Origin of the sequence: Pelagimonas varians, from assembly GCF_003208435.1 — a bacterium.
In the GTDB taxonomy this organism is placed as follows: domain Bacteria; phylum Pseudomonadota; class Alphaproteobacteria; order Rhodobacterales; family Rhodobacteraceae; genus Pelagimonas; species Pelagimonas varians.
This window is the reverse complement of record NZ_QKMF01000014.1, coordinates 56,060-111,952: the sequence shown is the minus strand read 5'-3', so window position 1 is coordinate 111,952 and position 55,893 is coordinate 56,060. Positions and strand designations below refer to the sequence as shown.

At 56.6% G+C, this 55,893-nt stretch carries 57 protein-coding genes (2 of these 57 only partly in view); 44 read left to right on the top strand and 13 right to left on the bottom strand.

What is annotated here, in order from left to right:
* The 16 genes from C8N36_RS17285 to murD all read left to right on the top strand — a co-directional run.
* Positions 1-158, top strand: the 3' portion of a protein-coding gene (locus C8N36_RS17285) for a hypothetical protein (protein WP_097806072.1). 364 nt of this gene lie to the left of the window's left edge; only the last 158 of its 522 coding nucleotides appear in the window; the start codon falls outside the window, past its left edge; its stop codon occupies positions 156-158.
* Positions 155-682 (top strand): hypothetical protein, encoded by a 528-nt coding sequence (locus C8N36_RS17280; protein ID WP_097806071.1) that lies wholly within the window; start codon positions 155-157, stop codon positions 680-682. The genes C8N36_RS17285 and C8N36_RS17280 overlap by 4 nt, the downstream gene beginning before the upstream one ends.
* 75 nt (positions 683-757) lie before the next feature.
* Positions 758-1,042, top strand: coding sequence for a hypothetical protein (locus C8N36_RS24375; protein ID WP_097806070.1), 285 nt, complete (start codon positions 758-760; stop codon positions 1,040-1,042).
* Between the two features lie 51 nt (positions 1,043-1,093).
* On the top strand, positions 1,094-2,155 hold the full coding sequence (locus C8N36_RS17270; RefSeq protein WP_097806069.1) for a phage tail protein: 1,062 nt from the start codon (positions 1,094-1,096) through the stop codon (positions 2,153-2,155).
* Positions 2,088-2,843, top strand: coding sequence for a hypothetical protein (locus tag C8N36_RS17265; protein ID WP_141468168.1), 756 nt, complete (start codon positions 2,088-2,090; stop codon positions 2,841-2,843). The genes C8N36_RS17270 and C8N36_RS17265 overlap by 68 nt, the downstream gene beginning before the upstream one ends.
* Positions 2,843-4,288, top strand: coding sequence for a hypothetical protein (locus C8N36_RS17260; RefSeq protein WP_097806067.1), 1,446 nt, complete (start codon positions 2,843-2,845; stop codon positions 4,286-4,288). Before C8N36_RS17265 ends, C8N36_RS17260 begins: the two co-directional genes overlap by 1 nt.
* Positions 4,289-4,482: 194 nt before the next feature.
* Positions 4,483-4,701 (top strand): Com family DNA-binding transcriptional regulator, encoded by a 219-nt coding sequence (locus tag C8N36_RS24900; RefSeq protein ID WP_097806066.1) that lies wholly within the window; start codon positions 4,483-4,485, stop codon positions 4,699-4,701.
* Entirely contained in the window at positions 4,673-5,578 is a 906-nt protein-coding gene (locus C8N36_RS17250; protein WP_097806065.1) for a DNA cytosine methyltransferase, read from the top strand. Before C8N36_RS24900 ends, C8N36_RS17250 begins: the two co-directional genes overlap by 29 nt.
* Before the next feature lie 848 nt (positions 5,579-6,426).
* Complete coding sequence (gene mraZ / locus C8N36_RS17245; RefSeq protein WP_097806064.1) at positions 6,427-6,942, top strand: division/cell wall cluster transcriptional repressor MraZ; 516 nt, start codon at positions 6,427-6,429, stop codon at positions 6,940-6,942.
* A gap of 4 nt (positions 6,943-6,946) precedes the next feature.
* A complete protein-coding gene (rsmH, locus tag C8N36_RS17240) occupies positions 6,947-7,936 on the top strand; it encodes a 16S rRNA (cytosine(1402)-N(4))-methyltransferase RsmH (protein ID WP_097806063.1) in 990 nt (329 codons plus the stop codon).
* Between the two features lies 1 nt (position 7,937).
* Positions 7,938-8,288 carry a cell division protein FtsL gene (gene ftsL / locus C8N36_RS17235; RefSeq protein ID WP_097806062.1) on the top strand — a complete coding sequence of 117 codons (351 nt, stop codon included), beginning with the start codon at positions 7,938-7,940 and terminating at the stop codon, positions 8,286-8,288.
* Complete coding sequence (locus C8N36_RS17230) at positions 8,285-10,075, top strand: peptidoglycan D,D-transpeptidase FtsI family protein (protein WP_097806061.1); 1,791 nt, start codon at positions 8,285-8,287, stop codon at positions 10,073-10,075. Before ftsL ends, C8N36_RS17230 begins: the two co-directional genes overlap by 4 nt.
* A 39-nt stretch (positions 10,076-10,114) precedes the next feature.
* Complete coding sequence (locus tag C8N36_RS17225; RefSeq protein WP_097806060.1) at positions 10,115-11,605, top strand: UDP-N-acetylmuramoyl-L-alanyl-D-glutamate--2,6-diaminopimelate ligase; 1,491 nt, start codon at positions 10,115-10,117, stop codon at positions 11,603-11,605.
* Positions 11,602-13,020, top strand: a complete 1,419-nt coding sequence (locus C8N36_RS17220) for a UDP-N-acetylmuramoyl-tripeptide--D-alanyl-D-alanine ligase (protein WP_097806059.1) — start codon at positions 11,602-11,604, stop codon at positions 13,018-13,020. The genes C8N36_RS17225 and C8N36_RS17220 overlap by 4 nt, the downstream gene beginning before the upstream one ends.
* 13 nt (positions 13,021-13,033) lie before the next feature.
* The gene (mraY, locus tag C8N36_RS17215) at positions 13,034-14,116 is read left to right on the top strand and encodes a phospho-N-acetylmuramoyl-pentapeptide-transferase (RefSeq protein WP_097806104.1); all 1,083 of its coding nucleotides are present in this window, start codon (positions 13,034-13,036) and stop codon (positions 14,114-14,116) included.
* Between the two features lie 101 nt (positions 14,117-14,217).
* A complete protein-coding gene (murD, locus tag C8N36_RS17210; protein ID WP_097806103.1) occupies positions 14,218-15,615 on the top strand; it encodes a UDP-N-acetylmuramoyl-L-alanine--D-glutamate ligase in 1,398 nt (465 codons plus the stop codon).
* A gap of 11 nt (positions 15,616-15,626) precedes the next feature.
* Here murD and C8N36_RS17205 read toward each other — a convergent pair whose 3' ends face one another.
* The 3 genes from C8N36_RS17205 to C8N36_RS17195 are packed head-to-tail and all read right to left on the bottom strand — an operon-like array spanning position 15,627 to position 18,149.
* A complete protein-coding gene (locus tag C8N36_RS17205; protein ID WP_097806058.1) occupies positions 15,627-16,307 on the bottom strand; it encodes a hypothetical protein in 681 nt (226 codons plus the stop codon).
* Positions 16,308-16,361: 54 nt separating this feature from the next.
* Positions 16,362-17,561, bottom strand: a complete 1,200-nt coding sequence (locus C8N36_RS17200) for a BaiN/RdsA family NAD(P)/FAD-dependent oxidoreductase (RefSeq protein WP_097806057.1) — start codon at positions 17,559-17,561, stop codon at positions 16,362-16,364.
* A gap of 39 nt (positions 17,562-17,600) precedes the next feature.
* Positions 17,601-18,149: a helix-turn-helix domain-containing protein gene (locus C8N36_RS17195; protein WP_097806056.1), complete on the bottom strand. Its 549-nt coding sequence runs from the start codon at positions 18,147-18,149 to the stop codon at positions 17,601-17,603.
* 115 nt (positions 18,150-18,264) lie between these two features.
* Between C8N36_RS17195 and C8N36_RS17190 the strand changes: the two genes are divergently transcribed.
* From C8N36_RS17190 to C8N36_RS17150, 9 genes are all read left to right on the top strand, one after another.
* Positions 18,265-18,996, top strand: a complete 732-nt coding sequence (locus C8N36_RS17190) for an AzlC family ABC transporter permease (protein WP_211318249.1) — start codon at positions 18,265-18,267, stop codon at positions 18,994-18,996.
* Positions 18,993-19,289 (top strand): AzlD family protein, encoded by a 297-nt coding sequence (locus tag C8N36_RS17185; RefSeq protein ID WP_097806054.1) that lies wholly within the window; start codon positions 18,993-18,995, stop codon positions 19,287-19,289. The genes C8N36_RS17190 and C8N36_RS17185 overlap by 4 nt, the downstream gene beginning before the upstream one ends.
* Before the next feature lie 103 nt (positions 19,290-19,392).
* A complete protein-coding gene (locus C8N36_RS17180) occupies positions 19,393-20,562 on the top strand; it encodes a peptidoglycan glycosyltransferase FtsW (protein WP_097806053.1) in 1,170 nt (389 codons plus the stop codon).
* Positions 20,563-20,665: 103 nt separating this feature from the next.
* Positions 20,666-21,796 carry a UDP-N-acetylglucosamine--N-acetylmuramyl-(pentapeptide) pyrophosphoryl-undecaprenol N-acetylglucosamine transferase gene (locus C8N36_RS17175; RefSeq protein ID WP_097806052.1) on the top strand — a complete coding sequence of 377 codons (1,131 nt, stop codon included), beginning with the start codon at positions 20,666-20,668 and terminating at the stop codon, positions 21,794-21,796.
* Positions 21,797-21,860: 64 nt separating this feature from the next.
* Positions 21,861-23,258 carry a UDP-N-acetylmuramate--L-alanine ligase gene (gene murC, locus C8N36_RS17170; protein WP_097806102.1) on the top strand — a complete coding sequence of 466 codons (1,398 nt, stop codon included), beginning with the start codon at positions 21,861-21,863 and terminating at the stop codon, positions 23,256-23,258.
* Between the two features lie 166 nt (positions 23,259-23,424).
* On the top strand, positions 23,425-24,600 hold the full coding sequence (locus C8N36_RS17165) for an APC family permease (RefSeq protein WP_097806101.1): 1,176 nt from the start codon (positions 23,425-23,427) through the stop codon (positions 24,598-24,600).
* Positions 24,601-24,705: 105 nt separating this feature from the next.
* Entirely contained in the window at positions 24,706-24,966 is a 261-nt protein-coding gene (locus C8N36_RS17160) for a DUF2484 family protein (RefSeq protein WP_097806051.1), read from the top strand.
* Between the two features lie 124 nt (positions 24,967-25,090).
* Positions 25,091-25,357 (top strand): hypothetical protein, encoded by a 267-nt coding sequence (locus C8N36_RS17155; RefSeq protein WP_097806050.1) that lies wholly within the window; start codon positions 25,091-25,093, stop codon positions 25,355-25,357.
* Positions 25,358-26,036: 679 nt separating this feature from the next.
* A complete protein-coding gene (locus tag C8N36_RS17150; RefSeq protein ID WP_097806049.1) occupies positions 26,037-26,303 on the top strand; it encodes a hypothetical protein in 267 nt (88 codons plus the stop codon).
* Between the two features lie 142 nt (positions 26,304-26,445).
* Here C8N36_RS17150 and C8N36_RS17145 read toward each other — a convergent pair whose 3' ends face one another.
* Entirely contained in the window at positions 26,446-26,772 is a 327-nt protein-coding gene (locus C8N36_RS17145) for a hypothetical protein (RefSeq protein ID WP_141468163.1), read from the bottom strand.
* Between the two features lie 446 nt (positions 26,773-27,218).
* On the opposite strand from C8N36_RS17145, the gene murB reads away from it, so the two are divergent.
* The 9 genes from murB to recN all read left to right on the top strand — a co-directional run bounded on the left by murB (position 27,219) and on the right by recN (position 38,281).
* A complete protein-coding gene (gene murB, locus C8N36_RS17130; protein ID WP_097806045.1) occupies positions 27,219-28,151 on the top strand; it encodes a UDP-N-acetylmuramate dehydrogenase in 933 nt (310 codons plus the stop codon).
* A 111-nt stretch (positions 28,152-28,262) separates the two neighbouring features.
* Positions 28,263-29,177 carry a D-alanine--D-alanine ligase gene (locus tag C8N36_RS17125; protein ID WP_097806044.1) on the top strand — a complete coding sequence of 305 codons (915 nt, stop codon included), beginning with the start codon at positions 28,263-28,265 and terminating at the stop codon, positions 29,175-29,177.
* Positions 29,165-30,049: a cell division protein FtsQ/DivIB gene (locus C8N36_RS17120; protein ID WP_097806043.1), complete on the top strand. Its 885-nt coding sequence runs from the start codon at positions 29,165-29,167 to the stop codon at positions 30,047-30,049. The genes C8N36_RS17125 and C8N36_RS17120 overlap by 13 nt, the downstream gene beginning before the upstream one ends.
* A 6-nt stretch (positions 30,050-30,055) precedes the next feature.
* Positions 30,056-31,384, top strand: coding sequence for a cell division protein FtsA (gene ftsA / locus C8N36_RS17115; RefSeq protein ID WP_097806042.1), 1,329 nt, complete (start codon positions 30,056-30,058; stop codon positions 31,382-31,384).
* A 65-nt stretch (positions 31,385-31,449) separates the two neighbouring features.
* Positions 31,450-32,310, top strand: coding sequence for a DMT family transporter (locus tag C8N36_RS17110; RefSeq protein WP_245910917.1), 861 nt, complete (start codon positions 31,450-31,452; stop codon positions 32,308-32,310).
* Between the two features lie 364 nt (positions 32,311-32,674).
* Complete coding sequence (gene ftsZ / locus C8N36_RS17105; protein WP_097806041.1) at positions 32,675-34,315, top strand: cell division protein FtsZ; 1,641 nt, start codon at positions 32,675-32,677, stop codon at positions 34,313-34,315.
* Between the two features lie 355 nt (positions 34,316-34,670).
* Positions 34,671-35,600, top strand: a complete 930-nt coding sequence (gene lpxC / locus C8N36_RS17100; RefSeq protein ID WP_097806099.1) for a UDP-3-O-acyl-N-acetylglucosamine deacetylase — start codon at positions 34,671-34,673, stop codon at positions 35,598-35,600.
* Positions 35,601-35,740: 140 nt separating this feature from the next.
* Entirely contained in the window at positions 35,741-36,595 is an 855-nt protein-coding gene (locus C8N36_RS17095; RefSeq protein ID WP_097806098.1) for an outer membrane protein assembly factor BamD, read from the top strand.
* A 33-nt stretch (positions 36,596-36,628) separates the two neighbouring features.
* Positions 36,629-38,281 carry a DNA repair protein RecN gene (gene recN / locus C8N36_RS17090; protein ID WP_097806040.1) on the top strand — a complete coding sequence of 551 codons (1,653 nt, stop codon included), beginning with the start codon at positions 36,629-36,631 and terminating at the stop codon, positions 38,279-38,281.
* Positions 38,282-38,286: 5 nt separating this feature from the next.
* Here recN and C8N36_RS17085 read toward each other — a convergent pair whose 3' ends face one another.
* Positions 38,287-38,670 carry a hypothetical protein gene (locus C8N36_RS17085; protein WP_097806039.1) on the bottom strand — a complete coding sequence of 128 codons (384 nt, stop codon included), beginning with the start codon at positions 38,668-38,670 and terminating at the stop codon, positions 38,287-38,289.
* 80 nt (positions 38,671-38,750) lie between these two features.
* On the opposite strand from C8N36_RS17085, the gene C8N36_RS17080 reads away from it, so the two are divergent.
* Positions 38,751-39,350 (top strand): TetR/AcrR family transcriptional regulator, encoded by a 600-nt coding sequence (locus C8N36_RS17080; RefSeq protein WP_097806097.1) that lies wholly within the window; start codon positions 38,751-38,753, stop codon positions 39,348-39,350.
* Between the two features lie 7 nt (positions 39,351-39,357).
* Here the strand turns inward: C8N36_RS17080 and C8N36_RS17075 are convergent, their stop codons facing one another.
* Positions 39,358-40,731, bottom strand: coding sequence for an FAD-binding oxidoreductase (locus C8N36_RS17075; RefSeq protein WP_097806038.1), 1,374 nt, complete (start codon positions 40,729-40,731; stop codon positions 39,358-39,360).
* Positions 40,732-40,924: 193 nt separating this feature from the next.
* Here C8N36_RS17075 and C8N36_RS17070 point away from each other — a divergent pair, with 193 nt between their 5' ends.
* The gene (locus tag C8N36_RS17070; RefSeq protein WP_245910932.1) at positions 40,925-42,484 is read left to right on the top strand and encodes a chloride channel protein; all 1,560 of its coding nucleotides are present in this window, start codon (positions 40,925-40,927) and stop codon (positions 42,482-42,484) included.
* Positions 42,485-42,496: 12 nt separating this feature from the next.
* On the opposite strand, the gene C8N36_RS17065 is transcribed toward C8N36_RS17070, so the two are convergent.
* The 7 genes from C8N36_RS17065 to cobS form a co-directional block, all read right to left on the bottom strand.
* The gene (locus tag C8N36_RS17065) at positions 42,497-43,129 is read right to left on the bottom strand and encodes an SH3 domain-containing protein (RefSeq protein ID WP_097806036.1); all 633 of its coding nucleotides are present in this window, start codon (positions 43,127-43,129) and stop codon (positions 42,497-42,499) included.
* A gap of 183 nt (positions 43,130-43,312) precedes the next feature.
* Positions 43,313-43,657, bottom strand: a complete 345-nt coding sequence (locus C8N36_RS17060; protein ID WP_097806035.1) for a DUF427 domain-containing protein — start codon at positions 43,655-43,657, stop codon at positions 43,313-43,315.
* A 62-nt stretch (positions 43,658-43,719) separates the two neighbouring features.
* Positions 43,720-45,486: an aminopeptidase P family protein gene (locus C8N36_RS17055; protein ID WP_097806034.1), complete on the bottom strand. Its 1,767-nt coding sequence runs from the start codon at positions 45,484-45,486 to the stop codon at positions 43,720-43,722.
* Between the two features lie 137 nt (positions 45,487-45,623).
* The gene (gene cobT / locus C8N36_RS17050) at positions 45,624-47,498 is read right to left on the bottom strand and encodes a cobaltochelatase subunit CobT (RefSeq protein ID WP_097806033.1); all 1,875 of its coding nucleotides are present in this window, start codon (positions 47,496-47,498) and stop codon (positions 45,624-45,626) included.
* Between the two features lie 45 nt (positions 47,499-47,543).
* On the bottom strand, positions 47,544-47,951 hold the full coding sequence (locus C8N36_RS17045) for a hypothetical protein (protein WP_097806032.1): 408 nt from the start codon (positions 47,949-47,951) through the stop codon (positions 47,544-47,546).
* 97 nt (positions 47,952-48,048) lie between these two features.
* The gene (locus tag C8N36_RS17040) at positions 48,049-48,726 is read right to left on the bottom strand and encodes an aspartate/glutamate racemase family protein (protein WP_097806031.1); all 678 of its coding nucleotides are present in this window, start codon (positions 48,724-48,726) and stop codon (positions 48,049-48,051) included.
* 164 nt (positions 48,727-48,890) lie between these two features.
* A complete protein-coding gene (cobS, locus tag C8N36_RS17035) occupies positions 48,891-49,877 on the bottom strand; it encodes a cobaltochelatase subunit CobS (protein WP_097806030.1) in 987 nt (328 codons plus the stop codon).
* Between the two features lie 96 nt (positions 49,878-49,973).
* Here cobS and C8N36_RS17030 point away from each other — a divergent pair, with 96 nt between their 5' ends.
* The 8 genes from C8N36_RS17030 to C8N36_RS16995 form a co-directional block, all read left to right on the top strand.
* Positions 49,974-50,519 (top strand): RNA polymerase subunit sigma, encoded by a 546-nt coding sequence (locus tag C8N36_RS17030; RefSeq protein ID WP_097806029.1) that lies wholly within the window; start codon positions 49,974-49,976, stop codon positions 50,517-50,519.
* Positions 50,520-50,569: 50 nt separating this feature from the next.
* Positions 50,570-50,875, top strand: a complete 306-nt coding sequence (locus C8N36_RS17025) for a hypothetical protein (RefSeq protein WP_170125902.1) — start codon at positions 50,570-50,572, stop codon at positions 50,873-50,875.
* A gap of 157 nt (positions 50,876-51,032) precedes the next feature.
* Positions 51,033-51,815 carry a ribose-5-phosphate isomerase RpiA gene (gene rpiA, locus C8N36_RS17020; protein ID WP_097806027.1) on the top strand — a complete coding sequence of 261 codons (783 nt, stop codon included), beginning with the start codon at positions 51,033-51,035 and terminating at the stop codon, positions 51,813-51,815.
* Positions 51,816-51,985: 170 nt separating this feature from the next.
* Positions 51,986-53,347 carry a glutathione-disulfide reductase gene (gene gor / locus C8N36_RS17015; protein ID WP_097806026.1) on the top strand — a complete coding sequence of 454 codons (1,362 nt, stop codon included), beginning with the start codon at positions 51,986-51,988 and terminating at the stop codon, positions 53,345-53,347.
* 70 nt (positions 53,348-53,417) lie between these two features.
* Positions 53,418-54,572 carry an FtsH protease activity modulator HflK gene (hflK, locus tag C8N36_RS17010; protein WP_097806025.1) on the top strand — a complete coding sequence of 385 codons (1,155 nt, stop codon included), beginning with the start codon at positions 53,418-53,420 and terminating at the stop codon, positions 54,570-54,572.
* Complete coding sequence (hflC, locus tag C8N36_RS17005) at positions 54,572-55,456, top strand: protease modulator HflC (RefSeq protein ID WP_097806024.1); 885 nt, start codon at positions 54,572-54,574, stop codon at positions 55,454-55,456. The genes hflK and hflC overlap by 1 nt, the downstream gene beginning before the upstream one ends.
* 3 nt (positions 55,457-55,459) lie before the next feature.
* Positions 55,460-55,651, top strand: a complete 192-nt coding sequence (locus C8N36_RS17000) for a DUF2065 domain-containing protein (protein WP_097806023.1) — start codon at positions 55,460-55,462, stop codon at positions 55,649-55,651.
* 42 nt (positions 55,652-55,693) lie between these two features.
* A protein-coding gene (locus C8N36_RS16995) for an alpha/beta hydrolase (protein WP_211318248.1) crosses the window boundary here: on the top strand, positions 55,694-55,893 show its start. The gene runs 805 nt beyond the window's last position; 200 of the gene's 1,005 nt are visible here — the first part of the coding sequence; it begins with the start codon at positions 55,694-55,696; the stop codon falls past the right edge of the window.

The following is a 55,893-nucleotide window of genomic DNA, read 5'->3' as shown; positions in this document are numbered from 1 at the left end:
AAATGACCAAAGAAGAACGAGTCGGTCCTGAAGGCGGACGGTTGACACGCTTTGTGATCAACGACAGCATGGGCCAATCGATCAATGAACAGGGCAGCTCTGCGCGAAAGGCGCTAAGGCAGGGCTTTGGTCTGTCACCGGTGAGGCCGCTGCGATGATTTACACATGGCCCGCTGATTTGCGCAAGCCGACGCGCAGCACGGAATCCTGCCCGTCGCGTTATGGCCGCCGCTATTTGTCAGTGGCTCGGACCTTGTCTTTGCAGATGATGTTGACCCGTGTGCAAAAGCAGATATTTGATCAGTTTCATGACGTGACTTTGGGCTTTGGCACCGCGTATTTCTGGGTGCCCAACCCAATCAGCGATGGCTGGCCAATGATCGCGCCGGATGGGGAGGCGCTGCTGTCACCCCAAGATGAGCCACTGGTGATGGCGGCAAACTGGCTGTGTTTAATGGGCGATGAACCCCCACTTGGAGGTCCCTTGCAGGGGGGGCTTTTGCACTCTCGTTCTCGGTTGTGCTCTTGCATGTTGATCATGCCGATTGGGACGCGCCGGTGCGGGGTTCATCCGACCCGACCGGACGGCTGTCCACCGATCATCTGCTTTATGGCACGCGGTCAAACTGGCTGGGGGCCAATCCGATCACCGAGCCGTTTCTGTTTTGACGATATCGGCTGAGGTTCCCGGCGCTACTGTGATCATCCGGATCATTCCAGGCGGTGTGGTATCGCTGCCATACAGGCGGCGGCTTATGTGACCCATTTGGCCGGTGCTGCCTTTGGCGGGGTTGGTGGTTTGGGACTCATTGGGCCTAACGCGGTTTTCTTCGGGACGCTGGCGGAGATCGGTTACATTGGGTATCGGCTGGCCAGCCCAGCCTATACCTTTTCGGCGGCCACAAACGAGATCGATTGGCCGGCCGTTCAAGACTGGCACGCCTGTTGCGAAGCGCAGGGCCTGAAGAATGACCGCAGGCATCGCGCGAACGAGTCCCTTTCCGCTGTTCTGAGTGCGATTTGCACGGCCGGGCGGGCATAGCCGCGTCGCGATGGCGCGCTGTGGAACGTCGTTATCGACCGGCCGCAAGACGTGATTGTCGATCAAATCTCGCCGCGCAACAGCCGCCGGTTTCGCGGGCAGCGGACCTATGTCGATCTGCCTGATACACTGCGGGTGCGGTTCTCGGATGAGACAAACAGTTGGGAGAGCACCGAGAAGATCATCCCTTGGTTGAGGCATGAGGGGCCGATTGATCTGACCGAAGAGCTGTCGATTCAGGGCAAAACAGATCCCGATGAGGTTGAGATCGAAGCGGTGCGCCGGATGCATGAAGTATCGCTGCGCCCGGACCGGTTTTCGGTCATTCAAGACGGGGCGGCGCGGGTCGCCACACGCGGCGATATGGTGATGCTGTCACATTATGTTTTGGACAGCGCGCAGGTTGCGGCGCGGGTGGTGCTGACCGAGGGCGCGGCGGCCGAGCTGGACGAAGAGTTTCAGATGATTGCGGGGCAGATCTATGCGCTGCGGTTTCGGGTGTTCGACGGGGTTGATGACGTGATCGGCGCGTCGGTTGTTGCGCAGGTGTCCGGCACCATAGGGACTACGCGGCTGGTGACGATTTTGGACACAGTTGACCGGCCATATCTTGGCGAAGACAGCTTTGCCGCCCACATCATTGCGGTTGAACCGGCAGAAGACATGGCCGTACATCTAGCGCGGGTCAATGGTGCGCCGGGCCTTGATGCCTTGGCAGTGGCGCATGTGGTTTCGGACTGGACGCCAATCATTGGCGAGGCCAGTCCGTCCTTTGGCCTGCCAAGTGTTTCCGAACTGGCGGGCATTGATATCGACGGAACCGAGATTGTGATCGGGGCCAGTGTGACCGGATCGGATGCGATTTACATCCGGTCCATTCGTGTTGAGCACCGGATGTTGGGCGCGGCGGCTGGGGACACCGCCGAGATTTTGGGCAGCTCTGGTGCGGCGGCGGCAACGCAAAACATTGGCCTGTCCAGAGCGGCCACCGTCGACGGTGTTGTGCTGACTGATGGAAGCAGGGTGCTGGTCACAGGGCAAAGTGATGGCACACAAAACGGAATTTATATCGTCGAGACGGCGGGCGCTTGGAGCCGTGCGCCCGGGGGCTGACAGCAGCGCAGAGCTGGCGGTTGCAGCGGTGTTTGTATCGCAAGGGACAGTTAGCCAAGGCACATCCTGGATGGTGAATGGCACGCCAATCCTTGGAAGTGATGACGTCGTATGGGCCGAGATTGCAGGTCTAAACAGCACGGAAACCACCACCGCCGCTGCTGCTGTGGCTCAAAAATGGGCGCATGATGCAGAAAACACCGAGGTCGAAGCCGGGGCCTATTCGGCCCGGCACCACGCCGCCAAATCACAGGCAAGTGCGCAAGGGGCGGGTTTGTTTCAAGCCGGTGCCATGGCTGACGCCGCCGCCGCATCGGTGGATCGGTCTGGCGCGCAGGCAAGTGCTTTAACCGCGACGGTGCAAGCGGCGCAATCTGCCAACGCCGCCAGCATGGCACTGGCGGCGGCGCTGGCCTCGGGCCTTGGCGTTTACGGCGATACGGCAGCGGGCCTCGCGGCCACTGGCGATGGCGGGCAATTTGTGGTGGTCGATGATGCTGGCGCGCATGTTTACGCCAATGTCGGAGATGTCGCCACCGATGAGGATGGCTCGTTGGACCAAGGTTCGAGACGGATGCAGCATTCGTTGCCTCGTCGGTTACAGACCTTGGTGAGACGGGAACGAGGGTCGCGGGTGGTGGGTGGCCGCACCTGGTCGCAGCGCCTGCTGCAGCAGACCACCATTTGATGACGGCTGGCGGGGTGAAGCTATACGCAGACCATGCGGCCTGCGTTGTTCCGCTGCCCTCGACACTGACCATGCGCAGCGCCGCGTCAGTCTTGCAAAGAACAGGCGTGGTGTTCCGGCAGCCAGATGACGCCAATATGTCGCCGCTGGTTTCAATAGACGTATCGACAGTTTCGTCGCCGTATTGGGCTGAGATTGATATCCAAGTTGACGGCAACCGAGGCAATAATGGCGAAGTGACGGGCGTGGAAATTATGCGGTTGAAGCGTGGCCGGTCGAAGGCAACAGTTGCAGCGGTTGAATGTGATTTTGGCGCGCATATTACGGGCAATGTCGAACTTGCCAAATTCGATCTACATGTTGACCGGTGCGGGACCGGAGTGCTGGTCAATGAAAGCAGCGGTGCAACACCGGACGAGCTTTTGCTGAATGTCGTGGCTCACGACTGTGACACGTTTTTCGCGGCGTCCGGCTCGGACAAGATGAAAGGCTTAATCAATTTTGCCTGTGAGAAGTCCACATCCTACGGAGCCAAGCTTGAAAAAGGTTGGTGGGACGTTCGGGGCATTATCCGCAGTGTCGGCATGTATGGCGACGGCGGGCTGCAGATAGACGGAGCGGAGGTGCGGGGCTCTTTGGAAATCACGGGCGGTGATGATGCAAACTGCGCTTGGGGCGCGAATGTTCTTTCCGGTGACTTGAACGGTTTGAGCCTCAAAATTAGCGGGAAATACGCGGATGAGGTATTTTTAGCGGGCGGCGTAGCCGGATCGGCGCAGGTTCATCTGGCAGCGACACCGTCCAATGGCACTGGGATCAAACTCGGCGATTCAGCCGGTTTGGCGCTAGACGGGTTCGCTCTTCTGCCGGGAACCGAGGTCAACGGCATGGCAGCTTTGGATCTGGACAATGCGCGCTCATGCAAGGTGTTTCTTACAAAAATCGTTGGCGGTGTTTTGATCGGGGCAGGTTCGACCAACAACACGATCCATATTCCGCGCAAACACGCCGAGACGGTTACATTTGCAAACAGCCGGACACAGCTAGACAACAAAATTTTGTTCGCGGGCTCGTTCACATGGGCAGAAATGGCGGCTTTGAATGGCGGCGCTCCGTTCAAGGGGATGCAGGTTGTCGCTTGCGCGCAGTTCGATCAGGCAATGGCGTTTTTTGACGGCACGCAGTGGGTTCCCTCCTATGGCGCTTTTGCCTCTGGTGAGATAACCGTGTGGAGCAGCAGTATATCCTGTTCGGTGGCGCATGGTTTGGCGGCGGACCCCGGCAACATGGCCTTACCGGTCGTGCCCGACGCAACCGGTTGCTGGATTGCCAGCGCGGCAACAAAATACGCATTCAACGTAACCGCGATAGATGTCGTTGTGTTCTTGGATGTGGACCCGATGACAGACGTCAAGTTTGTGTGGCAACTGCATAAAGTTACCTAAATCGAAGTTCGTTCAATACGGGTAATCGGCCCGCGGGGGCGAAAGCCCCTTCTTAAAGGAAGGTCACAGAGCGCAGCAACGCTCTGCAACACGGGGCCAAACTCGCTAAAGAAGCCCCCGCCGACCAGCATAAGCGTTATGGCCGCTCCCACCCCTGATCAGGGACCGGCACCATGAGCTGAGTCGCTGTAAATATGCATGAAGAAATCAGATGCACATCTTGTGCGGGTTTGTTATTCAAGGTGAAGCCGGACGCGCTTGTGGGTGATCTATCGATCAAATGCCCACGCTGCCGGTCCATCAATAACTTGAGGCCATACCAGAGCCCGAACCCAGAGCGCCCCTTATGTAAGGTAGCTGAGCGCGACGGAACGGAGGCCCTATGTGGCTGTTCATCCCCCAATCCAACCTAAAGACCTTTGCGGCATCAGTCTTTGCGCTGGTGTCAAAGGACTTGATCTTGGGCTTCACATCGCGCAGCCCGGATATCGAACTGTGTGCTATGTCGAGCGAAACAGTTTTGCCGCGTCCACTCTCGTGGCGCGGATGGCGGACGCGTCTTTGGATCAGGCCCCTGTTTGGGACGATCTCAAAACCTTTGATGGCAAGCCGTGGCGTGGCCGCGTTCATCTCATCTCTGCCGGTTATCCGTGCCAGCCCTTCACCCTGTCCGGGCTCAGGAAAGGCGAAGGCGACCCTAGGCACCTGTGGCCAGACGTGGCCCGCATCGCCCGCGAAGTCGCGCCGGAATGGTTGTTCTTCGAAAACGTCCCCGGCCATCTCACCCTTGGCCTGCAAGACGTCTGCGTTGACCTTCAGGCAATGGGCTACCGGGTTGCAGCGCGCGTCGTATCAGCGGCGAAAGTCGGCGCATCGCATACCCGCGAAAGGGTGTTCATTCTGGCCCACGCCGACATTCAAGGGGACGGGGAACCGGGCATGTATTGTGGGCAGTCCGGCGGGGATCCAGTTCAAGACGGATCTCAATCAGATCGTATCGCAGGTCGGGATCAAGAATGCGGCCAGCGCATAGACGTTGATGTGGGACATGCTGGGGGCGGCGGGTTGGACGCCGGGGCGGTTCCGCTCTTCCCACCGCTTCCGGGTGATCTTGCTGAGTGGGGAGAAGCACTCAAGCGATCCTCTGAGCATAAACCCTGCGTTCACGGATTGGATGATGGGGTGGCCTTCGGGTTGGACAGATCCGCTGGGGCCGGTAACGGGGTGGTCCCAATGGCTGGAGCGCGCGCGTATGTCGATTTGAAGGACGAGCTATTGAAGGAGCGTTAAACCGGTGTTGAATGGATCGGGGCAGGGTGGCTGTTTAAACGGTTTTGCCTCGAACCGCCCAGATCATCCCATCTGAGCTCAAAACTGTTTTGCTGTAAATCCAAGTGTAATTTACTGTAGAATCGAGTGTCACGCTACAACAGCTACAACAAACCCACCACAGCGTGCACAGCCCCACCAAGTGTTGAAGTTCCATGGGAAAGCATGGGATATAGTGTGGGATTATCTGGGTGTGCGGGCGGTTGGCTGAAATTGCTCGGCAAAACACTGCCAAAACGAATCGAATTTTGGCTGTTGGGGGTGAATCCCTGTGGATAAGTAGCTATCTGAGAAGTGAGAGACCTGGTTCCTAGCAAGTTTTGCGCCGCTGTTGATTTTTTTTGGGAAATCATGGGGCAATTTTTGGGTATAGGGCTTTGTCTATATGTGGTGTCCTTTGGTGTAAAAGTCACAAATTGTGCGCGAAACTCCTAGCGAATAGGCTTCTATTTGACAGGTTGCTCATTGGTTCTTCGCCGGTTCTTGCGAAAATTCCCACAAAAAACAGTTGATCGCCATGAATTCCCATGGCATCCCTGTATCACACGATGAGAGACGGACACGGGGCGACAATGATCCCAACACCGACATAAAAATAAAAAAAGTGCAGGTAACATACAGGCGTCTGCTTTCATCGTGACAATGGATCCGGCGCGCGGGCGAGCAGACATCCCCCCAGGTGGCGCGCGCAGTCGGAGATACCCGCTCAGCGGGTCAAACGGCGGATTGATCAGTGGCAGCAGATCAATCCGCCGTATTTCGTTTCAAGCCCCATTTCAAACGTTGGGGCAGATATAAAGGTCGGGACAGTGGGCCGTAGGCTGAGGTTCAGAGGTGAAAGTCGACATAAGGTCGATACGAAGGGGCGGGTATCTATTCCTGCCTCCTTTCGCCGTGTTCTTCAGGCAGGTGATCCTGACTGGACTGACGGGCTCAACCCGAACTTTGTCATTGTTTATGGGGACAGTCGCCGTAAATACCTTGAATGTTACACCATCGAAGAAATGGAAGAGGTCGAAGACCGCATTTCCGGGATGAAACGTGGCAGTCAAAAGCGCCGCATTCTTGAACGCCTGTTCCTCAGTCAATCCACCACAACGTCCGTTGATGAAACCGGCCGCATCGTGCTGCCGGCCAAACTGCGTGAAAAGATTGGCCTGAGCAAAGAAGCACAATTTGCAGGGGCCGCCGATACCTTCCAGATCTGGGAGCCGGGCACCTATGATGATGAAATGGCAGCAACCGAGGAGTTCCTCGACGCGCAGGATGAAGGTTTTGATCCGCTGATGCTGCTGGATGATGACGACGAAGACGAGGGTATTTAAAGGCATGTCAGACAGCGCGCCACATATTCCGGTTTTGTTGCGCCCACTGATCGAGGCGGTTTCGCCCGTGACAGGCACATGGATCGATGGCACCTTTGGAGCAGGCGGCTACAGTCGTGCCTTGGCCGACGCCGGAGCAGATCGGGTTATCGGCATTGATCGCGATCCTCTGGCCCATGATCTGGCGATGGACTGGATCGGCGAATACGCAGGCCGGCTGGATTTGGTCGAGGGAAACTTTGCCCAATTGGACCGCGTTGTCGAAAGCGCGGACGGCGTTGTCCTTGATCTTGGTGTGTCGTCCATGCAGCTCGATTTGGCGGAACGCGGTTTTAGCTTTATGCGTGATGGGCCGTTAGACATGCGGATGGCCCAAACGGGTCAAAGCGCGGCTGATTTGGTGAACACCGCGGCCGAAGAAACGCTGGCAGATATTCTTTATATTTACGGTGAAGAGCGGCAATCGCGCCGGATTGCCCGCGCGATTGTGCAAGATCGCTCCGCGCAGCCGTTTGAAACGACGTTGCAACTGGCTGGTCTGATCGAACGGGTGATTGGCCGCACCAAACCGGGCCATGCCCATGCGGCAACCCGAAGCTTCCAAGCGTTGCGAATAGCGGTGAACGACGAATATGGCGCGCTTTGGCAGGGCCTCATGGCGTCTGAACGCGTTTTGAAAACCGGCGGGCTCTTGGCAATTGTAACCTTTCACTCAATCGAAGACCGCATGGTCAAACGCTTTTTCCAGGAGCATGGTGAGAAGAAAGTCAAAGTGAACCGCTACGCAACCGAGCAACCGGTGATGACGCAGCCCTTTGAAATTTTGACCCGCAAAGCCCTGGGTCCGGACAAGCAAGAACTGGCGGAAAACCCGCGATCACGGTCGGCCAAACTTCGCGTGGCCCGGCGCACATCGATTGATGCGCGCGAAATAGACTCCGGTGAAATCGCCATGCCCCTTGTTGCGGGGCCCAGCAAATATAGGAAACCGTGAGATGCGTAGTTTGCTTTTTCTTCTCAGCGCTTTGGCAGTGATCGGAACCGGATATTGGGCCTATCACGAAAACTACCGCACACAGGACGAATTGGACCGCGTTGATGCCCTGCGCCGCGACATCGGCGAGGCACGTGAACGACTGGCGATTTTGCGGGCAGAATGGGCCTATCTGAATCGTCCCGACAGGCTGCGCGATTTGGCCGAGATGAATTATTCGCGCCTTGGGTTGATGCCGCTGCGCCCGGATCAGTTCGGCGTTGTACGCGATGTGATTTTTCCGATTCCGGAACCTGTGATCCAAATCACCGAACCGGTTGATGTAACCAGTGCAGGGGCACCACAGCCATGATGCGCACGCCTCTTCGCCCGCTGGCCCGTATTCTTGAAGCCCGTCAAAAGGGTGAAAACCCCGACGTGATCGAACGTGAAAACCGTCATCTGCGCCACGAGCAAATGCGCGATAAATCCCGTATGCGGGCCGAGGGCCGACTATTGGTTCTAGGGGTGATGTTCTTTTGTGCGTTTGGTGTGATCGGGGCCCGCATGGGAACCATTGCAGCCAGTGAACCGGCAGAGCCGCGCGCCACTGCAACCGGTGCATCGATTGTGGCCAGCCGCGCCGATATCGTGGACCGCCGCGGCCGGGTTTTGGCGACCAATATGGATACGCACAGCCTGTATGCGCATCCACAGCAGATGATTGAGCCTGAGCGCACAGCCAAAGAATTGGCGCGCATTTTCCCCGACATGGATGAGGCCGACATGGCCCGTCGCTTTGCCGATCCTAAAAAGAAATTCATGTGGGTGCGCAAGAAGTTAAGCCCTGAGCAAATGCAAGAAGTCCACGATATCGGCGAGCCGGGTTTGCTGTTTGGACCACGCGAAATGCGGCTTTATCCGAACGGTGCGATTGCATCTCATATTCTAGGCGGTGCGGGTTTTGGCCGCGAAGGTGTGCATTCTGCCGAAGTGATCGGCACGGCGGGCATCGAAAAGTTCTACGATGAATCGCTACGTGATCCGGCCCGTGAGGGCGCTCCGCTTGAACTGGCGCTTGACCTGACTGTGCAGGCGGCGGCCGAAGAAGTGCTTTTTGCAGGCATGAAGCTGATGAATGCCAAAGGTGCAGCATCGGTGCTCATGGATGTTCAAACCGGTGAAATTGTCAGCATCGTCAGCCTGCCTGACTTTGACCCCAATGACCGCCCAAGCCCGCTGACCAAAGGCGATGCGTCGGACAGCCCTTTGTTTAACCGCGCGATTCAAGGGGTTTACGAACTTGGATCGACGTTCAAGATTTTCACTGCGGCGCAGGCGATGGAATTGGGGTTGGTGAACCCAAACACGATCATCGACACACGCCCGCCCTTTAAAGTCGGCGGCCATAAAATCGGAGAATTTGCCAACCACAACTACGGTGAAATCAGCGTCGCCGAAATTATCATCAAGTCGTCCAACCGTGGCACTGGTAAAATGGCGCTGGCCATTGGCAAAGCACGCCAGCAGGACTTTTTGAAACGGCTGGGCATGTTTGAACCGACACCGGCCGAGATTGTCGAAGCCTCGGGTGGCAAACCCCTCTTGCCCAAGCGGTGGACGGATCTGAGTGCGGTCACCATTTCCTATGGTCACGGCATCAGCACTTCCCCGCTGCATTTGGCGGCGGGCTATGCCGCCATCGCGAACGGTGGCATAGCGGTCAAACCCACCTTGTTGAAACGATCTGGTCCCCAAGACGGCGCACGCGTGATGTCAGAATCCGTTGCTGCCGCGTCGCGTTTGATGCTGCGCAAAGTTGTGACCGAAGGCACCGCAAGTTTCGGCGAAGTTCCGGGTTATCATGTAGGCGGCAAAACCGGAACGGCAGACAAGCCCAAGGAAAAAGGCGGCGGTTATTACAAGGACAAAGTGATTGCGACCTTTGCCACCATATTCCCAGCGCATGATCCCAAATACGTCTTGGTTGTGACATTGGACGAACCCGTCGAAACCAGCGGGACCAAACCGCGCCGCACTGCCGGTTGGACCGCGGTACCGGTTGCGGCTGAAATGATTGGCAGGATTGCGCCGCTTCTGGGCTTGCGTCCAGAGTTCATTACGGGGCAATTGGAAGGCGTCGTGCGCATTTCCCAATAAGCGCGCGGCACTTTTAGACAGACTAGCCGGGGGGCGTTTATGAGTACGACAAGCGGGCAAACAAAAAGCCTGACAGAGCTTGGACTTACTGCACGCGCGGGACGCGAAGCGCAGGTGACAGGACTGGCTGTGGACAGCCGCGAAGTTAAACCCGGCACCTTGTTCGCAGCGCTTCCGGGCACAAAGGTACACGGCGGGGAATTTATCCAATACGCGCTGCGTATGGGCGCAAGTGCGGTTTTGACGGACGCCGAGGGGGCCGAAATCGCGTCCACAGAATTGTCAGCGTCGAATGCCGCCCTCATTATTGCCGAAGACCCGCGTCAGGCCTTGGCCTACACGGCGGCACTGTGGTTTGGCGGCCAGCCCAAGAATTTGATCGCGATCACCGGCACCAACGGCAAAACCAGCGTTGCGACCTTTGCGCGCCAGATTTGGCAGGCTTTGGGCCTGCGCGCGATCAACCTTGGCACCACGGGTGTAGAAGGGGATTGGACGGCGCCGCTATCGCACACGACACCCGAGCCTATCACCCTGCACCGGATGTTGGCAGGGGCCTTGGAGGCCGGTGTGACCCATGCCGCAATGGAGGCGTCGAGCCATGGCCTTGCGCAGCGCCGCTTGGACGGGGTTCAACTAAAGGCGGCGGGCTTTACAAACTTCACCCAAGACCATCTGGACTACCACGAAACGTTTGAGGATTACTTTGCCGCCAAAGCCGGGCTGTTTGCCCGTGTTTTGCCAGAAGATGGCACAGCAGTGATCAACATCGACGATCCCCGCGGTGTTGATATGCTGGCGATTGCACGCGCGCGCGGCCAAGAGGTGATCACCGTTGGCCGCGAAGCTGCCGATCTTTGTTTGGAAGGACAACGGTTTGATGCAACCGGTCAGGAAATCCGTCTCAGCTGGAAAGGCGGGATCTATCAGGCCCGTCTGGGTTTGATCGGTGGTTTTCAGGCTGAAAACATATTGTTGGCTGCTGGTTTGGTGATTGCCTGCGGGGCAAAGGCTCCGCATGTGTTTGATGTGTTGCCTATGATGGGCACCGTAAGGGGCCGGATGGAATTGGCAGCAACCCGCGACAATGGCTCGGCGGTATTTGTTGATTATGCCCATACGCCTGACGCGGTTGCCACGGCGATCAAAGCTTTGCGCCCGCATGTTATGGGCCGGTTGGTTGCTATTGTCGGGGCTGGCGGCGACCGTGACGCGTCCAAGCGTCCTTTGATGGGGCGCGCGGCGGCGGACCATGCCGATCTGGTGATCGTCTCCGATGACAACCCGCGTTCCGAAGACCCAAGCGCGATCCGCGCAGCCGTAAAAGCAGGCGCACCCGAAGCGATCGAAGTTGGCGACCGCGCCGAGGCGATTTTGCGCGGGGTGGATGCCTTGGGCCCCGGTGATGCTCTGCTGATCTGCGGCAAAGGCCATGAAACCGGTCAGGCTGTGGGCGATACGGTTTACCCTTTTGATGATGTTGAACAGGCCAGCGTGGCAGTCGCGGCTTTGGACGGAAAGGGCATTTGATGCTTTGGACAGCAAGCGAGGCCGCAGCGGCCACCGGCGGGCGTGCCATTGGCGACTGGTCCGTCAACGGTGTGTCCATCGACACCCGAACCATTGCCCCCGGCGATCTGTTTGTGGCGCTCAAAGCCGCGCGCGACGGCCATGATTTTGTTGCCCAAGCGCTGGAGGCGGGGGCAGGGGCTGCCCTTGTCAGTCGCATTCCCGAAGGTGTCGCCCAAGACGCGTCTTTGCTTTTGGTTGAGGACGTCTTGACCGGACTGGAAGCCCTTGGACGTGCCGCCCGCGCCCGCAGCAAGGCCAAAGTCGTTGCCGTCACCGGTTCGGTCGGGAAAACATCGACCAAGGAAATGTTGCGCACCGTTTTGGGCGCACAGGGACGGGTTCATGCGGCTGAAAAAAGTTATAACAATCATTGGGGAGTGCCACTGACCTTGGCACGTATGCCGGTAGATGCAGAATTTGCCGTGATCGAGATTGGCATGAATCATCCCGGTGAAATCTCTCCTCTCGCGAAAATGGCGCAGCCTGATGTGGCGATGATCACCATCGTTGCCCCTGCCCATTTGGCGGCTTTTGACGGGCTTGAGGGGATCGCGCGCGAAAAGGCCGCGATCTTTGACGGACTGGAACCCGGCGGCGTGGCCGTCATTAACGGAGACCTTGAGGTCAGCCCGATTTTGGACAAGGCGGCCCGTGCCCAAACCGCAAACATCATCCGCTTCGGTGAGGCCGAAGGCAACGACCACCAACTGACAGACGTGTCGATCCGCGACACCTGCACCGTTGCCCAGGGCGTCGCAGCTGGGGCACCTGTGTTGTTCAAGGTTATGGCTCCGGGCCGGCATTTCGCCACCAATGCCATGGGCGCATTGGGCGTTGTGACCGCGCTGGATTTGGATTTGGCCATGGCGACCACGGCCTTGGGCCAGTGGAGCGCCGGTGCAGGGCGCGGCGCGCGCGAGATCATCGCATTGGATGCTGTTGACCTGAGCCTGTCCGTTGAGCTGATCGATGACGCCTATAATTCCAATCCGGCATCGCTGACCGCATCGTTAGAGGTGCTGGCCGCAGCCGAGCCAAAGCAGGCTGGCCGCAGGATCGCCTATTTGGGCGATATGGCTGAACTGGGCGAGACCGAGCAAGAATTGCACGCACAAATCGCCGAACTGCCCAGCATGGAAAAAGTTGATCAGGTGCATTGTGTCGGTCCATTGATGCAAGGCCTGTGGCAGCGTTTGCCTGCGCACCAGCAGGGGCGGTGGTGTGCCACCAGCGACGAGATGACCGCAGGTGTAGCACAAGATATGGGGGCCGCTGATGTGGTTTTGGTCAAAGGGTCGTTATCGATGAAGATGGCCCGTGTGGTTGACGCGATCCGCAAAATGGGCCAATCCCCCGCTGAACGGGACGGTTAAAAAAGGTGAAACGATGCTGTATTGGCTGACAGAACTAAGCGACGGCGGGGATGTTTTTAACCTGTTTCGCTATATCACCTTCCGGGCCGGAGGCGCATTTTTGACGGCCTTGATTTTTGGGTTCATCTTCGGATTGCCATTGATCAACGTGCTGCGCAAAAAGCAGGGCAAGGGTCAGCCGATCCGCGATGATGGTCCCGAAGGCCATTTCGCCAAGGCGGGCACGCCAACCATGGGCGGGCTACTCATTATCGGCGCGCTTGTCACCTCAACCTTGCTTTGGGCACGGCTTGACAATCCATTTGTCTGGATGGTGCTGTTTGTCACCATTGCCTATGCAGCCATCGGGTTTGCAGATGATTACGCCAAGGTGTCCAAGCAAAACACAGCAGGTGTTTCTGGAAAAATCCGGCTTGGGTTGGGCTTTTTGATTGCTGGCATTGCCGCCTATTGGGCCGCACAATACCATCCTGCTGATTTGGCCAACCAATTGGCCCTGCCGATTTTCAAAGATACGCTGATCAACCTTGGTTACTTGTTTGTACCCTTTTCGATCATCGTCATTGTCGGGGCCGCCAATGCCGTCAACCTGACAGATGGTTTGGACGGATTGGCGATTATGCCGGTGATGATTGCGACATCGACCCTCGGGATTATTGCCTATGCCGTGGGCCGTGTCGATTTCACTGAATATCTGGATGTGCATTACGTTCCCGGCACTGGCGAGATTCTGGTCTTTGCCGCTGGCGTGGTTGGCGGTGGTTTGGGTTTTCTTTGGTACAATGCTCCGCCTGCCGCGGTGTTCATGGGCGACACCGGATCATTGGCGCTTGGCGGCGCATTGGGGGCGATCGCGGTCGCAACCAAACACGAATTGGTGCTGGCGATTGTCGGTGGTTTGTTTGTGGTAGAAGCGCTGAGCGTGATTATTCAGGTTCTCTACTTCAAGCGCACGGGAAAACGGGTTTTCTTGATGGCTCCGATCCATCACCATTATGAGAAAAAGGGCTGGGCCGAGCCGCAGATTGTCATTCGGTTCTGGATCATTTCCTTGATCCTTGCAATCGTAGGTCTGGCGACGCTTAAGGTACGCTGAGCCACCGAAGATCAAGGGCTGACGGCCCGTTCAAATTGACAAACCCGCACACCCCGGTTCCTTTGGTTCCGGGGTTTGGTGTGACCAAAAAAGGGCGAAACATGATACCGGTGCATGGATTTGAAGGAGCCAAGGTTGGCGTGTTGGGGCTTGGTCGTTCAGGCTTGTCCGCCGCACGGGCGCTGCGCGATGGCGGGGCCATTCCAGTGGTTTGGGATGACAATGCCGCAGCGCGGGACAAGGCCGAGGCGGAGGGCTTTGACACCCGAGACCTACAGCGCGCGATGGATGAGCTGTCTTGCCTGATCGTATCGCCCGGCATTCCGCATCTCTATCCAACGCCCAACCCGGTGATTTTGGCCGCGCTACAGGCCGGTGTACCTGTCGACAATGACATCGGGCTGTTCTTTCAATCCCTGGGCGTCGGATGGGACATGTTGGACGTCACACCCAAGGTGATTGCGATCACCGGATCGAACGGCAAGTCGACGACATCTGCGCTGATCCATCATTTGTTGGAACACGTCGGGCGTGACAGCCAACTGGCAGGCAATATCGGGCGCGGCGTGCTGGATATCGATCCGCTGGGCGAAGGCAGCGTGGTGGTGCTGGAGCTGTCTAGTTATCAAACCGATCTTGCCCGCAGTCTGACACCGGACATTGCCGTTTTTACCAACCTGTCACCAGATCATCTGGATCGTCATGCCGGTTTGGGCGGATATTTCGCCGCCAAACGCCGGTTGTTTGCCGAAGGGGGACCAGACCGCGCCATCATCGGCGTCGATGAGGTCGAAGGCCTGTTCTTGGCTGGGCAGCTGTCCCAAGGGCCAACCGATGATCGGGTGATCCGTGTGTCGTCGGGCACCAAATTGACCGGTCCGGGCTGGCAGGTTTTTGCGCGCAAGGGCTTCTTGTCTGAGTACCGCAAGGGCCGGCAGATTGCCTCGATTGATCTGCGCAGCGTTGCCGGATTGCCCGGCGCGCACAATCACCAAAACGCCTGTGCGGCCTATGCCGCTTGCCGCGCGCTGGGGTTGGCTCCGCGCGTTATCGAGGCCGGATTACATTCCTTCGCAGGCCTGCCGCACCGCAGTCAGATTGTCGGTGAACGTGGCGGCGTGCGCTTTGTCAACGATTCAAAAGCCACCAATGTTGATGCCGCGCTTAAGGCGCTTCAGGCTTTTCCGCGCATCCGCTGGGTCTGCGGCGGCTTGATGAAAGAAGGCGGTTTGGGTGCACTGACTCCGGGTTTGAAGAACGTGGCCAAGGCCTATGTCATTGGCCGTGAGGCCGATGCCTTTGCCATGCAACTGTCCGGTGTCGAAACCGAGGTGTGCATCAGTATGGAGCGCGCTGTCGCCAGTGCCGCGGCTGAAGCGCAAGACGGCGAGGTTGTTCTGTTGGCCCCCGCGGCTGCCAGCTTTGACCAATATGACAATTTTGAAAAGCGCGGCGATGATTTCATGGCACAGGTGAACAAAGCATTGGCCGCAGGTTAGACTGGGTTTCGTCAATCGCCGGGAGGCGGCTGGCGGAGCACGTCCAAAACACCGTTTTCAAATGCCAGCGGGTGAATAACCCCCAAGTGGGCTGGAATACTTGCCAGCCCAAGCACTTTGGCAATGGCCATGCGGTGGTTGCCGTTTCCGGCCAGCATGGGCTGTCCGCCGCGATCAATGTGTACATAGACACCGTCATATTCACGCCGGAAGAATTCAGGGCGTTCAGACATGGTTTGCAACCGGCCTGCGGATTTGATCGCATCATGCAGCGCATCCATACGCTGATAGCGGGCCAGAATGTCTTCGCGCGTTTTGCAGCCATCAAAATTGCCATTTTTGGCAACGGAGGCCAGAACGGAGTCGATGATCCCCGTGTCTTCCCAGCTGACGCCGTCCACGAAATGCGCTCGGCAGGCGCGAAACTTGCGCGACTCGTCCAGCGAAACGGTGGACTGGTCCCAATCCCCGGCCCGAATCTGGCCGCTGTGACGTCGGCGCAAACTATGTCCTTTGATGCGTTTGAAAAGCCGTGTCACCTGTGAAGGGTTGATGTAAATCCTCTCGTCGCTGCGCGGGGCGTTTGGGCCATATCGCATGCGGTTCAAGGCATCACGCAGTGCCTTTTGCGGCACCTGCATTTCGATGGTTCGCGCAAGGTTTTTGAGCTGATAAGGTGGGTAACTGGTCATCAATCAGACATATGTGAATGCGCGCATCAAATGAAGGGGCCCGCGTCAGTTTTGTCACGATGGGCGCGCTGGCAGGCCGGGTTTTGAAACCGCTTGTCCTGCCGCCACCGCCGAAGACCATGCCCATTGGAAGTTAAACCCTCCTAGCCAGCCAGTGACATCGACGGCTTCGCCAATGAAATACAACCCCTGTACGGTTTTGGACATCATTGTTTTCGAATTCAGACTGCCGGTGTCGATGCCGCCCAAAGTGACTTCGGCCGTGCGGTAGCCTTCGGTTCCGCTTGGCTTTAACTGCCAAGCCGTCAGACCCTCGCAAAGGACGGCGATGCGGGGGTCGGACAGATCGCCCAAGTTGCCCTTGAAATCCATCGACTGCGCCAAATGATCCACCAGCCGTGCTGGCAGATGGTGTGCCAGTTCGGTGGTGAGGGATTTGCGTCCGTCGCTGCGGCGTTTGCCCTTGAGTATGCTTTCAAGATCTGTCGTGGGCAGCAAGTTCACCGCGATCTCTTGCCCCTCATGCCAATAGCTCGAGATTTGCAAAACCGCAGGGCCGGATAGTCCGCGATGGGTGAACAGCAAGGCTTCGTCAAAACGGGTGCCGTTGCAAGTGATGCGGCTATCGACGGCCACGCCGGATATGGGCGCAAAGCGGTCTTTGTCAAAGGTGAAGGGCACCAATCCGGGCCGTGTGTCAGTGACGGTATGGCCAAATTGGCGGGCGATGTCATAGGCAAGGCCCGTCGCGCCCATTTTGGGGATCGATTTTCCGCCCGTGGCAACAATCAAATTGTTCGCTGTCACGGTGATGCTTTTGCCTTCACGCTCCAACCGGACGCTGAATTCGGCCCCATTGTGCGAGACCCCTTTAATGTTGGTCTTGAGCCAGAGCTTGGCCCCGGCCTGTTCCAACTCGGCCATCAACATCGCGACAATCTGTGTGGCTTTGCCGTCGCAAAACAGCTGGCCCAGAGTTTTCTCATGCCATGCGATACCGTGTTTGGATACCAATTCGATGAAATCCCACTGGGTATAGCGGGTCAGGGCGCTTTTGTGAAAATGCGGGTTGGCCCCCAGATAATTGTCAAAATCGCAATGCATATTGGTGAAATTGCAGCGCCCGCCACCGGAAATGCGGATTTTTTCGCCGGGGGCTTTGGCATGATCCACCAAAAGCGTGTCGGGACCAGCATGGGCTGCGGCCATCAGACCAGCTGCGCCAGCCCCAAGGATAAGAGTTTTGACTTTCATGCCGAGGCCGTGCCCAAGAAAAGCGCAAAGCGCAAGGGGTCAGCGTGGAAATTCCATTGCCAGAAACACCGTCGCCTCATCGGATATGGCTTCGTAGGAATGTGCAATATCGCCCGGAAATCGGAAATAATCACCCGGTCCAAGGTCTTGCAACGCGTCCGCAGGGCCGATGCGCGCCCGACCAGACGAAACAAGTGCGTGTTCGATTGTGCCTTGGGGGTGGGCTGCGGCATGGCGCGCCGCACCTGCAACCAGATCAAAGCGATAGAGGTCGCGGCGGCTTCCCGGGGGGCCATTGGACAGCAGCACCGCGCTTAGGTTCGTTCCTTCGGCGTTGATCTGCGTGCCTTCGCCGGCGCGCACCAGCGTCATTTCCGGACGGGCTGTATCGAACAAAAACCCAAAGGGGACATCCAGCGCATTTGCAATCGCCCAAAGCGTTTCGATACTGGGGTTGCCCTGCGCTGCCTCAAGCTGAGAAAGGGTTGACTTGGCCAGCCCCGCGCGCTCTGCCAAAGCAGATAGGCTCAGACCGGCCTTGGTACGTTCGCGCTTTAGCGCGCGAGCAATAAGAGTGATCGGGGTCATGGCTTCTCCGAGGGTTTCGTTCGGTATAATGGTCGTTGTTCGTGTTGACAAACGAAAGTCAAATGCGCATCAGTAACTGTTCGTCAAAATGGACAACGTTCGGTATGAGGTTTCGATGCGTCAGGTAAATCCCCCCCGTTTAGAGATGCGCGATGATATACGTGCCGGTTTGCGCGACGTGATGCCGGTTTTGGGGGCGGTTTTGCCCTTTGCTGCGGTGTTTGGGACAGTTGCCGTCGAGAGCGGGTTGTCGGCCACCGAGGTCATGTTTGCATCCGCCAGCATTTACGCAGCGGCGTCGCAGTATGTGATGATCGAACTGATGGGGCAGGCGGTGCCGATCTGGTCAATTGTTTTGGCTGTGTTTGCATTGAATTTCCGCCATGTGCTCTATTCGGCATCTTTGGGGCGGCACATGGGGGCGTTTTCGTTCTGGCAAAAGGCGCTGGCATTCTTTTTGCTGGTCGATCCGCAATTCGCGGCCTCCGAGGCGCGGGCGGCCAAACGGGGGCTGCGTCCTGCCTATTATTTTGCCTATGCCTTGGCGATCTACGGTGTTTGGATCGTGTCGAACCTGCTCGGGGTTTTGTTTGGGTCTTTGCTGGATAACCCGGCTGCGCTGGGTCTCGATTTTCTACTGCCTTTGTATTTTATGGGCATGATTATGGGGTTCCATGCTCGCAGCCATTTTTTGTTGATCTTGGTCACTAGTGCTGTGGCGTCACTGGTTGTTCATCAAACACTTGGCAGCCCGTGGCACATCACATTGGGCGGCGGGGTTGGTATGTTGGTCGCTGCGGCGTTGAGTAAACCCAAAGCGGATCCATCAACAGGAGCCGGGCAATGACCGACATAGTTCTCATCATCGTGTTATGCGCAGCGGCCACCTATCTGACCCGCATTGGCGGCCATCTGATTATGTTGCGATTTGGTGAGGTGCATCACCGTGTCGAAGCCGCCCTAGGGGCCGTTCCGATCGCCATTCTAACGGCTTTGGTTGCCCCGTCGATGCTGACAGGCGGGGTTCCTGGTGTGGCGGCTTTGATCGCGACAGGCGTGGCGGCGTTGCGGGTGTCCTTGGTAATTTCTGTCGCGGTGGGTTTGGCGGTATTGGTGGTTTTGCGCGCGGCCGGACTCTGAACGTCAGGCACCGTTAAAATTCTGGTCAAAAGAGATGTTTTTCGCTACTCTGTCCCAAAGCGATCCCGAAAACGGGACGATGAGGCAGTAGAGCGGTGATCTCATGACAGAGATGGTGTATGGCACGGTTCCCGTGCGTGATGTTGAACCTGTGTTGCCCAAATGGTGGCGCACGGTTGATAAATGGACGCTCAGTTGCATCCTGATGCTGTTTGGCATGGGGATATTGCTGGGTCTTGCCGCCTCGCCGCCTTTGGCAGAGCGCAACGGGCTGGTTCCGTTTTACTATGTGCAGCGTCAGGCGTTTTTTGGCGGCGTTGCCATGATGGTTATGTTTCTGACCTCAATGCTTAGTCCGCTGATGGTGCGCCGTTTGGCGGTGCTTGGGTTCCTTGGGGCCTTTGTGGCGCTGGCGTTGCTGCCGGTGCTGGGCACTGATTTCGGCAAAGGCGCGGTGCGCTGGTACTCGCTTGGCTTTGCCTCGGTTCAGCCTTCTGAATTTTTGAAACCTGCCTTTGTGATTGCCGCTGCGTGGCTGATGGCTGCGGGGCAGGAATTGGGTGGCCCCCCCGGTCGGATGTACAGCTTTGTGCTGATGGTTGTGATTGTGTTGATGCTGGCGATGCAGCCGGACTTTGGTCAGGCCTCCTTGGTCCTGTTTGGCTGGGGCGTGATGTGGTTTGTTGGCGGCGCGCCGATGATATTGCTGCTGGGGCTGGCCGGTCTGGTCGTGCTGGGCGGCATGTTCGCCTACAATGCCTCGGAACACTTTGCCCGCCGCATTGATGGATTCCTGAGCGTTGATGTCGATCCGACAACCCAGCTTGGCTATGCCACCAATGCCATCCGCGAAGGTGGTTTCTTTGGTGTAGGTGTTGGCGAAGGCACGGTGAAATGGTCGCTACCTGACGCGCATACCGATTTCATCATTGCCGTTGCCGCCGAAGAATATGGTCTGATGATGGTTCTTGCGATCATCGCGCTTTATGCGACGATTGTGGTCCGGTCCATCATTCGGCTGATGCGCGAACGCGATCCGTTTATCCGCTATGCAGGGACGGGTTTGGCCGCGATGTTTGGCGTGCAGGCGATGATCAACATGGGGGTGGCTGTGCGCTTGTTGCCAGCCAAAGGCATGACACTGCCTTTTGTCAGTTACGGTGGGTCCTCACTGATTGCAGGCGGGATTGCGGTTGGCATGCTCTTGGCGTTTACCCGGTCGCGGCCTCAGGGTGAAATTGATGACATATTCCGGTCACGCGGCGGCCGATAAGCCACAGTCGTTGGGCGGGCTTTGGCGCAGCATCTAGCGGGATCATTGCCCCGATGGCGCCTATACGGTATCTGACCCGAAAACCGGGTGTGGAGTAAGCGAAATGGCAGAGCGTAAGCCTTTATTGGTGATGGCAGCAGGTGGAACCGGGGGGCATATGTTCCCCGCGCAGGCGCTGGCCGAACTGATGCTGCGCCGTGGATGGCGGGTCAAACTGTCCACGGACGCACGGGGTGCGCGCTATACGGGCGGCTTTCCCCATACCGTTGAAATCGAAGAGGTCTCCAGCGCCACTTTTGCGCGTGGCGGGCTTTTGGGCAAGGTGCTGGCACCGTTCAAAATCTTGGGCGGCGTCGTGTCGACCTTTTTCAAGTTTCGCAAAGACCGACCTGATGTTGTGATCGGCTTTGGCGGGTATCCGTCCATTCCGGCCTTGGGCGCGGCATGGGTGATGAAACTGCCGCGCATGCTGCACGAACAAAACGGCGTTCTGGGCAAAGTGAATGAAGTCTTCGCGACGCGTGTGGACGTGGTGGCCTGCGGCACGTGGCCGACAGCATTGCCCGAAGGGGCGCATGGCGTCCATGTCGGCAATCCGGTGCGCGGCACTGTTCTGGAACGGGCAGGGGCCGGTTATATCGCGCCGGGGCCTTATCCGATGTCGATTTTGGTGATCGGTGGATCGCAAGGGGCGCGGATCTTGTCCGACATGGTGCCGCCAGCAATCGCGGCCTTGCCGTTGGATGTTTTGCAGCATCTACGCGTCAGCCACCAAGCCCGCGACGAAGATGGCGAGCGTGTCGCGGCTTATTATTCAGAACATGGCGTAGATGCAGATGTGCAGCCGTTTTTCCATGACGTGCCAACCTTGATGAGCGAGGCACAGTTGATCATCTCGCGCTCTGGCGCGTCGAGCGTGGCAGATATCAGCGTCATCGGGCGGCCCTCGATCCTGATCCCTTACAAATTTGCGACAGGCGATCACCAAATGGCAAACGCTCAGGCGTTGGTAGATGCGGGTGCGGCCATACGCATTCCCGAAAGCCAGTTGAATATCGAAAGCATGAGCGAGCAGATTTTGACGATTTTGTCCAATGAACGCGGCTCGATCCAAATGGCCAATGCAGCGCTGACCGTCGCCAAACCCGAGGCGGCGCAGGAATTGGGCGCATTGATCGAACAGCTGGCTGGCATGGAGCCAACGCAGACGCACGCGATAGAAGAAGAACGCTAGAAAGAGCGGCACAGCTCATTGGGGGCAGCACATGAAAGATCTGGATTTTGAACGGAGTACGGCAATGACAGGGGCAACCAAACTTCCCGGAGATGTCGGGCCAATCCATTTTGTTGGCATTGGCGGCATTGGTATGTCGGGCATCGCCGAAGTGTTGTTGAATCATGGGTTTGTTGTTCAGGGGTCTGACCTCAAGAATACCAAGATCACCGATCGTCTGGCCGAATTGGGCGCAGAGATTTTCGTGGGCCAAAAGGCGGAAAACCTTGAGAAAGCCGAGGTCGTGGTGATTTCCTCTGCGATCAAACCCGGTAATCCCGAGCTGGATGAAGCCCGCCGCCGCGGTATGCCGGTGGTGCGCCGCGCTGAAATGCTGGCTGAATTGATGCGGTTGAAATCCAACGTTGCAGTCGCGGGTACCCACGGGAAAACCACAACCACAACTATGGTGGCAACACTGCTGGATGCGGGAAATTTTGACCCGACTGTGGTGAACGGCGGCATCATTCACGCTTACGGGTCCAACGCACGGATGGGCGATGGCGAATGGATGGTTGTCGAAGCCGATGAAAGCGACGGCACCTTTAACCGGTTGCCGGCGACTGTTGCCATCGTGACCAATATCGACCCCGAACATATGGAACATTGGGGCAGCATCGAAAACCTGCGGGACGGGTTTTATCAATTTGTGTCGAACATCCCGTTTTACGGCTTGGCGGTGTGCTGCATCGACCATCCTGAAGTGCAGGCCTTGGTTGGCCGCGTTTCTGATCGCCGGGTTGTGACTTATGGTTTTAACGCCCAAGCAGATGTGCGGGCGATTAACCTGACCTATAAAAAGGGCGTGGCGCATTTCGACGTTGCCTTTCAATCCGAAGACTTGGTGATCGAAGGCTGCACCTTGCCAATGCCGGGCGATCACAACGTATCCAACGCTTTGTCGGCCATCGCAGTGGCGCGGCATCTGGGTATGGCTGGCGACGAAATTCGTGAAGCGCTTGCAAATTTCGGCGGGGTCAACCGTCGCTTTACCAAAGTTGGCGAAGTGAACGGTGTGACCGTCATCGATGACTATGGCCACCACCCAGTTGAAATCGCTGCCGTGTTGAAAGCGGCCCGCCAAGCGACCGAAGGTCGGGTGATTGCTGTGCACCAGCCGCACCGCTTTTCGCGGCTACACCATCATTTCGAGGAATTCTGTAGCTGCTTTAACGATGCGGATGTTGTTGGTATCGCAGAAGTCTTTTCTGCGGGCGAGGATCCGATTGAAGGTGCCAGCCGTGATGATCTGGTTGCGGGGTTGGTACGCCACGGCCACCGCCATGCACGGGCGCTGCACAGCGAGGATGATCTAGAGCGGTTGGTCCGCGAACAAGCACAGCCCGGTGATATGGTTGTCTGCCTCGGGGCGGGTACAATCTCGGCTTGGGCGAATGCCTTGCCGACGCGTTTGAAAGACTAATCTATCTTGACCAGATGAGTATTGGTGCCCGTTGAGTTATCAAACTCGGCGGGCTTTTCCTTTGGGGCAGGGGTGACGCGACGTTTCAGATCACGCATTGAGCCGCATCAAGGTCTTTGGCGATCATTGCGGCACACTGCCTGCAACTGCAAAAGGGAAAACCGGCATGACGGATCACTTGAAACGGCGCATTGGATTGCCTTTGCTGGTCGCTTACGGCGTTGGGGTCATGGTTGGCGCTGGCATCTATGTTTTGGTTGGGGCCGTGGCCGAGATCGCCGGTTTTTACGCGCCTTGGGCCTTTTTGCTGGCGGGGCTGGTCGCGGCCCCGACTGCGTTGTCTTATGCAGAATTCAGCACCCGCCTGCCAGAAGCCGCCGGAGAGGCCGCCTATGTCGCCAAGGGGTTTCGGTCCAAATCCATGGCGGTTGTTGTCGGGCTGGCCATTGTCTTTGCGGGGTTGATTGCTGCGGCCGCGGTTTTGCGCGGCGGGGCGGGATATCTGGTGGCTATCGTTGATATGCCGCTGATCTGGGCCATTATTCTGATGGGCACTGCTTTGACCAGCGTGGCAATTGTCGGTGTAATGGAAAGCCTGAGCCTCGCTGCGCTGTTTACTGCAATCGAAGTGGTTGGGCTCGGGTTGGTGATATGGGCCGGTGCCACCGCTGATCCGGTGATTGTGGAACCCACAACGATTCCATGGACGGGAATCGGGGCAGGGGCCATGCTGGCCTTCTTTGCCTTTATCGGTTTCGAAGACATCGTGAACATGGCCGAAGAAGTTCGTGATCCGACCTATACCCTGCCTCGGGCTATCATCCTGTCGCTGGTGATCACATCGTCCATTTATGCACTGGTGGTTTGGGCGTCGATGCGGGCCGTGCCGGTTGATATGCTTGCCGGATCGGAACAACCGCTTGCTCTGGTGTGGACCACCGTGACCGGCGGAGGGGGGCAGTTCTTTGCATCCATCGCGGTGTTTGCTGTGGCCAATGGTATCTTGGCGCAGATCGTCATGGCCAGTCGGGTTTTGTATGGATTGGGCAATCACACCCCGGTGCTGGCGGTGTTCCACAGGGCGCATCCACGGTTTGGAACTCCGGCCTTGGCCAGTGCCTTGATTGGGGTTTGCGTGGTTTTCGGAGCCGCGATTTTGCCAGTATCCGTGCTTGCCGAAACCGCCACACTTATCTTGTTGTCGGTCTTTGTCTTGGTCAATGCCGCCCTTATCATGGTAAAACGGCAAAGCCCGCGCGGACCTTTTACCGTGCCAATGGCGGTGCCGGTGTTTGGCTTGGGTCTTTCTGTCATCGCCTTGTCCTTTGCCTTTGTCGGCTAGTGTCGTTTCCTTGGACTTTGTAAAAAACGCCGAAGTCTTGGTCTTGCGCTTTGGGCCCTAATTGGGCAAGTTCGCGGTGCCTTGGGGGCAGCGGAGACGGATATTATGGCACTTTCATTGATCCTCGCCTGCCTCTGGCTTGTTGCAGCCAATGTGCTTGGCATGATCCCATCAAAAGACAACATGTGGACACGGGCCTATGCGCTGATTGCGGTTGGCATCCCCTTGCTCGGTTTTGTGACCTATCAAAATGGGCCTTGGATTGGCCTGTTGTTTCTGGTCGCAGGGATGAGCGTTTTGCGTTGGCCGGTACGCTATTTGTTTGTGTGGATCAAACGCCAGTTTGGCCGCGCTGACCCCAGCTGATCACGCGGTCACCACCGCATCCATTCATTCTTGCACAGGTGCTCTGCACTCAGGTGGGGAATTCCCCACTGGTTTTCCCCCATGGCGCACGCCATCTTGGACTGAGCAAACGGGGGACTGTTCGATGCTTTTGATGATACCACTTGCTGCGTTTTCAATCGGCCTGTTTATGGGCTATGCGCCGCTGCGGGCCTGCCGGTCTGATGTGACCTGGGGCTACATTGGGCTGCTGCTGGCGCTTGGCGGCTGGGCGGTGTTCAAAGAGCTAACAGTTCCTGGCATCGACGGACTGGTCTTCACGTTGTTGGGCCTGTTTGTGGTCACCCCAAGCCTGATCGCTACGGTCATCGGGGCCGTCGTGGCAAGCCTGCGCCCCCGCACTTTGTGCTAGGCAAAACGGTGGCCTAATGCGGTGCCATTTCGTTTTTTATCACCCCCATTGCTGTGACTGAAATAAAACGGGTTGCTGCGCGGGTCTTGTCGATATTGTGGGATTTACGCTCTCTTCCATTCGTGCCCGCATGCGGGATTTGACACCCCTGCGAGCTCTGCGCTGCCTGATGACATCTTCTGTCGCGACCCTTGTGCCAAAACAAGATATAGGAATGCGGCCACACAACGGTTATGTCCAGTGGAGTCGCCGTTTCAGGCAATGCGGTTAGCCGTTCAAAATACAAATCCCCTCAAAACAAACACGCACTAGCAGGCCCCCAATATCAATCCTGCGCATGGGATTTTTGCATCGATGGGTAACCCCCTTTCACTGGGCACTGTCCCCGCCACAAATCAGCCGGTGATGGTTGAAATTGCCTTGCTGCCGCAAAAGACTTGGGAGGGCGTTGGCAAGGCAAACCGGCAAATAGCCAAGGCTTGGAAAATGAATAGGTCAATAGTTTTAGGAATTTGGAGAGTGAAAACCTAAAAACCGAATTCTAGAGCTTAGACGCCGAAGCGGCGCAGCAAAGTGCAATGTACGTCGATGCTCAAAAGGAATGGGGCAAAACCCGCCACGAACTATCGGAAACCTTGAAAGCTACAGGGTAGACCTGTGTTTGCGAAGTTGATGGACCGTGTCGACGCAAGTACAAGAAAAAGCAAAGGCGTGGTTGCCGAAAAAAGAAATAGACGGGCGGGTTGCTTCTGCCATCCCGTTCTTTTCCTACAGCAAGGTCCTAAAGGCCCGCAAAGAGTTTTGGCAAGTCAAACAGCCTGAGCGTGAAAAGAGAAAGGACATCGCATTCACTCTATTTATGTATGCTATGGTTTGGACCTGCGTTGTGGTTTTGGCTGTGTTGATATTTGCCGCCGCTGAATCATCCTCTCTGGTCGCCGCATAGGACGACGGAAAGGCGGGTAAGTGCCCGGGTGAATTGAGGCCTCCTAATTTGGACAGGTTTGCAGCTTGGCCAAGACGTAGTTTTCTTGGTTTCACGCCGTTTTGTTCACCTGTATCGAGCCAAATTAGGCATCGCCGCGTGTTCACTTTTCATGCACCGGCTGTAGCCGCTTACTAATATAAAACCCGATCCAGCTGTCGATGCCGCGCTTGGCTTGAAGACCGTCATACAATTCATGCAGATTGATTGCCTCCCGCTTGAGAGAACGGCCACCCAACAAGATTTCGACGTCGGCCTCGGTCAGCGTCGTGAACCAAGCTGAAACTGTGAACTGTGATCCTTGGTCCGAATTCATCATGTCGGGTTGTGCGCATTTTGTGATGACCTCGTTCATCGCCTCAAGGCTAAAACTGGCGTCCAGTGTGTTGGAGGGTCGCCAAGCAAACACATTGTGTGTCGCTCGGTCCATGGCCGCCATTTTTATGACATCACCTGCGTCGGATGGAATTATGTCTGACTGCAACCTGTTGCGCCGTCTTGTTACCTCGCAAGTGCCAAGTGCCAAGCGCCACCGCGGCCTATACTTCTCTGAAAAAAATTCGTCTTTTCATCAAATTGGTATCCTACCGTCAATTCTGGACACATCTTGACACGCTATCAAGGTTTGCCGGACAACTTCAGCCTTGTTCCGTCTCTCGGCAGATGGTTTGGTGAAAGACAAAGGCGGATTGGATCTGCCTGATACTGTTGCAATTCGCAAACTGCTGTCAAAATATCGCAACAGGAATCTTCAAAAACGCGTAGCGGCGTCTCGCATTGGCCACGATAATCTAAGGTTCGAAGATGTGTGCCTGCTCTATACCTAACCTGAGCTTCCCTCTTGCCCTTTTGAGGCACACAATTTAGCACCGCCATATGACCAGTTTCCCCACGACCCGAGGGCGTTTGACGCCTGATCGCCCGTTGAATGACCTGACTTGGCTGCGTGTTGGCGGCCCGGCGGATGCTTTGTTTCAACCGGCTGATCTGGGTGATCTCAAGGATTTTCTAAAATCCTTGGACGCGGGCGTTGCGGTTTTTCCGATGGGGGTTGGCTCAAACCTGATTGTGCGCGATGGCGGCATTCGGGCGGTTGTGATCCGCATGGGGCGGGGCTTTAACCATATCGAGGTTGATGGCAATCGTGTCACTGCGGGGGTTGCGGCGCTAGATGCGCATGTTGCGCGCAAGGCGGCGCAGGCCGGTGTCGATTTGACGTTCTTGCGCACGATCCCCGGTGCGATTGGCGGCGCAGTGCGGATGAATGCGGGCTGTTATGGCTCTTACGTTGCGGATCATTTCATCAGTGCGCGGGCGATTACGCGTGCAGGGGAGGAGGTCACCCTGACTGCGGACGACCTGAAATTCCAATACCGGCAGACTGACCTACCTGATGGTTGGGTGATCGTCGAGGCCACCTTTGAGGGCGCTTCGGGCGATCCTGATACGCTAGACGCGCGTATGGCTGCGCAGCTGAAAAAGCGCGACGAAACGCAGCCAACCAAGGACCGCACGGCCGGCAGTACATTTCGCAATCCCGCCGGATTTTCGAGCACGGGTCAGGCGGATGACAGCCATGAGCTGAAAGCGTGGAAGGTTATAGACGATGCGGGAATGCGCGGCGCAACCTTGGGTGGTGCGCAAATGAGCCCGATGCATTCCAACTTTTTGGTCAACACGGGTGGCGCAACTGCCGCAGACTTGGAAGGATTGGGCGAAGAAGTGCGAAAAAGGGTTTTCCAAAACAGCCAAATAGAGCTAGTGTGGGAAATTATGCGGGTAGGTGAACCGGCGCAAGAACAGACGTAAGTCTGAGGGATAGGCCAAAAGGCAAAGCCCAGCGACGTATGCCCCATATAGCGGCCACAGGCAGGCCGTATAATAACAAGGGGTTAAACCCCGAAAATGAGGCGATTAGGGATGTCGAGCAGGACATTCCCGAAAGTAGCGGTATTGATGGGTGGCCCTTCGGCGGAACGCGAAGTGTCTCTGTCATCCGGGCAGGAATGCGCTGCTGCTTTGAGGGACGAAGGTTTTGAGGTTGTAGAAATCGACGCGGGTGCCGATCTGGTGGCCCGTCTCGTTGCGTTGCAGCCTGACGTTGTATTCAACGCTCTGCATGGTCGCTGGGGTGAAGATGGTTGCGTGCAAGGTATCCTTGAATGGATGCGGTTGCCCTACACGCATTCCGGCGTGCTTTCTTCGGCTCTTGCGATGGACAAAGAACGCACCAAAGATATCTACCGCGCGGCAGGGCTGCCGGTTGCAGCCAGCCTGCTGGCCGAAAAATCCGACGTAATGGCCGCGCATGTGATGCCGCCGCCCTATGTGGTGAAACCCTATAATGAGGGGTCATCGGTAGGGGTGTATTTGGTCAATGAGGCGGCAAATGCTCCGCCCATGTTGTCCGAGGACATGCCGCAAACGGTGATGGTCGAACAGTTCATTCCAGGTCGGGAATTGACGACAACCGTGATGGGCGATCGCGCTTTGGCGGTGACGGATATTCTTACGGATGGTTGGTATGACTATGATGCCAAATACAAAGTTGGTGGATCGCGCCACGTATGCCCTGCCAACCTCCCCCCCGAGATTGAAGCCGCCTGTTTGGATTTTGCCCTGCGGGCGCATGACGCCCTTGGCTGCCGCGGAGTCAGCCGCACCGATTTTCGCTGGGATGAAACCAAGGGGCTGGACGGCCTCATTTTGTTGGAAACCAACACGCAGCCCGGCATGACGCCGACATCGCTTTCCCCCGAACAGGCGCAAGCGTCGGGGATCAGTTTTGGACAACTGTGCGCTTGGATGGTGGGGGATGCCACGTGCAACCGCTGAGCCGAAAATCCCAGTCCGCTCGACATGATCCTGCTCCGTCACGGCTCAAGTACCGGTTTGAGCGTCTGAAACTAACACCCGGTTTTCGGTTTTGCATCCGGGTTGTCCTGCCTTTCGCGCTCTCGGTTGGAGCGGTGTCCTTGTGGTTTGCATCTGACGACAACCGGTTGGCGTTTAACCAAATGATCTCTGAGGTCCGCGAAACCGTCGAAAGCCGTCCGGAATTTCAGGTCAAACTGATGGCCGTTGATGGCGCGACATCTATCGTCGCAGAAGACATTCGCAAAATTCTTCCGGTCGATTTTCCGGTCAGCTCTTTTGATCTCGACCTTGGCAAAATGCATGAAACAGTCGTCGCTCTAAGTGCTGTCAGAGATGCGACAGTACGGGTCCGCCAAGGCGGAATTTTACAGGTCGAAGTTGTCGAACGTGTGCCCAAGGTCTTGCGCCGCGGCGATCGAGGTTTGGAATTGCTGGATGAAACCGGCGCTTTTGTCCGCTTGGCCAATGCGCGGGCGGATTACGCAAAATTGCCGGTGATTGCAGGCGACGGAGCGCATGATGCGGTGAAAGAGGCGCTGGCGCTTTATGCTGTGACTGGTCCGTTAAAGGCGCGGTTGCGCGGGTTTGAACGGATGGGCGCGCGGCGTTGGGATGTGGTTTTGGACCATGGCCAGCGCATCTTGCTGCCGGAAACCAAGGCGGTGCGGGCGCTGGAACGGACAATTGCCATGGATCAAGCCATTCAAATGCTTGGCCGTGATTTAACTGTGGTTGATCTGCGTTTGACGCAACGGCCAACGATACGAATGGGCGAGGACGCGGTGCAGGCCATGCGGTCTTCGAATACGATTAAAGCTGGTGGGGAATAATAAAAAATGATCGAGCTCTACGAATCCCAGCGGGCGATGCGCAATATGCGCCGGGCGGCAATGCAACGCGGCGTGGTGGCGATTTTGGATGTGGGCAGCTCCAAAATTGCCTGTCTGGTATTGCGCTTTGACGGCTCGGACCCGTCGGATGAAAACATCGGATCACTGGCTGGACAGTCTGGCTTTCGGGTGATTGGCGCGGCAACCACACGGTCGCGCGGTGTCAAATTTGGCGAAATTTCCAGCATGGGTGAAACCGAGCGCGCCATTCGAACAGCGGTTCAGGCGGCGCAAAAGATGGCCGGCATCCGGGTGGATCATGTGATCGCCTGTTTTTCGGGGGCAGGGCCACGCAGCTATGGGCTGGCTGGCACTGTTGATGTCATGGGCGTCACGGTTGATGAACAAGATGTGGCCCGTGTGCTCAGCGCCTGCGATGTACCCGACTTTGGCCATGGCCGCGAAGTTTTGCACGCGCAGCCGGTGAACTTTGCGCTGGATCACCGCTCGGGCTTAAGTGATCCGCGCGGGCAGATCGGCAATGAGCTGGCCTGCGACATGCATATGCTAACCGTTGATGCACAGGCGATCCAGAACATCGCGCATTGTGTGAAACGCTGTGATCTTGAACTGGCCGGTTTGGCAAGTTCGTCTTATGCCGCCGGTGTTGCAGCCTTGGTCGAGGACGAACAAGAACTGGGCGCGGCTTGTATTGATATGGGCGGCGGCAGCACTGGCGTTTCGATCTTTATGAAAAAACACATGATTTTTTCCGATGCGGTGCGCATGGGCGGGGATCATGTAACATCGGACATTTCAATGGGCCTTCAGGTGCCCACCGCGACGGCAGAGCGGATCAAAACATTCTATGGTGGCGTTGTCGCCACGGGAATGGATGACCGCGAAATGATCGAAAAAGGCGGCGAGACGGGGGATTGGGAACATGACCGCCGCACCGTCAGTCGGGCGGAACTGATCGGCATCATGCGTCCGCGCGTCGAAGAGATCTTGGAAGAAGTGCGCGCCTGTCTTGATGCCGCAGGCTTTGACCATCTGCCAAGCCAACAGATTGTATTGACCGGCGGCGCAAGCCAAATTCCGGGACTTGATGGGTTGGCCTCGCGGATCTTGGGACATCAAGTGCGTTTGGGGCGGCCTTTGCGGGTGCATGGTTTACCGCAGGCAGCCACGGGTCCGGGATTTGCAGGCGCAGTTGGGTTGTCGCTGTTTGCAGCGCATCCGCAAGATGAATGGTGGGATTTCGAAATTCCGGTCGACAAATATCCGGCTCGCAGTTTCAAGCGCGCGGTACAATGGTTCCGCGACAACTGGTAGGTCAAGAACCAGCATTATTATGAAATGGCGCGCCGGTGTTGCGCGCCCTTTTCTTTGGAGAATTCATGCAGACGAAAATTTCGATCTGGACCGTTGTCGCTATGGCGGCGGCCATGTCTGCAATTGTTCTCGGGGATACGGCTGGCAAACTGCTGATGGCAGATGGGCTAAGCCCGCTGTTTATTGCATGGTCCCGGTTCGCCTTTGGTGCTCTGTTGTTGGGGCCGCTTTGCGGTCTGACCCGCGCCGATCTGCGCAGCTTTCTGGATTGGCGGGTGATTTTGCGGGCCGCCTTGATTGTGGGGGTGATCTTGTTGATCCTGACCGCGCTGCGCACCGAGCCGATGGCCAATGTCTTTGGTGGATTCTTTGTAGGGCCGGTCGTGTCCTTTACCCTGTCAGCGATTTTGTTGCGTGAACCGATCAATCGGGCGCGGGTCGGGCTGCTGGCCCTTGGCTTTGTCGGAGTTCTATTGGTGGTCAAGCCCGGTTTCGGCATGGGGCCGGGGATGATTTTTGCGGTCTTGGCGGGCGTTTTCTACGGAAGCTTTCTGACCGCGTCGCGGTGGCTGTCCTTTCACTATCGCCCGCGTTTCTTGCTGGCCTCGCAGTTGATCATCGGGGCGGTGTTGTTGACCCCCTTGGGGGCTGCGCAAACCCCGATGCAGGGCGATGTCAGGCTTTGGGCATTAATTCTGCTCAGTGCGGTGGCCTCCGGCTTTGGCAATTACCTGTTGGTTATGGTCAACCGGTCCACACCGGCCAGTGTCGTTGCTCCGTTGGTCTACTTTCAACTGGTGGCTGCAACCATCTTTGGGTATTTCGTTTTTGGCGACTGGCCCGACGTGTATAGCCTGCTGGGTTTGGCGATCATTTTATCATCCGGCTTTGCGGGTTTGGCGGTCGCAGGCCGGCAACTGCGTTGAGATTTTGGGCGACACATCCACAACATGTAGTTTGCGGCGTGACAGACGGCATAATTCTTGCTAACGTCTGTATAACCGCTCCGTTCAAGAGATGCGGTCATAGGATCGAGCAGATCCCTCGTAGTTTTATCCTGACGCAGCGCATCTCCTCCCATGCGCCGCGCCTTTTGTCTTGTGCTTGGTTTTGTGGTTTCCGCAAAATCTGGCGTGGAAGGCGAAATGCGGCGGATATATGCCAGAAATATGCCATATTTGGTGTGAAATAAGTGTTTTTCGCGTGACGTGGCGGGCTCTAGCCGCTATTCTGACACGAAACGGGCCGAAAACAGGCCTGAGTGATTGTCAAAGCACAGGCGGAAAGCACATGACATTGAACCTCACCATGCCCGGTCAGGAAGAGTTGAAACCTCGTATCACCGTATTCGGCGTGGGCGGGGCAGGCGGCAACGCGGTCAATAATATGATCGAAAAGAACCTCGAAGGCGTGGACTTCGTAGTTGCCAACACAGACGCACAAGCGTTGCAGCAAAGCGCATCGACGTCGCGTGTGCAGCTTGGTGTCAAGGTCACCGAAGGTCTGGGCGCTGGCGCGCGGGCTTCTGTTGGTGCGGCTGCGGCCGAAGAAAGCATTGAGCAAATTGTAGACCATCTGGCCGGGGCGCACATGTGCTTTATCACGGCTGGTATGGGCGGAGGCACCGGGACAGGTGCTGCTCCGATTATTGCACAAGCTGCACGTGAACTTGGCGTTCTGACTGTTGGCGTCGTGACCAAGCCCTTCCAGTTTGAGGGCAACAAGCGGATGAAACAGGCCGAAGACGGCGTTGATGCTCTGCAAAAGGTCGTTGATACGCTGATCATCATTCCCAACCAAAACCTGTTCCGGTTGGCCAATGAAAAAACAACTTTTACCGAAGCCTTCAGTCTTGCTGATGACGTCTTGTACCAAGGTGTGAAAGGCGTGACCGACCTGATGGTTCGTCCCGGCCTGATCAACCTCGACTTTGCGGACGTTCGCGCCGTGATGGATGAGATGGGCAAAGCGATGATGGGCACCGGCGAAGCCGAGGGCGAAGATCGCGCCATTCAGGCCGCCGAGAAGGCCATCGCAAATCCGCTTCTGGACGAAATCTCGCTCAAGGGCGCAAAAGGTGTGTTGATCAACATCACCGGCGGCCACGACCTGACTTTGTTCGAATTGGACGAAGCCGCGAACCGTATTCGCGAAGAAGTCGATCAGGATGCCAACATCATCGTTGGGTCCACCTTGGACGAAGGTCTGGGCGGCATGATGCGCGTGTCGGTTGTTGCAACAGGGATCGACGCTGTGGAAAGCCACGCGGAAACGCCTTTGCCGCGCCGGTCACTGTCCCAGCCTAATTCGACCAAACCGTTTAACGCCCCTGCGACACCCATCCCCGCTGCCGTGGCCACACCTGCGCCGGCACCAGAGCCAGCCTATGTCGAGCCACAAGTGGAAGAGCCTGTGGCGGCTCAGTATCAAGAACCCGAACCTTCGCTGTTCCAAGGCGTTGACGTGGATCACTCTGTCGCGCCGGAGCCTATGGAAACCATCTTTGAAGATGAGCAGGTTCTTGATGACGATGGTCTGCCACCACCGGCTTACCAGCCTGCGGTCGCCGAGTTCCGTCCGCAGCCCGATACTATCGAAGCTGACCCGCAGGATTTTGTTGCACCGCGTAGTGCCGCAGGCGCTCCGAACGCCGACATGGTTGCCCGCGTGAAAGCCGCAGCAGCCCGTGGCCGCGAAGCCCAACCTCAGGCCGAAGTCGAAGCTGAAAAGCCCCGGTTTAGCGTGAATTCTCTGATTGGCCGCATGACAGGTCATGGTCATCAGGCCGCTGCACCTGAGGCTGCGCCAGCCGCACGCCGTCAGCCACCGGTTCAAGCGCAACAGCGTCCAGCACCGGCTCCGATGCCCGAGGCGGAACCCGAAGATGACCGGATCGAAATCCCTGCTTTCTTGCGCCGCCAAGCCAACTAAGCACAGTCTGGTTTTGCCCTTTTGATTTAGGGATCAGAGCAAATTTTTTACGCCTCCGGTTTTCCGGGGGCGTTTTCTTTTACCTTTTGTTATATATTTCGTGAGGTCTTGAGCTCAAACTCATGACAATTTGTCGTTAATCGTCTGTGGGTAAGCCAGTGGACAGATGTGATTTATCGAGACAAATAAATACCTTACCGTGGTCAATCTATCGATGCGCGGGGTTTCGCGCACGCGCTGATGTCGATGTTTCACTTGGTTACAATCTTTGATTTGAGGCGGCGGTCCTTCTTCCTTAGATGAATACTCGAAGTCGTGCTCTTTAAGAAAAGGCATGACAAGCAAAGGATGCCCCGTGCAGACAACCATTCAATCCGCCATTACGTTTAAAGGCTTTGGCCTTCATTCCGGTAAACCCGCGTGCCTGACAATCCGGCCTGCGGAAGCGGATCATGGCATTTGGTTTGTTCGGACTGACATCTCGGCCGAAGGGGCGAAAATCCCGGCGCGTTGGGATGTGGTGCAAACTTCGCCTTTGTGTACGCTAATCCGGAATGACGCGGGTGCCACAGTTTCGACGGTTGAGCATGTTATGGCTGCCCTGGCAGGCTGCGGTGTTCACAACGCATTGATCGAAATTGATGGTCCGGAAGTTCCGATTCTTGATGGGTCCAGTGTCCCGTTTGTGCGCAAGATCCTGGCCTGCGGTGTCAAACCTTTGGACGCTCCGGTTTTTGTCATCGAAATTCTGGCTCCTGTTTCGGTGCAAACCGATCAAGGTTGGGCGCGTCTTAGCCCATCCGAGGCCGGTCAGGGTTTGGAAATGGATTTTCACATCGATTTTGTTGATCGGGCAATTGGCCGTCAGAACAAACATCTGAACCTCGCCAACGGTGCCTTTGTTCGTGAATTGTGCGACAGCCGCACCTTTTGCCGCGCCGCAGATGTGGACGCGATGCAAGCTGCTGGCAAAGCGCTGGGTGGCACCTATGAAAATGCAGTGGTTGTGGATGGTGACAAAGTTCTCAGTCCGGGTGGTTTGCGCCATTGGGACGAGGCAGTACGCCACAAAATGCTTGACGCATTGGGTGATTTGGCATTGGCGGGCGCACCGATTGTGGGCCGCTATGAAGGGCACAAAGCTGGTCATGCAATGACCAACGCCCTGCTGCACGAACTTTTTGCAAATAAATCTGCTTATCGGATCGTGTCGTGTGACGCTGCTTTGGCTCTGAAATTGCCCGGCGCAGGCGTAGAACGCAACGAAATCCCCGCGTTTCACTGATAGAAATGACATGCGCGGCCTTGTGCTCATGAAAAGCGCGTAAAGGCGTTTTGCACCAGAAATTTCTGTGCTAGACCGTGTCCAATGGGGTCGCTTGTGCGACCGGTTTCGAGATCAAAGGGTGATCGCACATGGCAGGCATGACAGGGGGCAGATCAAGGTTCGTTCTGACTGCAGTAGCCTTGGGTGTATTTACACTGGCTGGATGTGACAGCTTGAAAGAAAAGGGCGTAGGCCCGGGCGGCACGTCGCTCGAAAACTACACAGCCGAGCAGATCTTTGAACGCGGCGAATATGAACTTTCCGTTCAAGATGCCGAAGAGGCAGCTCTGTATTTCAGCGAAATCGAACGTCTGTATCCATATTCTGATTGGGCCAAGCGGGCCTTGATCATGCAGGCTTTTGCCCATCACCAAGACAAACAATACGAAGAAGCGCGCTCTGCCGCGCAGCGATTCATCGATTTCTATCCAGCGGATGATGATGCCGCCTATGCGCAGTATCTTTTGGCGCTTAGCTACTATGACCAGATTGAATTGGTTGGCCGCGATCAAGGGCTGACGTTTCAAGCCTTGCAAGCGTTGCGAACTGTGATCGAACGCTACCCCGATAGCGAATATGCCCGGTCTTCGATCCTGAAATTCGACCTTGCGTTTGACCATTTGGCTGGCAAGGAAATGGAAATCGGACGGTATTACCTCAAGCGTGACCATTTCGGCGCGGCGATTAACCGATTCCGTGTTGTGGTCGAAGACTTCCAGACCACATCACACACCGCCGAGGCTTTGCACCGGTTGGTTGAAAGCTATCTCTCGCTTGGATTGATCGAAGAGGCGCAGACCGCTGCCGCCATTTTGGGGCACAACTACCAATCATCTGACTGGTATCAGGACAGCTATAAATTGCTAAAAGGCCAAGGGCTTGAGCCCGCGTTCTTTAGCGGCAATTGGTTGGCATCATCGTATCGACAGTCCATTAAAGGCCAATGGCTGTAAGGGAGGTGGGGAGAGTCCCCACCGGGCAAGTTGATGCTACGCGCACTTGAAATCAGAGACATGTTAATCATCGAACGGTTGGACCTCGGGTTCAAACCGGGGTTGAATGTATTGACGGGTGAAACCGGTGCCGGCAAGTCGATCTTATTGGATTCGTTGGGTTTCGTGTTGGGCTGGCGCGGGCGGGCCGAATTGGTCCGCAGCGGTGCCAAGCAGGGCGAGGTCACTGCGGTCTTTGATCTAACAGAGGGGCATGCGGCGCTTGCGGTTCTCGAAGATGCGGGATTGCCATGTTCAGGTGAACTCATTTTGAGGCGGGTTAACACTGCGGATGGCCGCAAAACCGGCTGGGTCAATGATCGCCGTGTGTCTGGCGATGTGCTGCGGCGCTTGTCGGCGACCTTGGTTGAATTGCACGGCCAGCATGATGATCGTGGTTTGCTTGACCCAAAAGGGCATTGCGCGATTCTGGACAGCTATGCTGACAATGAAACGCAGCGGAACGCCGTGCGCAAAGCATGGTCAAAGGTTGGCAAAGCCAAACGGGAGTTAACTGCTGCCCGCACTGCCTTGGACGAGGTGCGCGCAGAAGAGGAATTCTTGCGCCATTCCGTTGCAGAACTGACAAAACTGGGGCCAGAACCTGGCGAAGAGGCTGAATTGGATCAGCGCCGCCGTCAGATGCAATCGGCCGAAAAGATTCGCGATGACATTGCACAGGCGTCTACTTCTCTGGGCTACGACGGGGCCGAAGGGGCCATGTCTAGCGCTTTGCGCTGGCTTGAAGGGGCGTCGGAAAAGGCCGATGGACGATTGGATGCGCCGATCAACGCGCTGACGCGTGCGATGGCTGAATTGGACGAGGCGTCGAACGGTGTCGCCGATTGCCTTGAGGGTCTGGAATTCAATCCGGCTGATCTGGAAGATACAGAAGAGCGGCTGTTTGCGCTGCGCGGTTTGGCCCGTAAACACAATATTCTTGCGGATGATCTGGCGGGCTTGGCGGTGGATTTGTCTGGCCGACTGGCAGCGTTGGACGCGGGAGAGGCCCAGATGGGTGATCTGGAACGGGCGCTGCGCGAGGCGGAAGACGGCTATGACAAAGCGGCCGGTCGTTTGACCGAAAACCGGCGCAAGGCGGCGCTACGTTTGGACAAGGCTGTGGCCGGTGAACTGGCCCCTTTGAAGATGGAACGCGCTGTATTTGTTACAGAAATAACGGAAACCAACGGTGGCGGCGAAGGCCGTGATGCAGTTTGTTTTTCGGTTGCCACCAACCCGGGGTCTCCGGCCGGAGCGTTGAACAAAATCGCATCCGGCGGCGAGCTGAGCCGGTTTTTGCTCGCCCTCAAGGTCTGCCTGAGCGAGGAACGCAACGACGGCGTGACGATGATCTTCGACGAGATTGATCGCGGTGTGGGCGGTGCGACTGCAAATGCGGTTGGGCGACGGCTCAAGGCGCTGTCAGATGGTGGGCAGGTTCTTGTTGTCACCCACTCTCCGCAGGTTGCGGCTCTGGGGGGGCAACACTTCCGCGTGGCCAAACATGTCACCAAGGGTGTGACCACGTCTGATGTTATGTCTTTGGACGCAGGTGAACGCGAATCCGAGATTGCGCGCATGTTGGCAGGGGATACCGTGACGCAAGAGGCCCGCGCGGCTGCACGGGCGTTGCTGGCAGGATAGACCTTTTAGGTTGCACTGTGTGCGACTGCGCTGTCCTGCTGTGATTTTACGATTTGAAAAACCAAAGCAAAAACCGCGATTTGTGCGGCGATGACGGCTGGCCATATTTCGGCAAAAGCGGGGTCAAAGTATTTTTGCGGCCCGTAGCTGAGCAAAGCCAGAACACCAGCCAATCCGGCTAAGCCTTTGCCCCATCCACGTCCGACCATTTGAAGCGCGGCCACGCAGACTGCAATCGAGGTCGCCAAAAATGGGGCCATCGCAAACAGCACTATCGTGCGCGGGGGATGCGGTTCAAGGTCGGCCAACAGGGCCAAAAGCATAATCGCTTGAACCAAAATGAGAACCCAAAGGGCAGCGCGTGTCGGGGCATGGTCGGTGTATTGCATCTTGATATCCGTAATTATGTGTACGCCTAGACATTGACGTAATCATGTGTACGGTCCATGTCAAGCCTGCAGGAGACACCATGCGCAGCCCAGCCAAAGAACAACGCGAAGAGCAAATTGCAAAAGCCGCCTATACTTTGATGGAGGAAAAGGGTTTTCAGGGGTTGTCGATGTTGGCGGTGGCCAAGGGGGCCAAGGCCTCAAACGAGACCCTGTATCGGTGGTACGGCGACAAATCGGGCCTGTTTCGATCCTTGATCCAACGAAACGCAAAACAGGTCGGTGATGGTTTGGATGCCGCTTTGGACCATGGATTGCCCCCACGCGAAACGTTGCGCGCACTTGGGCCTGAATTACTGTCGATGTTGTTGTCGAAACGGGCCATTGCGTTGAACAGGGCGGCGGCAGCGGATGCCAGCAACACTTTGGGCGCAGTTTTGGCAGAGGCCGGACGCGGGCAAATTTTTCCACGCATCACCAAGCTGTTCGAAGCGTTGGTTGTGGCGGGAGATCTGCAAGGTCCGGCGCAATCAGCGGCGGCTATCTGGGTCGATCTACTGGTCGGAGACTGGCAAGTGCGCTGCGTGACAGGGGCAATGGCCGTTCCTGATGCGCCGACGCAATTGGCCCGTGCACATTCGGCGGAAACACTACTGTTTCAACTGCGCGGAGCAGATTGAATTTGTCTCAGTTTCCCGGAACAACCTTTCCGGGGTTCATAATCCCTTGTGGATCAAGCGCTTGCTTGATGCTGCCCATCACGTCCCAAGCGTCGCCATGTTCGGCTGCCATATAAGGTTTTTTTCCTATGCCGACGCCGTGTTCGCCCGTGGCGGTGCCGCCCAATGCCAAAGATCGTTCGACCATGCGATCAGACAGGCGCTTGGCCTCTTCCAATTCTGCGGGCTGATCCAGATCTACGAGCAAAATAGCGTGGAAATTGCCGTCGCCGACATGGCCCAAAATGGGGCCCGGAATTATGGATGCGGCTATGTCGGCTTGGGTTTCTTCGACGGCGCGGGCCAGCTGAGAGATTGGAACGCAGATGTCCGTTACCAAGGCACGTGCGCCCTTTCTGGATGCCAAAATCGCGTAGTAGCCGTTGTGACGCATGGCCCAAAGGGCGCGGCGTTCTTCTTCGCGAGAAGACCAGCGAAAGGGGGAGCCATCATGATCGGCGACGATTTCGGCAAAACGTTCGGCGTCTTGGGCCGTGCTTTCGGGGCTGCCGTGGAATTCGACCATCAAATGCGGGGCGGGGTCCATCGACACACCTGCATAGGTGTTAAACGCCCGTGCGGTATCTGCGCAGACAAACTCGATGCGGGCCATGGGAATACCCATTTGAATGGTTTCGGTGACCGCAGCCACTGCACTGGCCATATCGCTAAAACTGCAAATCCCGGCGCTGATTGCTTCGGGAATGCCATGCAATTTCAGCGTCAGCTCGGTTGTCAGGCCCAATGTACCCTCGGAGCCAACCATCAGGGCAGTCAGATCATAGCCGGATGCGCTTTTGCGGGCGCGAGTGCCGGTGTGGATAAGTCTGCCATCCGCCAACACGACCTGCATACCCATGACATTGTCGCGCATTGTCCCGTAGCGCACAGCGGTCGTGCCCGACGCCCGTGTCATTGCCATCCCGCCGATAGAGGCATTGGCACCCGGATCTACCGGAAAAAACAATCCGGTTGCGCGCAGCTCTTCGTTCAGGGCTTCGCGGGTGACGCCGGGTTGAACCGTGACGTCCATATCGGCGGAGCGGATTTCCAATATTTTGTTCATGCGCGAAAAATCGACACAGATCCCTCCGCGGATGGCCAAAGCGTGCCCTTCAAGCGACGTACCCGCCCCCCAGCCGATCACTGGGACGTTATGTGTTGCACAAATACGTACAATGTCCTGAGCTTCCTCCGATGTTTCGGGAAAAACCACCCCATCGGGCGGAGTTGTCCGAAAATGTGATTCGGACCGACCATGTGCGTCGAGATCGGCCTTGGACAAGCTTAGACGTTCGCCTAGGAGATGACGTAACTCTGCAAGTGCCTGCTGTACGGGCATTCGGACCTCCGGGTTCATTTGCAGGCATGGTAACGAAGTGTAAACGCCTGCGTAACCCGCAGGTTTTGAGGAGGCCAATGTGCTCAGCCAACTGCGTAACCAAATACGAGAAACCGCAACAAGGTTCTCTCGTGGCTGGGATCTGGTGCGCCACAAAGCCCCGAGTCAACTGCAGTTCTGGTTCATTGCGCTGATGTTGGGCATTGTCTCGGGGTTTGCTGCTGTCAGCTTTCGTGCGGCGATCGAATGGCTGCAGGCGCTGGTTTATGGCACGCCGAATGTGAACGCGTTGCACAGCTTTGCGGTGACCTTGCCTTGGTATTGGGTTTTGGTAATTCCGGTTCTTGGGGGCATGGCTGTCGGGCTTATTTTACAACACATGACACCAGATGGACGGCCACGTTCTGTCGCGGATGTGATTGAAGGCGCCGCGATCAATGATGGCCGTGTGGAAAAGAAGGCTGGCCTTGCCTCAGCGCTTTGTTCGTGGATTACTTTGTCGACGGGCGGCAGCACTGGCCGAGAAGGTCCGGTGGTGCATATCGCGGCTATGGCATCGAGTTGGGTGGCAAACGCGCTGCGCGTTGACGGTGTAACCGGACGCGATTTGTTGGGCTGCGCTGTGGCCGCGGCGGTGTCGGCCAGTTTTAACGCCCCCATTGCCGGAGCGCTTTTCGCGCTTGAGGTGATTTTGCGTCATTTCGCCTTGCACGCTTTTGCCCCGATTGTGGTGGCCAGCGCGGCGGGCACAGTGATCAACCGGTTGGTTTACGGTGATGTGACGGAATTTATCCTGCCGGGAACAACGACGGTAGAATTCTACCTCGAACTGCCGGCGTTTTTCATTTTGGGGTTGGTTTGCGGCTGCGTCGCCGTGGTGATGATGCGGGCAATCTTTTTTGCGGATGACGTTGAGACGAAGCTGCAAAACCAGTTGGGATTGCCGTATTGGATGCGTCCGGCTGTGGCGGGCCTGTTGCTGGGCGGCTTGGCGATCTTTTTCCCGCATATTATCGGCGTTGGATATGAGACCACTTCGCAGGCGTTGACCGGTAATTTGCCGCTATACGAAGCTTTCGTCTTTGCGGTGCTCAAGGTTTTGGCGGTGTCTTTGACCATGGCGGGCAGGATGGGCGGCGGAATTTTTTCACCGGCGTTGATGGTGGGGGCCCTGACCGGTTTGACCTTTGGCCATATCGCGACAGGGTTCTTTCCCGAATATTCCTCGGCCTTTACGCTGTATGCTTTGGCGGGCATGGGGGCGGTTGCAGCGGCGGTGCTGGGGGCACCGATATCAACCACGCTGATCGTGTTCGAATTGACAGGAGACTGGCAAACCGGCCTTGCGGTGATGGTGTCTGTGTCGATGTCGACGGCCCTTGCGTCGCGCATGGTGGATCGGTCTTTCTTTTTGACCCAGCTTGAGCGGCGCAATGTCCATTTGGCAGCGGGACCGCAGGCCTATTTACTGGCGATGTTTCGGGTCAAGGGCGTGATGCGCCGACCGATGGATGAGAACGCGGCCGATGAACAGGCCTGTTTTGATCTGATGGAACAGGGGCTTTATGTGCCGGCCGAAGCGACGCTGGAAACGGCGCTGCCAATGCTGGATCGATCCGACCTGACCTTTTTGCCGGTGGTGATCAAAGAAGAGGGCAAGCCACCGGTCCTACAAGGTGCATTGTTTCATGTGGACGCGCTCAAGGCCTATAATCAGGCCTTGGCCGCCACTGCCGAGGAAGAGCACAGCTAGGGAGCTGTGGTTCTACCTGTTGCTTGGCAAGCGTTGCGACAGGCAGCCGCGAAAGGCCCGCCCTTGCAGATGTTCGCAAGCGTCCCAAGCCGTTTGCAGATCGGAATGCGGGCGATGGGGCGGCTGTGCAGGCGGCTGATTGTGCGGGGGGTGTTTGGCCAGAAAATCGGCATGCGCCCATCCCAATAAACCGGATTCTAACCGAACCAAACGCCATGAGTCGCTACGGCCCAAGACTTCGACCTTCATTCCGTTATGGATTTCGCGCAGGATATGATAGCCGGTGCCGGGTCCTTTGCGTAGGTTCAAATCGCCATAGGGGGCATCGACCCAGCGAATGCTTTGAACCTGCTGGTGTTTGACCTTGGCCGGTTTTTCGTGGCTTAGGAAGCGGCCGTGCGCCCAGCCGATGGTATCGCTTTTGTGGTGATAAACCTTGGCCCATGCGCCCGGTTGGGCCAGCAGCGTCACGCGGCTGCGGTGCTGCATTTTGTCTATGACCTGATAGCGCGTCGACGGCCCGCTGCGCAGATTGAGAAACCCGTCACTGGGGGCATTGACGAAAAGTTGCGGACCATTGGATGGGGTGGCAGTGGCAGCGTTGGCAAAAACCAAGGCGCGTAAGAGTGCAAACAAACGTAACATATGTGTCTTCCTTGTGCTGACATAGCGATGAGAAGACGGTGGGTTCGTTCAAGCTTGTTATGCAATATCAGCCGGAGCCAATGCGATAACCAGACCTTCATGCGGCTGATTGCGCCCGAATGGACAAACAAAAAAGGCGGCCCATTCCGAGGCCGCCGTTTTTAGAAAAATGATCCGCGTGGTTTATGGAAGCTGTTCGATTGCGACGCCTTCTTGGACTTCAAACGCCAGATAGCCTGCGATTTGTTTCACGTCATCGATGGGGGTCTCATAGCTCCAGACCGCATTCACATAGGTTTTGGATTTCGACATGATCGAAAAATACGACGCGTCACCTTTTAAGGGGCAGGTGGTTTTGTGGTCTGTTGCCTCAAGAAAGGCCATGCCCATGTCTTCGCGGGGAAAGTAGATAACCGGCGCGCGATCGCCTTCGACCAATTCCAATGCATGACTGGATTCGCCCAAGACGGCCCCGCCAGCGCGGATGATCCAAGTGCCCTCGGCTGGTGTGATGGTGATTTTGCTCATATCTCGGCCCCTTTTCGCGAATGGTCCCGTGCCAAAGACACGGGAAATGTATCAAGAAGATGTCAAATAGCGCGACAAGCCTCTGACAGCCAGTCTTTTGCGCCCCCTTCGACCAAAGGCGCAATCCGTCGCAGTACCTCAGAATGGTATTTATTCAGCCAATCACGCTCGTCCTGCGTCAAAAGATCGGGGTCAACCAGCCGTGTATCAATGGGGACCCAAGTCAGCGTTTCAAAGCGCAGCATCTGCGGAACCGTTTGTCCCGGTAGGGCCGGGGCTTGTTCGACAACGATCAGATTTTCAATGCGGATGCCAAAGGCACCCTCTTTGTAAAAGCCCGGTTCATTCGACAAAATCATGCCAGCTTCAAACGGAACCGTACCGGTGCGGGCGAGCCGTTGCGGCCCCTCATGCACCGACAGATAGGACCCAACGCCGTGGCCTGAGCCATGGCCGTAATCCAGACCGTTTTGCCACAGCGCGATGCGGGCAAGCGCATCCAGATCCCGCCCGGCCATTCCAGCAGGGTATCGCAGATTAGATATGGCGATCATGCCCTTCAAAACCAGCGTAAAGGCCCGTATTTCTTCCCCCCCAACCTGGCCAATGGCCACGGTGCGGGTGATATCGGTGGTGCCATCCACATATTGCCCACCCGAATCCACCAACAGCAGCTCGCCTTCCTTGACGGTACGATTGGTGCTTTTGGTGACACGGTAATGCACAATGGCCCCATTGGGCCCTGCGCCGGAAATCGTCTCAAACGAGATGTCGCGTAGCGCGTTGGTGGCCCGGCGCTCCGCCTCTAGTTTTTCGACAACATCGATTTCGGTCAATGTGCCAAGGGGTTGCACGTCCAGCCAGCTTAGAAAACGCACCATCGCTGCGGCATCGCGCAGATGCGCTGCCCGGCTGCCGTTCAGCTCTGCAAAGTTCTTGAGCGCCTTGGGAAGCAAGCAGGGGTCCGGTGCTTCGATTGTATCTGTCAAAACATCCGCCACCGCGATAGGGCAACTTGCAGGGTCAATTTGAACCGCTCCATCCAAGGCCTTCAGCGCCGGCAACAAGGCCTCCACAGGTTGAACATTCACCAAAGCTCCGAAATGGTCACCCAACCCTTCAAGCTTTTGTGCAGCCATATACAACGAAACGCGGCCCTCTTTGTGCAAAATAGCAAAACCATGCGGCACAGGGTTGCGCGGAATATCACTGCCGCGAATGTTCAACAGCCAGGCGATGGAATCGGGCAGCGTGACGACACATGCCTGCGCTTTTAAATCTGCAGCCAACCGGTTGATTTTCGCCTCGTGTCTCTCGCCAGCCAAATCCAATGGTTGCGCAAAGACTTCTCCCATCGGCGCAGCAGGCTGATCTTGCCAAATCGAGTCGACCAGATTGGGAACAGCCCTCAATTCATGCGTCTCAAGCTTGCGGTCCAACGCGCGAAACTGGTCGACCGACAACAACCACGAATCAAACCCCACAACACCTTCCACAAGCGCTTTGGCGATCCAATCTCCCAGTGACACCTCGGGCCAATCAACCGGTTCAAATACGTCTGCTACCTGCGATCTGACCTGAACGCGGTAGCGCCCGTCAATGAAAACGCCGGCCCGATCTGCGGTCGCAACGCACCAGCCAGCAGAGCCGGTAAACCCGGTCAACCACGCAAGACGATCATCGCGCGGTGCTACATATTCCCCTTGATGTGCATCGGCTCGTGGAACCAAAAACGCATCAACTTTCGCGGCGGCCATGACCTCCCGCAAAGACAGCAAGCGCTCTGGACCTTGTTCAGGTGACGCACTTTGTTCAAAGTTTTGAAACATAAGGTCAATCTCCAAATCGCTAAACAAAGGCTTGCAAAGCCTTGTTTCTCTTGTCCAAAATATCCTGGGGGTGAATTGGCGTTAAGCCAAGAGGGGGCTAGCCCCCTCAACCCGCCCGCCGCAGGCGCACGCCATAATCAAGAGACGCGTTTGATCCCCATCACCCGGGCCCGTGCCCGTGGGTCGCTGTCGAACAATGACGCCAGTTGCTCGGTCATTGCGCCTGCCAACTGTTCGACATCGGTGATGGTCACCGCGCGGTCGTAATAACGTGTTACATCATGGCCGATACCAATCGCCAACAGTTCAACCTGCTTTCTACGCTCCACCATGGCGATGACATCGCGCAGGTGTTTCTCCAAATAGTTTGCCGGGTTCACTGACAATGTGCTGTCATCCACCGGAGCACCATCAGAAATGACCATCAAGATTTTGCGCGCCTCGGGCCGGCCTGCCATCCGGCGGTGCGCCCATTCCAGTGCTTCGCCGTCGATGTTCTCTTTTAACAGGCCTTCCTTCATCATCAGACCCAGATTATCGCGGGTTCGCCGCCAAGGTGCATCGGCACTTTTGTAGATGATGTGACGCAGATCATTCAGGCGTCCGGGCTGTTGATCCCGTCCGGCATTGAGCCATTTTTCGCGTGCTTGACCACCTTTCCACGCTTTGGTGGTAAAGCCCAAAATCTCAACTTTAACGCTGCAACGCTCCAGCGTACGTGCCAAAACATCTGCGCAGATCGCCGCAATCGAAATGGGCCGTCCGCGCATAGAGCCAGAGTTGTCCAGCAAAAGCGTCACCACGGTATCGCGGAATTCAGTGTCTTTTTCGCGTTTGAAGCTCAGCGGAGTGGTCGGATTGGCAACAACGCGTGCCAACCGGCCAGCATCCAGAATGCCCTCTTCGAGGTCAAATTCCCAGCTGCGGTTTTGCTGGGCCTGAAGGCGGCGTTGCAGCTTATTCGCCAAGCGTGACACCGCGCCTTTGAGAGGTTCAAGCTGTTGATCCAGATAGGCCCGCAGCCGCTCCAACTCTTGCGCCTCTGCCAGATCTTCGGCCAAAATCTCTTCGTCGTGATCTGAATTGTAGACGGCATAGTCCGGATCGGCCTCGGACACCGGCTGCGGGGCAGGAGGCTCCATCGGAGCTTCGCCCTCAGGCATGTCGGCTTCGTCGCCCATCTCCTGGTCGGCGGCTTCATCCATGCTGACCTGGGCCTGTGACGGGTCTTGTGTCTCTTCCTGGCTTTGCTCGGGCGAGGCATCCGCCTCATCACCATCATCATCCTGACCAGAGCTATCGGGTTGTTCGTCGTCCTGATCCTCTTGTGACCCTTCGTCATCCGCATCGTCGGATATTTCGTCAGGATCCTCCCCGAGCTGGTCACCATAGCCCAGATCTGTGATCATTTGCCGTGCCAATTTGGCAAAAGCGGCTTGATCCGACAGAACGTCGTCCAGATTCTCCAAGGTGCCGCCAGCCTGATTTTCCATAAAGCCGCGCCACAATTCCATGACATTGGCGGCCCCCTCGGGCAAAGTCCGCCCGGTTGCGAGATGGCGGATCAAATAGCCTGCGGCCACCGGCAGAGGCGCATCCGCAGCTTGGTTGATCTGGCCATAGCCCTTGCGCATTGCCTCGTGGCCAATTTTGGCGTCGATATTTCCAGCTGTGCCGGGCATATCGCGGGCCCCCATGGCTTCGCAGCGGGCGGTTTCCATGGCCTCATAAAGTTCGCGCGCCATATCGCCGGGGGGGGCGTATCGGCTGTGGGTCGCGTCATCATGATACCGGCGTTGCAAGGCCAAAGCATCGGCTGTCCCGCGTGCCAACAGCACTTCGTCGCGTGTCATTCGTCGCGAAATCTGTGGCAGTCGCATGGAATCACCGGACACCCCGGATGGGTCGACCGTGAAGCTGACCGAAAGGTCAGGATCGTCCGCCATGACTTTGGTGGCTTCGGCCAGCGCTTTTTTGAACGGATCTGCGGGGTTGTCGGATGGCTTGCTCATGGCGCATTTATCGGCAGATCGGCGCGCCGCCGCAAGAGGGAAAGACTAGCCCAAAACCAATGTTTTGCATGCCGCCAGATGATGGCGCGCCATTCGGCCCGAATTTAGCCGTCTTTGCGGATCGGTTTGAAAGGTTGCGGCCTGCATCAATTGCGCCTGTGCCATCTTTGCCTCGATCCGTTTTGCCAGCAACCGCTTGCCTGTCAGCCCCTCCGACATCGCGTCATAAGACACCGCATCCAGTAAGTCTTGAAAAAGGTCAAAAGCCGCCTGAGCCTGCACATCTTCACCGCCCATCAGCCAAGCATGTTCACGGGCGGCGGAATAGCGACCAAGGCAGGAGGCAAAGATTTGAGCCTGTTCTTTTGCGGCGTCCGGCATAGCGATTGCGGGACCGGTGAAAAGGACCAAAGCCGTGGCAAGTGCCGAGATATGAGTTTTCAAATCGCCCATAAATCAGAGTTTACGCGCAAAAAACTGATGAAAGGTTGTGCGTTTTAAAAACTTTTACCCGAATGTCACATTTTTGTTCAGTTGCATCCGGGCGTGTTTAGGGAAAAAGCTGGCTTTTCCCGGTGGCAAGCGCTGCCAATTGGGCAACATGCACATCCAAAGCATCGATGACCTGATAGCCGGTTGAGTGCCCGTCAAAAGCGAGGTTCAAATCGGTGCCGGCCAAGACAACCGCTTGGGCCCCCATGGTGTCGATCATCCGGCGGCCTGCCTTGATAAACAGAGCGCGTTGCTCTGGCGTGCAGACACCGGAAACCGCCATGTCCTGATATGATTGTCCGATTCGTTCAATATCATCATCCGGTGCGACCGCTTGGGTTTGGCCCAGTTGACCAAACAGACGGGTGTGCATCACCACGCGCGTGCCTAAAAGGCCGATGCGGCTGATACCTTGGTTAACAAAGAACGCATCTAGCGGGGCCACGGCCGAAACCAGCGGCAAAGAAGATCGCGCGATGGTTTCTTCAAAACAAAAATGGCCGCCCAGTGATGTGATTGCCACGCAATCACAGCCCGCCGCTTTGAGACGGTCAATATGACGGGCGTAGACCTCGGCTTGCGCCTCACGCTCATCCGCAAGATTGTTTTTGATCAGGGTTTGAACATCCGCGTGTTCAATCGTTAGATCAAACGGCCCACCGACAGCTGCTGTAAGTCTCTGATAATAAACAATGGTGGCGGCGACGCCGATGCCGCCGATCAATCCGATATGCATTTGGTGCTGCCTTTGGAGTTGGTTTGTTTGGGGGGCACCATTAAGGCAGCGTGGGGACAGGGCCCCGTGTGCCTGTAGATGTGATGCGGAACAAAGAAAAAGTGCTACGCAAGAAAAAAGGCGCAAAACCATGCGCCCTTTTTAAACTTGCATGCAGGGTGTGGTTAGCCCAGCGAAACACTTGCGGCGCTTTCCGGTAGTTCCTCGTCAAAGCAGCGCTGGTAGAATTCAGCCACTGTCTGGCGTTCCAGTTCGTCGCATTTGTTCAAGAAAGACAGGCGGAAAGCGTAACCGATGTTGCGGAAGATTTCCGAATTTTGAGCCCAAGCAATCACAGTCCGCGGAGACATCACCGTCGACAATTCGCCATTCATAAAGGCGCGGCGGGTAAAGTCTGCGACTGTAACCATCTGTTTGATCGTCTTGCGGCCCGCCTCGGTGTTGAAATGCGGGGCTTTGGACAAAATGATCTGGGTTTCTGCGTCTATCGACAGGTAATTCAACGTCGCAACCAGTGACCAACGGTCCATCTGACCTTGGTTGATCTGTTGCGTGCCGTGGTAAAGACCTGTCGTGTCACCCAGTCCGACGGTGTTCGCAGTCGCAAACAGGCGGAAATAAGGGTGGGGGGTGATCACTTCGTTTTGATCCAAAAGTGTCAGTTTGCCGTCGGTTTCCAGAACACGCTGAATGACGAACATGACGTCCGCGCGGCCCGCATCATATTCATCAAACACGATCGCAGTCGGGTTGCGCAGCGCCCAAGGCAGGATACCTTCTTGGAACTGGGTTGTTTGCTTGCCGTCGATCAATTTGATCGCGTCTTTGCCGATCAGGTCGATCCGCGAAATATGTGAGTCCAGATTGACACGAACGGCAGGCCAGTTGAGCCGGGAGGCGACTTGCTCGATATGAGTCGACTTACCCGTGCCGTGATAACCTTGAATCATCACCCGGCGGTTGCGGTTAAAACCCGCAAGAATCGCCAGCGTGGTGTCCGGGTCAAATTTATAAGTGCTGTCTTCCGCGGGCACGCGGCTTGTGCGCTCAGGGAAGCCATGCACAATCATGTCAGTATCAATGCCAAAGACGTCACGGACGGAAATTTCTTCGGTGGGTTTCGCGTTGATATCGATCAGGCCGTCCGTCATGGTAATAATGTCCTCTTATCCGGGCTCGGAAACTGCGCCCCTGTGGTGCAACATTTCGCCGGAAGGGGCAAGGGGAAGCGAGGGCGAAGTGGCTCAATGACAGTTGGTGATGAAATTGGTGCCTTGTTGGCGCAGGTTGCGAAGGGGGACCGGCGGGCCTTTCGCAAGGTGTATGATAAGATTTCTCCGCGATTGTTCGGGCTGTGCTTTGGCATCGTCAAAGACGAATCCATCGCCGAAGAGGTGCTTTGCGTGGTCTTTGACCGCATTTGGAACTGGGCCGGACAGATGCACCCGAATGGAACGACTGGCACAACCTGGTTGATAACGTTGACGCGCGATGCCTCGGTTGAGCGTCTTCGGCAGATGCGCGAAGCGGGCTTGATCGATGAACCTATTGATATTGCCGAGCGGCTGTATCACCGATCCAAAAGATCAACGGCCCAAAGCGAGGATGAGGCCGCAGCATTCCGGCAATGCTTGGCAGATGTGCCCCCGGACCGTGTTGAGGTGATGCGCGCGGCCTATCTGCAAGGGCTAACCTATCACGATCAGGCCGCGCTAACCGGCGGAGATGCAACAGCGCTTCGGACCGAAATCCGGCGCAGTGTCTTGCAGGTACGCGCGTGTCTCAGCCAATGACGGTTTCTGGAACAGCCGCTCCCTCGAAGTTTGAAGACGAGGACAAGGCAATGGCGGCAGAATATGTGCTGGGCCTGTTGCCGCCGGCGCAACGCAGCGCTTTTGAAAGTGTTTTGCTAAGCGATCAGGACTTGCAGCAAGATGTGGCAGCCTGGCGTCAGTATTTTTCCACCTTTGCCGAGGATTTCAAGGATCGGACGCCGCCGCCGCAGCTGATCAACCGTATTGAATCCAAACTGTCGGTGGTCCCGCGCACTGCGCTTTGGAAACAGGTCTTGCCTTATGTCATCGGTGCAGCGTTAGGATCGGTGCTGACGTGGATTGCAGTTTCTTCCGGTGTGATGCCGGTGCATTGAGGCTGATGTATTGAGGCTGGCGTGCATCATCGATGGCAAAAGCCTCGCCTAACCATGTGTCCAATTCCCTATCGCGCCAACACGACTTGCCCCTTATAAACCAGCCTACCAATCAAATGTCCGCATCTTTTAACCAATCAAAATCAGAGGAATTGTCATGACCGGAGAGCTGTCGCCCATCGACAAGGCCAAATTTGTAGCCGCCAAGCGAGCGTCTGATTTTGTAGAAGATGGCATGCGTGTTGGTCTTGGAACCGGGTCAACAGCGGCATGGTTGGTGCGCTGTTTGGGCGAACGTGTGCGCGACAACGGATTGAAAATCCGCGGTGTGCCGACCTCGACCCGCACAGCCGAATTGGCCCGCGAAGTCGGCATCGAAGTGATTTCTCTGGATGAAGCGCGCTGGTTGGATCTGACAATTGACGGCGCTGACGAATTTGATGCCGATCTGGCATTGATCAAGGGCGGCGGCGGTGCCTTGCTGCAAGAAAAAATCGTGGCCACTGCCTCCGACCAGATGATCGTGATCGCGGATGCCGCCAAAGAGGTCGAGCATCTGGGGGCCTTTCCCCTGCCGATCGAGGTGATCCCGTTTGGCTGGCAAACCACGCAAGCGTTGGTTGAAGAAACTCTGGTTTCAATGGACGTCATGGGCCGTCAGGCAACATTGCGTATGAACGGTGAGGCACCCTTTGTCACCGATGAAGGCAATCATATACTGGACCTGCATCTGGGCCGTATCGGCAATGCTCGCCAATTGGCGATGGTGATGAACCAGATCCCCGGCGTTGTGGAAAACGGACTGTTTATCGACATCTGCGACAAGGTTGTGATCGGCTTCGGCGATGGCCGTGTTGAAACCCGTGACATCAACGAAGGCACGGTATCCGAAGACCGCTTGGATTTTGTCGAAACTGACAACCTGTTTAGCGATATCTGATCGTCGCGGCGGCGGGATGGCTGGGCTGGATCTCTCACTCGGTTGTAACGCTTTTGACAAACTCGTGCGAATTCAACCGGTGACATCCGGCTCTGGCTTTCCTATCTGCGCTATGAAATATCTTTGCGCCAAACACCGACAGCGCGACTACAAACATACTGGGGACAGCCATGAGCGATTTTGATTTCGACCTATTTGTTATTGGCGGCGGCTCTGGCGGCGTGCGTGCGGCGCGGGTTGCTGCCGGGGAAACCGGAGCCAAAGTGGCGCTGGCCGAAGAAGACCGCTACGGCGGCACCTGTGTTATTCGCGGCTGTGTGCCAAAAAAACTGATGGTTTTCGCCTCAGGCTATCCCGAAATGGCAGCCGAAGCCCAAGCCTATGGCTGGGATATGACGGTTGGCGATTTTAACTGGGATCACTTCCACGGCAAACTGGCGGCAGAGCTGGACCGGCTCGAAGCGATCTACCGCAAACTGCTGGCGGGTTCGGGTGTTGAAACCTTTGATGCCCGCGCCAAAGTGGTTGATGCACATACGGTTGAACTGTCGACGGGTGAACGCAAAACAGCCAAGCACATCTTGCTGGCGATGGGCGGGCGTCCGGTGTCGCCTGATATCCCCGGTGCAGAGCTGGCGATCACGTCAAACGAGATTTTCCACCTACCGAAACTGCCCAAGAATATCTTGATCGTTGGCGGCGGCTATATCGCGTCAGAGTTCGCCGGTGTGATGAACGGTCTGGGTGTCAAAACCACACAGTTCTACCGGGGGGCGCAAATCTTGCGCGGCTTTGATGACGAAGCGCGTGGATTGATCGCGGAAGAGATGATTCAAAAGGGCGTTGACCTGCATCTTGGCACCAACGTTTTGGAAATGAAGCAGGTCGAAGACGGCATTTGGGTCAAAGCCACAAACGGCACCGAACATGTGTTTGACCACGTCATGTTCGCCACCGGCCGCAAACCCAACACTGACGAGATGGGCCTCGAAGAGGTCGGGGTGAAACTGGGCCGCAAGGGCGAAGTCTTGGTCGATGAGTACAGCCAGACAGCAGTGCCGTCGATTTATGCGATTGGGGATGCCACGGACCGGGTGAACCTGACGCCTGTCGCGATCCGCGAAGGCATGGCCTTTGTCGAAACCGTATTCAAAGGCAATCCAACCCCGGTGGATCACGATCTGATCCCAAGCGCGGTTTTCACTCAGCCGGAATACGGCACTGTCGGCCTGTCCGAGGAAGACGCGCGTGCCCAAGAGCCGATCGAAGTCTATTGCACGTCGTTCAAACCGATGCAGTCCAGTTTTGCGGGCCGCCCTGATCGGGTTATGATGAAATTGATCGTGTCCCAAGCCAATCGCAAGGTGCTGGGTGTGCATATTGTCGCACCTGCGGCTGGCGAGATGATCCAAATGGCCGGGATTGCCGTAAAAATGGGTGCGACCAAGGAAGATTTTGATCGGGTGGTTGCGGTTCACCCCGTAATGGCCGAAGAACTTGTCACAATGCGGAACCCGACACGGACGGGTTGAATATTACCCGTCGTGCACACAAGTTACCGTGTACATAAGACGCCAAACGACCAAAGAAGGACGACACTTCATGGCAGGAAACAGTGGCGGCCCCTGGGGGGGCGGCGGAAATAACGGCGGCAGCGATGGCGGCGGCAATAACGGTCGCGGCCCTCAGGGTGGTGGCGGTAAACGCCCTCAGGATGGCCAGATCCCCGAAATCGATGAGCTGATGAAAAAAGGCCAAGAGCAACTGCGCGTCCTGATGGGCGGTCGCGGCGGCTCTAACGGTACAGGCGGCGGTAATCGCAACAGCGGCGCTGGCGGCAGCGGCCCGGCCTTTACCAAGGGCACTGCCGTTTTGGGTGTGCTGGGACTTGCGGCGCTTTGGGCGTTTGGCAGCTTTTACACCGTAAAACCGGAAGAGCAGTCAGTTGAGCTGTTCCTTGGTGAATACTCGGCCACCGGCGAGCCCGGTCTGAACTTTGCCCCATGGCCGTTTGTAACAGCCGAAGTGGTCAATGTGACGTCGGAGCGTTCCGAAACCATCGGTTCAGGCCGCTCTGTGGATGGCTTGATGCTGACCACTGACGCAAATATCGTCGACATCGATTTCCAAGTTGTTTGGAAAATCAACGATCCGGCGAAATACCTGTTTAACATCAGCGATGCTCAGCTGACCGTTCAAGCGGTGTCCGAAGCGGTGATGCGCGAGATTATCGCAGCGTCCACATTGGCTCCGATTTTGAACCGTGACCGTGGTGCGATTGCGGATTCGGCCAAGGAAAACGTGCAGGCGACATTGGATGAATATGAATCCGGTATCTCTATTGTGCGGGTTAACCTTGCCAAAGCTGACCCACCAGAGGGCGTTATTGATGCGTTCCGCAAGGTACAAGAAGCCGAACAGGAACGTGACCGTTTGGAGCGCCAAGCGGATGCCTATGCGAACAAAGTGGTCGCCGAGGCCCGTGGTTCTGCCGCGCAAGTTGGTGAGCAAGCTGAAGGTTACCGCGCCCGCGTGGTCAACGAAGCCTTGGGTGAAGCCGCTCGTTTCGTCTCTGTTCGTGACGAATACGTAAAGGCCCCGGAAGTGACTCGTAAGCGTCTCTATCTTGAAACGATGGAAAACGTGTTGGGGGGGGTCGACAAGATGATTCTCGATCCCAGTCTGACAGGGGAGGGTGGCGTTGTGCCATATTTGCCTCTGAATGAGTTGAACCGGTCTTCGGGAGGGAACAACTGATGCGTAAAACAGCATATCTATTGCCCGTATTTGTGATCCTTTTGGTGGTGTTTTTGTCGTCGATTTTCGTGGTCGACGAACGGCAAAAAGCGCTGGTTCTGCAGTTTGGTCAGATTAAAGCCGTTAAGGAAGATCCCGGTTTGGCATTCAAAGTGCCGCTGATCCAAGAAGTCGTGTTCTACGATGACCGGATCTTGTCGCTTGATACCGATGAAATCGAGGTCACACCGGCGGATGACCGCCGTCTTGTGGTTGACGCCTTTGCCCGCTACCGGATTGCCGATGTGGTCAAGTTCCGTCAGGCCGTTGGTGTTGGTGGTATTCGGGTTGCCGAGGATCGCCTGTCTGGCATTCTCAACTCAATGATCCGCGAAGTCTTGGGTGCCGATCAGGTTACATCCGACCGGATTTTGTCCGAGGATCGCCGCGAATTGACCAACCGTATTCGTGACCGTGCTCGTGTTCAGGCGCTGTCTTTGGGTCTGGACGTGGTTGACGTGCGTCTCAAGCAAACCAACCTGCCAACATCCAGCCTTGAAGTAACTTTTGCCCGGATGCGTGCGGAGCGTGAACGCGAAGCAGCAGATGAAATCGCCCGCGGTAACGAAGCGGCACAGCGTGTGCGCGCGCTTGCCGATCGTACTGTGGTGGAAACTTTGTCGGTCGCAAATAAAGATGCCAACGTGATCCGCGGTGAAGCGGATGCGGAGCGGAACCGGGTCTTTGCTGAAGCCTATGGTGCGGATCAGGAATTCTTTGCCTTCTATCGGTCCCTACAGGCCTATGAGAAAGCATTGAATGGAAGCAACACGTCGCTTGTGATCACTCCGGACAGTCAGTTTTTTGACTACTTCAACGGGGAAACCGCAGCCCCGGCTGAATAAGCTGTGAGCTGGGCAGACATACTAACGGGGATCGGAATGCTCCTCGTGATCGAGGGGCTGGTGTACGCACTGGCCCCTTCGCTTGTCGAGCGCCTGTTAGAGGCGCTGCGCGAGATGTCATTGGATGCGCGGCGTAACTTTGGTTTATTGTCCATTGTTGTGGGGCTTATCGTGCTTTGGTTTGCCACAAGGTGATCGGCGCATAGTGTCCATGATTTTCGAAATAGGTGGCGTGGCTTGGCTTTTACGATTGGTGTAACGTTCGGATCGATCGCAGTGGTGTATTTGTGCATTGCGCTGATAATGATCGTGTCGCAATCCAGTGATCCACAGGTTTTGACGTCCAAGCAGGAAACGCTCGATTTTTCGAAACAGGCCGTGCGGCACGTTGAAAAACCGCAACCGCTTAGCAGATATACCGCCTCTGACGGCCAAGA

Bases quoted from the DNA above. Each gene is read 5' to 3' on its own strand.
- C8N36_RS17280 (WP_097806071.1), top strand. From the start codon at position 155: ATGATTTACACATGGCCCGCTGATTTGCGCAAGCCGACGCGCAGCACG.
- C8N36_RS17265 (WP_141468168.1), top strand. From the start codon at position 2,088: ATGGCACACAAAACGGAATTTATATCGTCGAGACGGCGGGCGCTTGGA.
- C8N36_RS17260 (WP_097806067.1), top strand. From the start codon at position 2,843: ATGACGGCTGGCGGGGTGAAGCTATACGCAGACCATGCGGCCTGCGTT.
- C8N36_RS24900 (WP_097806066.1), top strand. From the start codon at position 4,483: ATGCATGAAGAAATCAGATGCACATCTTGTGCGGGTTTGTTATTCAAG.
- rsmH (WP_097806063.1), top strand. From the start codon at position 6,947: ATGTCAGACAGCGCGCCACATATTCCGGTTTTGTTGCGCCCACTGATC.
- ftsL (WP_097806062.1), top strand. From the start codon at position 7,938: ATGCGTAGTTTGCTTTTTCTTCTCAGCGCTTTGGCAGTGATCGGAACC.
- C8N36_RS17230 (WP_097806061.1), top strand. From the start codon at position 8,285: ATGATGCGCACGCCTCTTCGCCCGCTGGCCCGTATTCTTGAAGCCCGT.
- C8N36_RS17225 (WP_097806060.1), top strand. From the start codon at position 10,115: ATGAGTACGACAAGCGGGCAAACAAAAAGCCTGACAGAGCTTGGACTT.
- mraY (WP_097806104.1), top strand. From the start codon at position 13,034: ATGCTGTATTGGCTGACAGAACTAAGCGACGGCGGGGATGTTTTTAAC.
- murD (WP_097806103.1), top strand. From the start codon at position 14,218: ATGATACCGGTGCATGGATTTGAAGGAGCCAAGGTTGGCGTGTTGGGG.
- C8N36_RS17205 (WP_097806058.1), bottom strand. From the start codon at position 16,307: ATGACCAGTTACCCACCTTATCAGCTCAAAAACCTTGCGCGAACCATC.
- C8N36_RS17200 (WP_097806057.1), bottom strand. From the start codon at position 17,561: ATGAAAGTCAAAACTCTTATCCTTGGGGCTGGCGCAGCTGGTCTGATG.
- C8N36_RS17195 (WP_097806056.1), bottom strand. From the start codon at position 18,149: ATGACCCCGATCACTCTTATTGCTCGCGCGCTAAAGCGCGAACGTACC.
- C8N36_RS17190 (WP_211318249.1), top strand. From the start codon at position 18,265: ATGCGTCAGGTAAATCCCCCCCGTTTAGAGATGCGCGATGATATACGT.
- C8N36_RS17185 (WP_097806054.1), top strand. From the start codon at position 18,993: ATGACCGACATAGTTCTCATCATCGTGTTATGCGCAGCGGCCACCTAT.
- C8N36_RS17180 (WP_097806053.1), top strand. From the start codon at position 19,393: ATGACAGAGATGGTGTATGGCACGGTTCCCGTGCGTGATGTTGAACCT.
- C8N36_RS17175 (WP_097806052.1), top strand. From the start codon at position 20,666: ATGGCAGAGCGTAAGCCTTTATTGGTGATGGCAGCAGGTGGAACCGGG.
- murC (WP_097806102.1), top strand. From the start codon at position 21,861: ATGACAGGGGCAACCAAACTTCCCGGAGATGTCGGGCCAATCCATTTT.
- C8N36_RS17165 (WP_097806101.1), top strand. From the start codon at position 23,425: ATGACGGATCACTTGAAACGGCGCATTGGATTGCCTTTGCTGGTCGCT.
- C8N36_RS17160 (WP_097806051.1), top strand. From the start codon at position 24,706: ATGGCACTTTCATTGATCCTCGCCTGCCTCTGGCTTGTTGCAGCCAAT.
- C8N36_RS17155 (WP_097806050.1), top strand. From the start codon at position 25,091: ATGCTTTTGATGATACCACTTGCTGCGTTTTCAATCGGCCTGTTTATG.
- C8N36_RS17145 (WP_141468163.1), bottom strand. From the start codon at position 26,772: ATGGACCGAGCGACACACAATGTGTTTGCTTGGCGACCCTCCAACACA.
- murB (WP_097806045.1), top strand. From the start codon at position 27,219: ATGACCAGTTTCCCCACGACCCGAGGGCGTTTGACGCCTGATCGCCCG.
- C8N36_RS17125 (WP_097806044.1), top strand. From the start codon at position 28,263: ATGTCGAGCAGGACATTCCCGAAAGTAGCGGTATTGATGGGTGGCCCT.
- ftsA (WP_097806042.1), top strand. From the start codon at position 30,056: ATGATCGAGCTCTACGAATCCCAGCGGGCGATGCGCAATATGCGCCGG.
- C8N36_RS17110 (WP_245910917.1), top strand. From the start codon at position 31,450: ATGCAGACGAAAATTTCGATCTGGACCGTTGTCGCTATGGCGGCGGCC.
- ftsZ (WP_097806041.1), top strand. From the start codon at position 32,675: ATGACATTGAACCTCACCATGCCCGGTCAGGAAGAGTTGAAACCTCGT.
- C8N36_RS17095 (WP_097806098.1), top strand. From the start codon at position 35,741: ATGACAGGGGGCAGATCAAGGTTCGTTCTGACTGCAGTAGCCTTGGGT.
- recN (WP_097806040.1), top strand. From the start codon at position 36,629: ATGCTACGCGCACTTGAAATCAGAGACATGTTAATCATCGAACGGTTG.
- C8N36_RS17085 (WP_097806039.1), bottom strand. From the start codon at position 38,670: ATGCAATACACCGACCATGCCCCGACACGCGCTGCCCTTTGGGTTCTC.
- C8N36_RS17080 (WP_097806097.1), top strand. From the start codon at position 38,751: ATGCGCAGCCCAGCCAAAGAACAACGCGAAGAGCAAATTGCAAAAGCC.
- C8N36_RS17075 (WP_097806038.1), bottom strand. From the start codon at position 40,731: ATGCCCGTACAGCAGGCACTTGCAGAGTTACGTCATCTCCTAGGCGAA.
- C8N36_RS17070 (WP_245910932.1), top strand. From the start codon at position 40,925: ATGTTGGGCATTGTCTCGGGGTTTGCTGCTGTCAGCTTTCGTGCGGCG.
- C8N36_RS17065 (WP_097806036.1), bottom strand. From the start codon at position 43,129: ATGTTACGTTTGTTTGCACTCTTACGCGCCTTGGTTTTTGCCAACGCT.
- C8N36_RS17060 (WP_097806035.1), bottom strand. From the start codon at position 43,657: ATGAGCAAAATCACCATCACACCAGCCGAGGGCACTTGGATCATCCGC.
- C8N36_RS17055 (WP_097806034.1), bottom strand. From the start codon at position 45,486: ATGTTTCAAAACTTTGAACAAAGTGCGTCACCTGAACAAGGTCCAGAG.
- cobT (WP_097806033.1), bottom strand. From the start codon at position 47,498: ATGAGCAAGCCATCCGACAACCCCGCAGATCCGTTCAAAAAAGCGCTG.
- C8N36_RS17045 (WP_097806032.1), bottom strand. From the start codon at position 47,951: ATGGGCGATTTGAAAACTCATATCTCGGCACTTGCCACGGCTTTGGTC.
- C8N36_RS17040 (WP_097806031.1), bottom strand. From the start codon at position 48,726: ATGCATATCGGATTGATCGGCGGCATCGGCGTCGCCGCCACCATTGTT.
- cobS (WP_097806030.1), bottom strand. From the start codon at position 49,877: ATGACGGACGGCCTGATCGATATCAACGCGAAACCCACCGAAGAAATT.
- C8N36_RS17030 (WP_097806029.1), top strand. From the start codon at position 49,974: ATGACAGTTGGTGATGAAATTGGTGCCTTGTTGGCGCAGGTTGCGAAG.
- C8N36_RS17025 (WP_170125902.1), top strand. From the start codon at position 50,570: ATGGCGGCAGAATATGTGCTGGGCCTGTTGCCGCCGGCGCAACGCAGC.
- rpiA (WP_097806027.1), top strand. From the start codon at position 51,033: ATGACCGGAGAGCTGTCGCCCATCGACAAGGCCAAATTTGTAGCCGCC.
- gor (WP_097806026.1), top strand. From the start codon at position 51,986: ATGAGCGATTTTGATTTCGACCTATTTGTTATTGGCGGCGGCTCTGGC.
- hflK (WP_097806025.1), top strand. From the start codon at position 53,418: ATGGCAGGAAACAGTGGCGGCCCCTGGGGGGGCGGCGGAAATAACGGC.
- hflC (WP_097806024.1), top strand. From the start codon at position 54,572: ATGCGTAAAACAGCATATCTATTGCCCGTATTTGTGATCCTTTTGGTG.